Genomic DNA, 57,671 nt, shown 5'->3' with positions numbered 1-57,671 from the left:
GAGGCCACCGCCAGAACCTTCTTCGCCGCCTGTTCGGGGGTCAGCTTTTCGCTGACCACGCCGGGGCGCGATTCATTGGCGCAATCGTATTTCCGGTTACAGTAGTTGCACTGGATATTGCAGGCCGGCGCCACCGCCACATGCATGCGGGCGTAATGGTGATGGGCCTCTTCGCTGTAGCAGGGATGGTTCTTGACCTTTTCCCAGATTTCCGGGGCCAGATCGCCCTGACCGGCGCTGGAGCCGCAACTCGACTTCCCTCCACCGCCGCTGGAACCGCATCCCTTATGGTCGGCGATTTTCTGCATCAACTCATCGAGTGGCTGTGACCCCGCGTCGATGCCGCCTGAAAGCTCTTCTGACTGTTGCATGTCGGGTCCTCGCTTATCGGTGGGGCGGGCCGTCCATCGGCTCAAGCTCCTTAACGACAGCGTTCTTTGCACGCCGCATGCCAAATAACTAAGTTACTGTTTTAGAAAGGAATACCCGTCATTTCAGAACGAACAATGCGGACAGACGGCGGGGTTTGTCACCACTGTTTGAAAAGAGACATGGGCGGTTTTGGCGGAACAATCCGGACAACCCACGGGAGGAGCCGATAACGTCATTTGCCAATCCCACATCTGTGCTCATCTGCGTTCATCTGTGCTGATCTGTGTTTCCTCTGATCGATTGTGGCGGATCATTCCGAGGGTAGCTCCCGAAGGCATTGCCCATACCGGCCCTTGTGCCAAAGGAGCACAGATAAACACAGATGAACACAGATAGGCGCAGATAACCTCGGCACGTTCAGGTCAACAAAATAGGGAGCTGGATTCGGAGCCCCCGTGTGGAAGAGAAAATATTTTTCTTATCCAGTGCTTATGGGCGTTCCGCCCCGACTTAAAATTTCCGGACCTTGATATCGTGCTTTTGCAGGGCATAGCCGATCTGGCGGGTGGTGACGCCCAGAAGCCGGGCGGCTTTGGCCTTCACCCAGCCCGACGACTCCATCACCTGGATCAGGTTGTCCCGTTCCGAGATTTCCCCCGCCGCCTCGACGCTGGGGGCGGGCTCTTCCTCCCCGCCGATGGCGGCGGGAGAGAAGCGCAGACGATGGACGGCGATATTGTGTTTGCGCAAGGCGTAACCGATCTGGCGTGGCGTGACCCCCAGCAGGCGGGCGGCCTTGGCCTTGACGCCGCCCGACGCTTCGAGCGCCGAGATCAGGCTGTCGCGTTCCGATCGCTCGTCCGACGACGCCCCCGGAAACTCCACCGGCTCATCCCCGGATACAGGCATGGCGGCGGGAGCGGCTTCGTCGACGCCGCCCGATATCGGTCCCGCCGAGGCCGGTCGCGGCGGGCGGATCAATTTCGAGGGCACGGTTCGCCGGGGGGCCTCGGGCGAAAAGGGAACCGAGGCACGATCGAGCACCGGAAGCGGGGTGAACCCCGGCCTTTGCTCCGGCTCCTTGGCCGGCCCCTTCCACAAGGTCGCCGACAGACAGACGTCGTTGCGACAGGCGAAATCCAGATCCCCGATGCTTTGCCCGCTGGCGAAAGTGGCGGTGCGGCGGATGCAGTTCTCCAATTCGCGCACATTGCCGGGAAAATGGCAGGCGGCGAGAACCGCCAACCCGGCCTGCTCGAGGGTAAGCTTGGTGCCGTTCTCCTTGTTGAAACGGACCAGGAATTCATTGGCCAGCAGGGGGATGTCGCCCGGCCTGTCGCGCAAGGGCGGCAGGGTGATGTTCACCACCGCGATGCGGTAATAGAGGTCGGCCCGGAAGCTGGCCTGCGACACCATGTCGACGAGATTGCGGTTGGTGGCGCATACCAGCCGGACATCGACCTTGAGGGTCTTGGCACCGCCCACCCGCTCGAACTCTCCCTCCTGCAGCACGCGCAGCAGCTTAGCCTGAAAGGCGGGAGAGATCTCGCCGATCTCGTCGAGGAACAAGGTGCCGCCATCGGCCAGTTCGAAACGCCCCTTGCGCAGTGACACGGCACCGGTGAAGGCCCCCTTCTCATGGCCGAACAATTCGGATTCGAGCACGCCTTCGGGCAGGACGGCACAATTCAATTTGATGAAGGGACCATCCTTGCGGCGCGACAGATCGTGAATGGCCCGGGCGAACAGTTCCTTGCCGGTTCCCGATTCGCCGTAGAGCAGCACCGTCGAATTGGTGCGCGCCACGATGCCCACCTTGTCCAGCACATCGCGGATGGCCGGACTGTCGCCGACGATTCCCTTGATCTTGGTGGCCTTGCGGTCGGGCAACGTGTCGGAGAGCGCCTTGGCCAGACGATGCTGTTCAAGAATCAGCCGTTCGCGGTCGCGAGCGACCACCGCGTGCAATTGTGCGGATTGTCCAATCAGATTGGCGACCATTGTCAGGAATCGCACATCCTCATCGAGCCAGATCTGGGATTGGCTGTCGCCGATGCGATCGATGGTGAGCGTTCCGGAGACCTGTTCCTCGCTCTTGATCGGCACGCCGATGAAGGAACAGATGGTGCCGTCCACCGTCTGCTCGGCCGGGGGCCAGTCGGCGAACAGCGGATCGTTGGCGACGTTGCGGATGACCAACGGCATCCGGGTGGTGACGATCTGCCCGATGGCCTGCTCCGGCACCTCGTCCAGCGTCCGTTTTGCCGCGGCTTCCCGCCAGCCGGACCCGATCACAGTCTCCGGCGTGCCGTCGGGACGCAGCAGCGCGACCAACCCATGGCGCATGTCGAGAAAACTCGAAAGCAGGGACAGCACGCCGGAAAGCTTGGCCTCGAGACGCGCCGGCGAGGACAGCAGTTTCGAAATCTCGTAAACGCCGCTCAGCGCCAATTTGTCGCGCTGCACTGCGATTCCAGCCATCACCGCCCTCCTTGGATCGAGAGATTCTTTATAATGAGAGCAAAGTGCATGCCATGGCGGGCCACCCTGGTCTTCAGCCATAGCCACCGGCCATCCACCGGGCGTACCCACCTCCAATAGATCACCACAACTAGCTGATATAAAAAGACTTTCCCGCATCACGGAGGCAACGCTCCGTCGAATGGTCGATGGTTTTCTGCCGAGAAAAACATTTCTCGGCGGTTGTGGCGCGAGGATCGTTTTGTCGCGATCCGACCAAATCGCGACAAAACGACAAAACAGACAAATTTTTTGTCATATCGTTGAAAATCAACGCGTTACTGAGTGGCACAGCCTTTGCTTATACAGCCTTGCATCTCGCAACCGCAAACTGTTCGAGGCGAAACCATGATCCAATTGACCGACGGTGCCATCAATGCAGTCCGTTCCGCGATCGCCGGTGCGCCGGAACCAGTCGAAGGTCTTCGCATCGCCGTCGAGACGGGTGGCTGCGCGGGATTCAAATATGTGATGGGGCTGGTTTCCGAAGCCCTGCCCGAAGACATCGCCATCGAAAAGGACGGCGTGAAGATTTTCGTCGATCCGGTCAGCCAGGATCACCTCACCGGGACCACCGTCGACTTCGTGACGGCCATCGAGGGCTCCGGCTTCACCTTCGACAATCCCAACGCCCAATCGCGCTGCTCTTGCGGCAAATCGTTCGGCTGATCAGGGGAGGCCGCCATGTGGGAATACAGCGACAAAGTCAAAGAATACTTCTTCAGCCCGAAGAATGCCGGCCCCCTGACCGACGCCACCGCCGTCGGCGAAGTGGGCGCCATGTCCTGCGGGGACGCGCTCCGCCTGATGCTGAAGATCGATCCCGCCAGCGAGGTCATCACCGACGCCCGGTTCCAGACGTTCGGCTGCGGCTCGGCCATTGCCTCCTCCTCGGCGCTGACCGAGCTGATCATCGGCAAGACTCTGGCCGAGGCGATGACCATCACCAATCAGGACATCGCCGATTTCCTGGGCGGCCTTCCGCCGGAGAAGATGCATTGCTCGGTCATGGGTTACGAGGCGTTGCGCGCCGCGGTCGCCAACTACCGGGGCGAGACCTGGGAGGATGACCATGAGGAAGGCGCCCTGATCTGCAAATGCTTCGGCATCGACGAGGGCATCATCGACCGGGCGATCCGCATGAACCGCCTGACCAGCATCGAACAGGTCGCCCATTACACCAAGGTCACCGGCAGTTGCGGCACCTGCGCCGAAAAGGTCGAGGACGTCCTGGCGCGGGTGAACCGCGCGATGGTGGAGGAAGGGCTGCTGGCGGAAAGCGAAGCCTTCGACCCCGCCGCCGCCGCCCGCATGGCCCCGCGGCCCAAGGCCGTCCAGCCGGCGGCGCCCGGCAAGCTGACCACCCTCCAGCGCCTTCGCCTGATCGAAGAAGCGATCGAGGAACTGCGGCCGGTATTGAAGCGTGACGGCGGCGATTGCGAACTGATCGACATCGAGGACGATCTGGTCACGGTCAAGCTGACCGGAGCCTGCACCGGCTGCCAGTTGGCCAGCGTCACCATCGACGGCATCCAGCAGCGGCTGATCGAAAAACTGGGCCGGCCTTTGCGGGTGGTTCCCGTTCCCGCCGGACATTGACGACCCCGGGCGCGCGCACCGCGCGCCTTTTATGAAGAGATAAAGGAGACAGCCATGCGGCCGGTCTATCTCGACAACAATGCGACGACCCGCGTCGATCCCCAGGTGGTGGCGGCCATGCTGCCCTTCTTCACCGAGCATTTCGGCAACGCCTCTTCGATGCACGCCTTCGGCGCGGCGGTCGGCGGCGCCCTGAAAACCGCCCGCCAGCAGGTGCAATCCCTGTTGGGCGCCGAATTCGATCACGAGATCATCTTCACCTCGGGTGGCACCGAATCCGACAACACCGCGCTGCTATCGGCGCTGGAGACCCAGGCCGGGCGTGACGAGATCATCACCACCTCCGTCGAACATCCTGCCATCCTGTCGCTCTGCGACCATCTCGAGAAAAGTCGCGGCGTCAAAATCCACCGTATCGGCGTCGATTCACGGGGTTGTCTCGACATCGAGGCCTATCGCAAAGCCTTGTCGTCGCGCACAGCCATCGCTTCGGTGATGTGGGCGAACAACGAGACCGGCACCGTGTTTCCCGTGGAAACGCTGGCCGAACTGGCCCATGAGGCCGGCGCCCTGTTCCACACCGACGCGGTCCAGGCGGTCGGCAAAATTCCGATGACGCTGGCCAAGACCGAAATCGACATGCTGTCGCTGTCCGGCCATAAGCTGCACGCCCCCAAGGGCATCGGCGCGCTCTATGTGCGCCGCGGCGTCCGCCTGCGTCCCTTCGTTCGCGGCGGCCATCAGGAACGCGGACGGCGGGCGGGGACGGAAAACATTCCGGCGGTGGTCGGGCTCGGCAAGGCGGCCGAACTGGCGGCGCTTTCGATGAACGACGAACAGACAAGGGTCAAGGCGCTGCGCGATCGGCTGGAGGCCGGCATCCTGGCCAGCGTCGGCAATTGCATGGTGACCGGCGATGTCGACAACCGCCTGCCCAACACCAGCAACATCGCCTTCGAATGCATTGAGGGCGAGGCGATCCTTCTGCTGCTCAACAAGGAGGGCATCGCCGCCTCCTCGGGCTCGGCCTGCACATCGGGCTCGCTGGAACCGTCGCATGTGCTGCGCGCCATGAACATTCCCTACACGGCGGCGCATGGAGCGATCCGTTTCTCCTTCTCGCGGGAGAACACCGAGCAGGACGTCGAGCAGGTGCTGGCGGCGGTGCCGGGGATCATCGCCAATCTGCGGGCCATGTCGCCCTTCTGGCAAGGTGACGGCCAGGCATCCGCCGACTTCAATCCGACCTACGCCTGATGCGCGGACCAAAGGAGATCGCCATGCGTCCCGTTTCCCTGCCTCCCACCGCCATCCACGACCTGACTCTCGGCCTGGGCAGCCCATCGCTTTCCATCGAGGCGCGACGAGCCGTCGCCCGCGCCATCACCGCCGTCGGCGCCCAGGAGATAAGCGTCGGGCGGCCCGCCGACGGTCCAGCCGAAGCCGAGGCCGCCACGGCCATTGCCGCGGCGATCGGTCGGGATCGGGCCATCGCCTGTTGCCGGCTGGCCGAGGCGGACGTGGACGCCGCCCGGGCAACCGGACTGAGTGCCGTGCATCTCGCCGCGCCTTTGTCGGAAAGCGCCATCCGGGCGGCGCGGGAGAGCGATCGGATCGCCGTCCTGTCGGACATCCGCCGGGTGGTCCGCTACGCCCGGGGGCTGGGCATGGCCGTCACCCTCGGCGGCGAGGACGCCGGCCGGGCCGAGATCGACTATGTCTGCGCGGCGATGATCGTCGCCTGGGAAAACGGGGCCCGCCGCTTCCGCGTCAGCGACTCCTCCGCGGCGCTCGATCCCTTCTCCACGCACGCCATCTTCCGCCATCTTTGCGCCGAAACCGACATGGAGCTGGAGTTTCACGGTTCCGACGCGCGCGGCATGGCCGCCGCCAATACCGTCGCCGCCGTCAGGGGGGGCGCCACCCATGCCTGCGCCTCCGTCCTCGGCCTCGGCGGCCCCGGCGGAACCGCCCCCCTCGACGAGGTGATGGAAACGCTCCTGCCCCTGGACGGGCGCCGTCAAACGGGGCGCAAGGCGCAGATGGCCGCCTTGGCCGACCGCGTCCTGTCGCTCCGCCCCGGCGGTCGCCGGCCGAAGGCGGCGTGGCCGGCGGCCGAACTTTCGGCGGACTGGGTCATGCGCACGCCCGATCTCGACGTGTTGAGCGAAGCCGGCCGATATGTCTGGGTCCGGCCGGCTCCCCAATTCGCCGCCCTCGGTTAGGGGGGGATCGGCCATGGCCGTCTTGTCCGACACGAACGACCAACCGCTGATCGACGCGGCCACGCGGCTCCGCCCTGGCCTCCGCGCCCTGATCGCCGGCGACGTCGCCTGCGTCAAGGCCCGCGATCCGGCGGCCCGCTCGACCATCGAAGTCATCTGTACCTATCCGGGCGTCCATGCGGTGGTTCTGCATCGTCTGGCCCACGTCCTGTGGGGGACCGGCCTCGGCTTCCCCGCCCGCCTGCTGTCCTGGTTCGCCCGGCTGGCGACCAATGTCGATATTCATCCCGGGGCCACCATCGGGCAGCGTTTCTTCATCGATCACGGGGCCGGCGTGGTGATCGGCGAAACCGCCGAAATCGGCGACGACGTCACCCTCTATCACGGCGTGACCCTGGGCGGCACCACCTGGTCGGGCGGAAAGCGGCATCCGACCCTGGAGAACGGCGTATTGGTCGGCGCCGGGGCGAAGATCCTGGGCCCCATCACCGTCGGCACCCGTGCCCGCGTCGGCGCCAATTCCGTGGTCATCGCCGACGTCCCTCCCGGCATGACGGTGATCGGCATTCCCGGCAAGGTGGTCCGCGATCCCGCCAACCGGCGGCGCATCGATGGGCGGATCGATCTCGAACATCACCTGATCCCCGATCCGGTGGGCGACGCCATCAGTGTGCTACTCGACCGCATCGGCTTCCTGGAAGCCCGCGTCACCCATCTGCAGCAACAGGTAAAGCGACAGGAAACGCCGGACGGGTTTCAGCCCCGGCCGGTCGAGGGAGAATGAGCATGCATATCGTCGTCTGCATCAAACAGGTTCCCGACAGCGCGCAGATCCGCGTTCATCCGGTAACCAACACCATCATGCGCCAGGGGGTGCCGTCGATCATCAACCCCTACGACCTGTTCGCCCTGGAAGAGGCGCTGCGCTGGCGGGATCAGGCGGGCGGCACGGTGACCATTCTCACCATGGGCCCGCCGATGGCCGAGGACACCATGCGCAAGGCCCTCACCCTGGGCGCCGACCGCGCCGTCCTGCTGACCGACCGCTGCTTCGCCGGCTCCGACACCCTGGCCACCAGCTTCGCCCTGGCCACCGCCATCGGCAAGATCGGAGAAACCTGGGGCCCGCCCGACATCGTCTTCACCGGCAAGCAGACCATCGACGGCGACACGGCGCAGGTCGGCCCCGGCATCGCCAAGCGGCTGCGGTTCAACCAACTGACCTATGTGGCGAAAATCGACAGCCTCGATCCGGAAAGCCGCGCCATCACCGTCGAGCGGCGCGCCGAGGGCGGCCTGCAGGTGCTGCAAAGCCGGCTGCCCGTCCTCATCACCATGCTGGAGGGCACCAACGAGCTGCGCCGCGGATCGCTCGACAGCGCCCTGCGCGCCGCCCGCGCCGAAGTGGTGCGCTGGGGCGCCGCCGAGGCCGGTGTCGAGGACACGGCCAAATGCGGACTGCGCGGGTCGCCGACCGTGGTCAAACACGTCTTCGCGCCGAAACCGCGTGCCGAAAAGGCGCAGATCATCGAAACCGCCGCCGGGCCGGTCCGCACCCAGGCCGATGCCGTCATCGCCGCGATCTTCGCACGTCAGCCGGGAATCGAAAGCGATCTCCTGCGGCTGGCGCGCCACTCCTGACAGAAGAGGCCTCGAAGCATGAGCGACGCAGCCAAGCCATCGCCCCCCGCAGCCGCAGCCGGACGCAGTTCCATGAAGAAGGAGCTGCCCGAGCACTTCAAAGCGTATCGGCATGTCTGGGTGTTCATCGAATATGAGCGGGGAAACATCCATCCCGTCTCCCTCGAACTGCTGGGCGAAGGACGAAAACTGGCCGATAAGCTGGACGTCGAGCTGGCCGGCGTGGTGATCGGCGCCGAGGCCGAGGCCTTGCATGAGGCGGCCCTCTCCTGCTTCGAATATGGCGCGGATCTCGTCTATCGGGTGGCCGATCCCATACTTGCCCATTACCGGAACGAACCCTTCACCAAGGCGATGACCGATCTGGTCAACACCTACAAGCCCGAGGTTCTGCTGCTGGGGGCGACGACGCTCGGCCGCGACCTCGCCGGTTCGGTGGCCACGACATTGCTGACCGGGCTGACCGCCGACTGCACGGCGCTCGCCATCGACGACGAGCGGTCACTGGCGGCGACCCGCCCGACCTTCGGCGGCTCGCTGATGTGCACCATCCACACCCTGAATTTCCGCCCCCAGATGGCCACCGTGCGTCCCCGCGTCATGCCGATGCCGGAACGCCAGGCCGGCCGCATCGGCCGCATCGCCGATCATTCGCTGTCGATGGCCGAGGAGGACATCGTCACCAAGGTGCTGCGCTTCGTGCCCGACCGCGACTCCGACAAGGCGCAACTGGCCTATGCCGACATCGTCGTCGCCGGCGGATTGGGCCTCAGGACTCCCGAGAACCTCCGCCTGGTCAAGGAACTGGCCGAAGTGTTGGGCGGCGATTACGGCGGCTCGCGCCCGCTGGTCCAAAAGGGCTGGATCGAGGCCGACCGGCAGATCGGCCAGACCGGCAAGACCATCAGGCCCAAGCTCTATATCGCCGCCGGCATCTCGGGCGCCGTCCAGCATCGGGTGGGGGTCGAAGGCGCGGATCTGATCCTGGCCATCAACACCGATGCCAACGCCCCGATCTTCGATTTTGCCCATCTGGGCATCGTCGCCGACGCGGTGAGCCTGCTGCCGGCCCTGACCGAGGCGTTCCGGCAACGCCTGTCAATCAATCGTGCGGCCAGTTGAGAAGGAGGACACCCAGATGAGCCAGGAAAAGTTCGACGCCATCGTCGTCGGCGCGGGGCCCTCGGGCAATGCCGCCGCCTATACGCTGGCCAGGAAGGGCCTGAACGTCCTGCAGCTTGAACGCGGCGAATATCCCGGCTCGAAAAACGTCCAGGGAGCCATTCTCTACGCCAAAGCGCTGGAGGAGATCATTCCCGACTTCCGCGAGAGCGCGCCCCTGGAGCGCCATATCATCGAGCAACGTCTGTGGATGCTCGACGACAGCTCCTATGTCGGCATGCATTACCGGTCCGAGGACTTCAACGAGGACCGGCCCAGCCGCTATACCATCCTGCGCGCCCAGTTCGACAAATGGTTCAGCCAGCAGGTCCGCGACGCCGGGGCCGTCCTCTTATGCGAAACCACGGTGACGGAACTGCTGCGCGACGAAAGCGGCCGGGTGATCGGCGTCGCCACCGACCGCGACAACGGCACCGTTTACGCCGATGTGGTGATCCTGGCCGAGGGCGTGAACGGACTGGTCGGCCGGCGCTCGAAGCTGCGCGAGGAATTGCAGCCGGAAAGCGTGGCGCTGGCCGTCAAGGAGATGCATTTCCTGCCCAAGGACGTCATCGACGCCCGCTTCAATCTGAAGGGCGGGGAAGGGGTGGTCATCGAAGGCATGGGCACCATCACCGAAGGGATGACCGGCACCGCCTTCATCTATACCAACAACGAATCCCTTTCCGTGGGCATCGGCTGCCTGGTTTCGGATCTGGCCCAGACCGGCCGGTCTCCGGCGGGGCTGCTGGAGGCGTTCAAGAACCATCCCAGCGTCAAACCCCTGCTGGCCGGATCCGAAATCAAGGAATACGCCGCCCACCTCATTCCGGAAGGGGGATTAAAGGCGATGCCGGAGTTGTTCGGCGACGGCTGGATCGTCGTCGGCGATGCCGGACATTTCGTCAATGCGGTGCACCGCGAGGGGTCCAACCTGGCGATGACCACCGGACGTCTCGCCGCCGAAACCGTGGCCGATCTGAAGCAACGGGGCGTGCCTTGCAGCAAGGCCAATCTGCGCGCCTACACGAAACGTCTCGAAGACTGCTTCGTCATGAAGGATATGAAGAAATACAAGGACATCCCGTCCTTCCTGCACGGCAACCGGCACCTCTTCGATCTCTATCCGCGCCTCGTCAGCAAGGCGGCGCAGAACTGGTTCCGCGTCGACGGCAAAGACAAGCTCACCAAGGAAAAAGAGATTTTGACCTCCTTCCGCAAGGGACGGACCCTGTCGGGCCTTCTCGGCGATGCATTCAAGATGGCGAGGGCATGGCGATGACGAAATTGGAGATGGGCGCGGCCGCCCAAACGGCCGTCAAGGTCGAGGAAAAACTGTTCTACAACCGCTATCTGGTGGACGCGGGGCGGCCGCATATCACGGTGCGCCCCCATGACACACCCTCCGCCGCGCTGCTGGCGCTGACCCGGATCTGCCCGGCCGGCTGCTACAGCCAGGCCGACGGCGGCCAGGTCGAGATCGCTTCCGACGGTTGCATGGAATGCGGCACCTGCCGGGTGCTGTGCGGCGAGTCCGGCGACATCGAATGGAACTATCCGCGCGGCGGCTTCGGGGTGCTCTACAAGTTCGGATGATCCATTTTGCGCCTTCCGCTTTCCAGCGGGCGGCCTATTGAGCTAGGTTGCCTTGGAACGGGCCGGGATATATCGGCCGCCCCGTTTCGAGGGAGCCCCATGGAGCCAGACGCGGCCAAGCCCGAGCCTCATCTCGGCCTGTGGCAGATATTCTCGACCTTCACCAAGATCAGCCTCACCAGTTTTGGCGGAGGACTGAGCGGATGGATGATGCGCGAGTTCGTGCAAAACAAGCGCTGGCTGACGGAGAAGGAGTTCTTGACCGGGCTCGCTCTGGCGCAGGCCTTCCCCGGCGTCAATGTCGTCAATCTATCGATCTGGGTGGGATACCGTCTGCGAGGTGGCGCCGGAGCCCTGGCCGGAGCCTTCGGCATGGTGGTGCCCGCGATGGTCGTCGCCGTCTGCCTCGTTGCAGTCTTCGACCAGTTGGCGCGTTTTCCGCTCACCCACGTCATCCTGGCGGGCGTCGCCGCCGCGGCCATCGGCCTGTCCCTGCAGATGGGCATCCGCGCGGCAAGACGCGCGGTAGGCTCGCTCGTCTCGGCCGCCGTCATGACTGCGACCTTTCTTGCCATTTTCGTATTCGGGTTTCCGTTGCTGCCGGTGGTCGCCGTGATGGCGCCGATCAGTGTCGCCGCCGCGGCCTACCGCCTGAAAAACGCTGGCTAGACCGATGAAGGACAATCCGCTCATCCAGTTGTTGCTGGTCTTCGTTCCCCTGTCCTTCCTCTCGGTGGGCGGCGGACAGAGCGTCATCGCCGACATGCATCGACAGTCGGTCACGGTTTACGGCTGGATGAACGATGCGCAATTTCTCAATCTGTTCGCCCTCTCGCGGATGGCCCCCGGACCGGGTTCTCTGTTGGCGGCGTTGATCGGCTGGCAGGTCCAGGGCTGGGCCGGAGCGGCCACCGCCGCCGCCGGTATTTTCGTCCCCTCCTCGCTCCTGGTCTACGGGTTGGCGAAACTTTGGGCCCGCTATCGCGGCGCCCGATGGCAGATGGCCGTCGAGATCGGTCTCGCCCCCGTTGCCGCCGGCATGATTCTCGCCACCTCCTGCGTCCTCTTGCGCTCGACGGAAGGCGGATGGCTGGCCTGGGCGGTGGCGCTGCTGTCCACGGCGCTGCTGCTGTTCACCCGCCTCAGCCCGTTCGTTCTGCTGGGCGGCGGCGCGCTCGCCTTCCTGCTGTGGTTCTGACTCATACCAACTCTCGGTGATCGGAACCGATCACCGAGCCCTCAATCGCCGGGCGGGTTTCTCCGAAACCTTTGGCTTCGCGCCAACGATGGCGCGGGCCCTCATCGAGACTTGGTATCAGAACAGCCCGAGCATGCGCCAATAGCTGGCCGCGCAGGCGGCATAGACCAGACAGGCGAGCAGGCACAATACGCAGCCGGGAATGATGAAATCGCTCGCCCGCAGCTTGCCGCTGCCATAGACGATGATGTTCGGCAGCGTGCTGTAGAACATGACCAGGGGATAGCCGCCGATGATCATGCCGGCGGGAAGAAGAAGGACGAGCGGATGGACCCCCGCCGTCTCGGCGATGCCGATCACCAGCGGCATCAGGGCGGTGGCCATGACCGTGGTTCCGACGAAGATGAAATGCATATAGGCCAGGATCACCATGATGATGATGATCAGGAAGATCGGCGAAACGCTGCTCAATCCGAGCAGATTGAAAATGGACATCGCCAGCCATTTCGTCGCCCCGGTTTTCATCAGGACGTCGCCCAATGAAAACCCGCCGCCGCAAATCAGCACAAGCTGCCACGACACGCCCTTGTTGGCGTCGCTCCAGTCGATGACGCCGATCTTGGGAAGGAACAGCAGGCAGGCGCCGGCCAGACAGACCAGCGTGGTGTCCAGCCGGGTCCAGGCCTGAGTGGCCCAGAAGAAGACGACGGCGACAAAGACGGCGAGCGTCCGCCATTCGGCATGGGTCGTCGGGCCCAAGGCGCGCAGCCCCTCGGCGATCACCGCCCCGGCCCGGGCATCGTCGATCGGCTCCGGCGGATACATCCTCAGCAGAACCCACCAGGTGGCAAACGTCATCAGCAGGGCGGGCGGAAAGCCGTAGAGGAACCAGTCCGAATAGGTGATCAACGGCCCGCCCGCCTTGACGATGAACTCCACCGTGACCGGGTTGGGCACCGTCGCGGTCAGAATGCCGGCCCCGATCGTCGCATTGGTGAAAGCCAGATTGAGCAGAACATTAATGGCGAAATTGGACCGCTTTTCCGACTCGAACAGATTGATGATGGACAGGCAGACCGGAAACAGGATGGCCGTCCGCGCCGTGGACGACGGCACGAGAAAGGCCAGGGCGATATTGGAGAGCGTCAATCCCAAGGTGATCCGCAACGGCGAACATCCGGTATTGGCCAGGATGCCGTAGGTAATGCGCTCGGCCAGTTTGGTCTTCACCATCGCGATGGCGAGAATATAGGCACCCACGATCATATAGATGGAGGAACTGGCGAAGCCGGCCAGCAAGCCGCCGACACTGCCCAATCCCAGCAGGGCGCCGGCCGGCACGACGAGAAGCCCGGTGATCGCCAGCGGAATGGCCTCGGTCAGGAACAGAATGAAAATCCCGACGAAAAGCGCCAAAGCCTTATGACCCTCCGGCGACAACCCGGCGGGCGTGCCGAAGGCCAGGACGGCCGCCGAACCGATCAGGGCCAAGGGAATACCGATGTTCTGGCGGGTAAACACCGCGCCGACGGGGGACGCAATCTCAGCCATGCCTGCTCCGAATCCTCATCGGCTTCCACAAAGCCCGTTGAAAATTATGGAAATGCTATCCGGAATGTGGCCGGCTGACTATGACAAATATTCAATTATGGAATCATATTCCATAATATTGCGGCACACCGGTCGGGCCTGAGGGAGAGGCCCGTCGGTCGCGATGGCTGGCCTGGACGGCGTTGCACAGGCCTTTTTCCGTTGCACGGATACAACCGCCACCGGATCACGAATGCCCATCCATTGGGCACCCCCCACCACAACGCCTGCGAATCGGTCATTCGGCGCCGACTCTATCTTTGATCGACTCTAAAATAACCGAGGGTTGTACGATGCCCAAATTAGCAGAACATTACTCGCATCGCGCCGAGATCAACAAAAAGAAAGATTAACTTTGCCGATGGTCTATTGAAGCGCTGTCTTCCCATCTCCAAGTCTTGGTAATGAGACACTTCTCCTTTCCACGGCTTCCGCAGGCCGGAGGGGTCGTCCACCCCCTCGGCACGCGCTTTGCAGACGGGATAAATCAACCTATTCTTCATATGATGGAGGTAGGATGACATGCCGTCGTCTACCCATCCGAGTCCACCGCTTGGCAGAAATAATAGCGGACTGACCCGGTTTGCTCGGAGATGCACATGAGCGCAGACCTCTTTCAGACTTTCGCCGATCGCTACGAGGCCCGCCGGGAGGTGGACCTGACGCTCGAAGCTTATCTCGATCTTTGCCGCAAGGACCCTTCGGTCTACGCCTCCGCCCATGAGCGGATGCTCGAGGCCATCGGTGAACCGGAGATCATCGATACGGCCAAGGACCCCAGGCTGTCCCGCATTTTTCTGAACCGCACCATCAAGGTTTATCCGGCCTTCGCCGAATTCTACGGCATGGAAGACACCATCGAACGGATCGTTGGCTTCTTCCGCCATGCCGCGCAGGGCTTGGAGGAACGCAAGCAGATCCTCTATCTGTTGGGCCCGGTGGGCGGCGGCAAGTCGTCGCTGGCCGAACGGCTCAAGTTCCTGATGGAAAGTCATCCCATCTACGTCCTGAAGGCCGGCGACGAGGTCAGTCCGATTTTCGAGAGCCCCCTGGGGCTCTTCGACCCGGATGTGATGGGGGTCGAGCTCGAAAAGAATTACGGCATCCCCAAACGCCGGCTGACCGGCATCATGTCGCCCTGGGCGGTCAAGCGCCTCGATGAATTCGGCGGCGATTTGCGGAAATTCCACGTCGTCCGGCTGACGCCGTCCCGCCTTCGCCAGATCGGCATCGCCAAGACCGAACCGGGCGACGAGAACAATCAGGACATTTCGAGTCTGGTCGGCAAGGTCGACATCCGCAAGCTGGAAACCCACAGCCAGAACGACGCCGACGCCTATAGCTTCTCAGGGGGCCTCAACCGAGCCAACCAGGGTATCCTGGAATTCGTCGAAATGTTCAAGGCGCCGATCAAGATGCTCCACCCCCTGCTGACGGCGACGCAGGAGGGCAACTATGTCGGCACGGAAAACATCGGCGGCATGCCGTTCCAGGGCATCATCCTCGCCCATTCCAACGAGGCCGAATGGCATACCTTCCGCAACAATCGCAACAACGAAGCCTTCATCGACCGCATTTGCGTGATCAAGGTGCCCTATTGCCTGCGGGTCACCGAGGAAACCAAGATCTACGAGAAACTGTTGCGTTCCAGCGATCTGGCCAACGCCTCCTGCGCTCCCGGCACCTTGGAGATGCTGGCGCAGTTCGCCGTGCTTTCGCGCTTGAAGGAGCATGAAAACTCCGCCCTGCTGAGCAAGATGCGCGCCTATGACGGCGATAACCTCAAGGAGACCGATCCCAAATCGCGCACGGTCCAGGAATATCGGGACACGGCCGGCCTCGACGAAGGCATGGAAGGCGTCTCGACCCGCTTCTCCTTCAAGGTGCTGTCGCAGACCTTCAACTACGACAGCCACGAAATCGCCGCCGACCCGGTCCATCTGATGTATATCCTGGAACAGGCCATCCAGCGCGAGCAGTACCCCGAAGAAACCGAAAAGAAACTGCTCGATTTCATCAAGGGGCTGCTGGCACCGAAATATGCCGAGCTCATCGGCCATGAAATCCAGAAGGCCTATCTCGAATCCTATTCGGATTACGGGCAGAACCTGTTCGAGCGCTATATCACCTATGCCGACGCCTGGATCGAGGATCAGGATTTCAAGGATCCCGACACCGGCCAGATGATGAACCGGATCCTGCTCGACCAGGAACTCTCGAAGATCGAGAAGCCGGCGGGCATCGCCAATCCCCGCGACTTCCGCAACGAGGTGGTGAAGTTCGTTCTTCGCGCGCGGGCCAGCCAGGGCGGCCAAACGCCCTCCTGGACCTCTTACGAAAAGATCAGGAACGTCATCGAGAAACGGATGTTCAGCCAGGTGGAGGATCTGTTGCCCGTAATCAGTTTCGGCACCAAACAGGACAGCGACACCGAGAAGAAACATCACGACTTCGTCGAACGGATGGTCTCGCGCGGCTACACCGAACGCCAGGTCCGCCGTCTGGTGGAATGGTACATGCGGGTCGACAAAGCGGGATGACGCCATGAACATCATCGATCGCCGGCTCAACCCCAAAGGCAAAAGCCTGCCCAACCGGCAGCGACTGCTGCGGCGTCTCAAGTCGCAAGTCAGAAAGGCGGTGGCGCAGTCCATCACGGGACGTCGCGTGAGGGAGATCGATGCGGAACAATCGGTTCCGGTACCGGTGGAAGGTATCGGAGAACCGTCCTTTCGCAAGGGCTCGAGCGGCGTGCGCGACGTCGTCTGGCCCGGCAACCCTAAACTGGTCAAGGGTGACCGCATCCCCCGCCCAGGTGGGGGGGACGGCGAAGGCAATCAGGCCAGCGATTCGGGTGAAGGCGAAGACGCCTTCACCTTCTCCTTGAGCCGCGAGGAGTTCCTCGACATCTTCTTCGAGGATCTGGAACTGCCTGACATGGTCAAGCGACGGCTGATGCAAACGGTGTCCAGCGTCCCCTCCCGCGCCGGATTCAGCGTCTCGGGCGGCCCGCAGTCCCTGGACGTGGTCCGCACCATGCGCAACAGCATGGCCCGCCGGCTGGCGTTGAGCCGACCGAGGGACGAGGACGTCGAGGAGATGGAGGCGCGCCTCGCCGAGGCCGAGGCCGCCGGGGACGAGGAGACCGTGGCCAGGCTGAAAGAGGAACACGCCCGGCTGCGGCGCCGCCAGCGCGCCATTCCCTGGGTCGATCCGGTCGACGTGCGCTATCGCCGCTTCGAGGCGAGGCCCGTTCCCATCGCGCAGGCGGTGATGTTCTGCCTGATGGATGTCTCGGGCTCGATGAACGAGCATATGAAGGATCTGGCGAAACGCTTCTTCATGTTGCTCTACCTGTTTCTCCAGCGGCGCTACGAGGCGGTCGACATCGTCTTCATCCGCCATACCCACGAAGCCAAGGAAGTCGACGAGGACACCTTCTTCACCTCGCGGGAAACCGGGGGAACCCTAGTCTCCAGCGCGTTGGATGCGGCGAGCCGGATCATCGCCGAACGCTATCCGATCGATGGATGGAACATCTATATCGCCCAGGCCTCGGACGGGGACAATATGTCGTCCGACCGCGACCGCGTGCTGTCGGCGATGACCGCCAGCCTGCTGCCCGCCTGCCAATATTTCGCCTATCTGGAGGTCAGCGACCCGCCCTCCGAGGATCACGGCGGCTTCCAGGACATCAGCGATCTGTGGCGAACCTACGAGACGCTGCTCGGATCGAGTGTCCCCCTGGCGATGCGACGGGCCAATTCCGCCGGAGAGATCTTCGGCGTTTTCCACGAACTGTTCTCGCGCAGCGGCATCAACCAGAAGGCCTGACGCCAATGACCCTGCTTTACGAAGGCCGTGAATGGAATTTCGACAAACTGCGCCGGGCCTATGACGCCGTCGCCCAGATCGCAACCGAGGATCTGGGCCTCGACACCTATCCCAACCAGATCGAGGTGATCACCTCCACGCAGATGCTCGACGCCTATGCCTCGAACGGTCTGCCGATCCTCTACCGCCACTGGTCCTTCGGCAAGCGCTTCATCCACGACGAGGCGCTCTACCGCAAGGGTTACCAGGGATTGGCCTACGAGATCGTCATCAATTCCGACCCTTGCATCTGCTACATCATGGAAGAGAACTCCATGACCATGCAGACGCTGGTCCTGGCCCACGCCGCTTTCGGGCACAACCACTTCTTCAAGAACAACAATCTGTTCCGCCAATGGACGGATGCGACGGCCATTCTCGATTACCTGACCTTCGCCCGCGACTTCATCGCCAGTTGCGAGGAACGTCATGGCGTCGAGGCGGTGGAACATGTTCTCGACGCCGCCCACGCCTTGCAGACGCAGGGCGTCAACCGCTACGCCCGGCATCCGCGGCGCAGCCTGGCCGAGGAACTGGCCCGCGAGAAGGAACGGCGGAATTACGAACAGACCACCTGGAACCCGCTATGGACGACGGTTCCGGGAAACAAGGCCGACGAAGTGCCGGCCGAGGAGGCGATCCCCGACGAGGATCGCAACCAGCCCATCGAATTCCCCGAGGAGAACCTCCTCTATTTTCTGGAAAAGAACTCCCCCGCCCTGCGCGGCTGGGAACGCGAGATCCTGAGAATCGTCCGCAATCTGTCGCAATATTTCTACCCGCAGCGGCAAACCAAGGTGATGAACGAGGGATGCGCCACCTTCGTCCATTACGAGATCATGACCCGCCTGCACGAGCGGCGGTTGATCGACGACGGCGCCTTCCTCGAATTCATCCACTCCCACAGCTCGGTGGCATTCCAGCCCCCCTTCACCGATCCCCGCTATGGCGGCATGAATCCCTATGCCCTCGGGTTCGCCGTCATGCGCGACATCCAGCGGATCTGCACAGACCCCACGGGGGAAGACCGGGCCTGGTTCCCCGACATGGCTGGCAATGGCGATCCCTTCGGAACATTGCGCGACATCTGGGCGCAGTATCGCGACGAAAGCTTCCTTTTGCAGTATTTGAGCCCCAAGGTGATCCGCGACTTCCGGATGATCGCCCTCAGGGACGAGGCCGGCGTGCCCTATTTCGAAGTCGCGGCGATCCACGACGAGCAAGGCTACCGCGATATCCGCGCCATGTTGGCCCGTGGATACGAATGCGCGCGCTCCGACCCGGAAATCGAGATCGTCGGCGCCAATCTGGCCGGGGATCGCAAACTGCTCATCGAAAACCGCGTCCATGACGGCCAGCGATTGAGCGCGGCCTCGGCCCGACGCACCCTTCAGCACATCCAAAGCCTGTGGGGCTACGGCGTCCGCCTGACGGAAATCAACGCCCAGACCGGCAAGCCCTTCGCCGACGGGGAATTCGAGGCCTGAGAGCCCCCACTCACATCGGCCGGTCTCCGTGGCTCTGGCAGTTCTTCGGACAGACGCGGGCGCAGGCGCCGCAACCGATGCAGGCGCCCGCGTCCACCAGCGACATCACCTTGCGCTCGATATCGTCCTCCTCCGGATCGACCAGATCGCCGTCCTCGGTCACGCCCCGCAGGCTCATCACGCCGCGACCGCACACCTTGAAACAACGGCCGCAGCCGATGCAGGTCTCGGCGTCGATGTCCAGAAGGTAGTCCGGAGTCCAGGTCCGGCCGTCGCGGCTGAGCGCTCCCATTGCCCCCTCCTCAGATCCGGGCGACTTCGGGATATTTCTCGATCATCTCGATCCCCGCCGCCGTCAGCTTCTCGCCTTCCGCCGCCAGGGCGGCCAGATCGTCGAAACCGAAACGATGAACGTCGCGCAAATGCTTGAGGCCGACGATCAGCCTGCCGGCGGTCAGCATCACCTTGCCGAACCCCTCGTGATGCATCTTCATCATCGGTGAGACCATGATGCCGGTGGCCTGCTCGATGGCCAGACCGACGGCGTTGTAGAACAGCTCCATCCGCCACAGGGTCTCGGGGTCCGGGTCGCCGATGATCGGCATCTGTCGCCGGGTCGCCTTGTCGACCAGATAGGGCCTGAGCAGATCGAAATCGCTCTTCTTGTCCCAGGCGCCGTGGGCGTCCTGGGCCCGCCATTGCTTGACCAGTTCCTTGAGGAAAACACCCTCGATGACCGGTGTCTCGATTGTCGCCGCCTCAGCCATGACCCGCCTCCTCGTCCTCGAAATCAATAACCCGCTCCTGCCCCTTCAGCATCGCCTTGCGCAGCCAGGGCGGCGGCGTTCCCCTTAAAACCTTGGAGAGTTGCTCCAGCAGATCGCTGATCTCTTCGGGCTGGGCCACCTTCATCGGATGGATATTGTTGGCCACCACCCGCGCCGCCCCCGATCCGCCGATGGCGGCCACATAGAGGATCGCGCAATCCTTGATGGCATCGATTTTCGGGGCCAGCTTGTCCTCGTTGCCGTCCTCCTGCAAATCGCCGGCGAATTCGACGGCTTCGATGAAGTGGCTGCCCTCGGGCCCCAATTCATAGATGGCGATATTCTTCGCCCAGCCGAAATGGGCGTCGACCCTCTTCAGGTCCTGCGTGGCGAATGCGATTTTCATGAGCCCTCCTCGACCTTCGGTCCCTGAAATATAGGAAAATGGCTGATCCCGTCGTTTCCCGGCCGTACCTGTTTGAGACGGCGGTGAACCACCAAGACACCAAGGCACCAAGGGGACGGAATGCGCCGCAGGCATTTCCCCGTCCTTCCCGCGGCAGTGCTCGGGATAAGCGAACGAATGCCTGCGGCGCAAATTTGCGGCCATCCGTCGCCGGATGTTTCGGAAAGCGCCTTGGTGCCTTGGTGTCTTGGTGGTTCAAATTCCTTATGCACTCGCCATAACCTCCTCCGGTAAACGCCACGTCCCCGGGTTTGGTTCATGGGCCTGGGCGATAAACAGGTTGCCGATGTCGAAAATCAGCGAGCGCGTGCCGCGATAGCCGACCGTCAATTGATGGCCCGCCCCCAGCCGGTCGAAGGTGGGAATGCCCAGCCGGAAGAAGGGGATCTCGAGCCGCTCCGCCGCCTGCCGGCCATGGGAATGGGTGATCAGCAGGTCGCAGTCGGATGCCATCCCCTCCAGGTCCTCCAGATCGCCGATCAGCGTGGCCCCGCTCGGCAGGTCCTCCAGACGGGCCGACTGGGTGGTGGTCACCGCGGCCCGGATCTCGCATCCCATTTCGGTGAGCCAGGAACCGACGGCCCACAGCAGATCGGGTTCGGCGCCGATCGCCACCTTCTTGCCGCCGAAATGAAAATGGCCGTCCAGCATGGCGTCGACCAACTGGCTGCGTTGGCGGCGGAACTTCAGCGGCACCGGACGACCGCTGATGCGAGCCAGCCAGGCCATCAGATCGTCGCTGGAGGACAAGCCGGTCAAGCGGTCGAACAAGGTGAAGGGCAGCCCCGACTTTTCACTCAAAAGCTCGGCGGCGCCGCGCATCTGCTCGCCGATGGCCAGGATCCAGGAGGACTGGCCCATGCCGGCGATCTCGGCGACGCCGATGCCGCCCAGGGTGGTCGGCGTGAAATCGTCGGGCAGGTGACCGTCGAGGGAGCCCGAAAGATCGGGCAGGAACAACGGCTCCAGGCCGAAGCTTTCGAAGATGTCGCGCAATTCGTCGATGTCGCCCGGGGTGAGATGACATCCCGCCAACACATTGAGCCGGCGCGGATGGCGCTGGACGTCGGGCGCCGCCGGCAGGACCAGTTGATCGATCATGCGGGTCACCGCCTTGGCCCAGCCGTCCTGGAAGGCATCCTTGAAATCGGGTGTGGAAACGCTGACCAGGGCCACGCCGTCGAGCTCCGGATGCTTTTGGCGGATGGCCCGGATGAATCCCTCGACGTCGTCGCCCTTGGTTTCGGTGACGCCGGTCGAACAGATGCCGATGATCTCGGGCTTGGTGCGGCTGACGATGTTGACCACCGCCTGTTCGACGTTCTCCAGCCCGCCGATCACCGTCGCCACCTCGCTCATCGCCGTGGTCTGCAAGGGGATCGCCTCGCGGAAGTGACGGACGAACAGCACCAGGCCGAAGGAGGTGCAGCCCTGACTGCCGTGCAGCAGCGGCATGGCGCCCTTCAAGCCCATGAAGGCCAGGGCGGCGCCGATCGGCTGGCTCATTTTCAACGGATTGACCGTGCAGGCCTTTTTTGATGTGCTCAGCATGGATTTACCTCACCGCCTGGGAAAGCGCCGCCTGGGCCTCGAAATTGGCCAGGATCGCCCCGATGCGCGGAGCGCAGCCGCCGCAGCCGCTGCCGGCATGGGTCCTCTCGACGATCTCCTCGACCCGGATGAGGCGGTCGGCGAGGATCGCGTCCTCGATCTCGCCGGCGGTGATCGCCTTGCAATTGCAGATCTGCCGCGCCCGCGCCTTTTCCCGGGCGGCGACGGGATCGCGCTCGGCGGCGGCCAGTTCCTCGGCGATCGCCTGATCGGCCCGCTGCTCCCAAGTGGTTTCGTCCCAGGGGGCGGCCTTGCGGACCTGACCCCAGATGGGATTGGACAGCGCCTTGTCGATTTCGGCCACCAGATCGACCATCCCCTCGTAGCCGGCATAGGCGTGATGGCGTTCCTGATTGATGTCGAGCCAGGGCATCTTGGCCTTCAGCGCGACGAACTGCGAACGGCCCCCCGACAGCATGATGTCGGCGCGGGCCTCTTTCAGCATCTTGTACATCTCGCGGGGGCTCATATCGTCGATCATATGGGCGTCGTCGCCCATCAGTTCCTTGATGCGCTCCTTGTCCTCCTTGGTCGACTTCTTGACGCTGGTGCCGACGATCTCGATGCCGACCTCCTGCAGCGCGGCGACCACCGACCAGGATTTGACGCCGCCGGTGATCAGCAGCACGCGCTTGCCGCCAAGACGCTTCTTGTAGGGCGCCAGACGCTCCCAGGCCCGCGCCTCCTCGCGCGCGATCAAGGCCTCGGTGCGGCCGAGAAGCTCGTCCGGCGCGCCGCGCTCGACCAGCAGGCGGGCGATCTCGCGCAGCGACTCGCTCATGTCGCCGATGCCGTAGAAGGACCCCTCGAAGAAGGGGATCTGGTAACGCTCCTCCATCTTGCGGGCGACGTTGATCATCGCTTTCGAGCAGACCATCATGGCCGCCCGCGCCCGGTGCGAGGAGGCCACCTCGTGATAGCGGGCGTCGCCCGAGATGCAGGAAAGGATGCGGATTCCAAGCTCGTCGAGCAGCGGTTTGACCTGCCACAATTCGCCGGCCAGATTGTATTCGCCGATGATGTTGATGTCGTAGGGCGTGGTGACCTCGGGCTCCTCGGTGCCGATGACGTAATCGAGCAGCGCCTCGCCGGCCAGTTTGTTGCCGAGGTTCTTCGGCCCGACGAAGCCCGGCGAATTGATCGGGATCACCGGCTTGCCGAGACGTTCGCTGGCCGCCTTGCAGACCGCGCCGATATCGTCGCCGATCATCGCCGGCACGCAGGTCTGATAGACGAAGACCGCCGGCGGATCGTATTTCTCGATGATTTCCTTGATGGATTTGTAAAGCCGCTTCTCGCCGCCGAAAATCACGTCCTGTTCGCCGATGTCGGTGGTGAAGCCGGTCCGGTAGACCTGCGGCCCCGACGACTTGGCGCCGCGGTTGTCCCAGGAATTGCCCTCGCAGGCGATCGGCCCGTGCACCAGATGGGCGACGTCGGTGATCGGCTGCAGGGCGATCTTGGCCCCGTCGAAGGCGCAGCCGCCGGCTGCCGCGCCCGGTTTCAACTGCTTGGTGCAGCCCTTTTTCCGCTCCTTTTCCGACTTGCCCTGGTTTTTGCCGCACCCCGGCTCGGCGAAAACCTCCTGAATCTTGCTGGCAAGCGTGCTCATGACAGTCTCCTTCAGCGGCAGGAAGCCCCGACTCTTTTTTCGTCATTGCCGGGCTTGACCCGGCAATCCATGGACCCCCGGGTCAAGCCCGGGGGTGACGACAGGAAAAGGACGCCAACAAGCGATTACCGGATGATGTCGTAGCTGTAGTCGGTCTTGGAGGCGACGATGGTGTTCTGGTCCAGGACGTCGAAGATCTTGTCGAGGATCCACACCAGGACATTGAGCCCGCCCTGGTAGCCCCACACCGGATAGCGGTGGTGGTGATGGCGGTCGAACACCGGGAAGCCGATGCGGATCAACGGTGTTCCGGTATCGCGTTCGAGATATTTGCCGTAGGTGTTGCCGATCAGGAAGTCCACCGGCTCGGTGAACAGCAGCGAACGCATATGCCAAAGATCCTTGCCGGCGTAGGCGTGGCAGTTCTTGCCGAAGGGCGAGCTGGCGAACAGCTTGTCCATCTCGGCTTCCCAGGCCTTGCCGCCGTTGGTCGACAGCACATGCACCGGCTCCGCCCCCAATTCCATCAGGAAGCCCGCCAAGCCCAGGGTCAGGTCGGGATCGCCGTAGATGGCGAAACGCTTGCCGTGGATGTGGGCGCTCGAATCGGCGATGGCGTCGATCAGGCGTCCGCGCTCCTTGCGCAAGGCCTCGGGCACCGACTTGCCGGTGATCCGGGCCACTTCGCGAAGAAATTTGTCGGTTCCGGCAACGCCGACGGGATGGTTGAAACTGACCACCTCCTGGCCGGTTCCGGCGATATATTCGCCGGTCTTCTCGGAGCAGAAGGCCTGCATCGAAAGGGTCGCCTTGGCGTGGATCGCGTTGGCGGCGTCCTCGAGCGTGGTGCCGCCGTCATACATACGGAACTGGCCGTCGGCGGGGGTGTCCCAGACGTCGGAATTGTCGGAGAGGATGGTGTAGTCGACGTCCATCAGCTCGAAGATGCGCTTGATCTCGCGCAGATTGCCGACGGTGTAACCGTCGAAGCCGCCGATGAAATTGATCTTCTCGTTCGGCTGACGGACCAGCGGCGCCTCCGTGCCCGCCTTGCCGCCCCAGAAATGCTCGAAGATGCCCTTCATCACATTGTCATAGCCGGTGATGTGGCTGCCGACGAAGGCCGGCGTATGGGCGTAGGGGACGTCGAAGTCCTTCGGCACCGAACCTTCTTCCTTGGCGTTCTTGATGAAGGCGTTCAAGTCGTCGCCGATCACCTCGGCCATGCAGGTGGTGGAGACTGAAATCATCTTCGGCTTGTAGAGGGCATGCGCATTGGCCAGGCCGTCGATCATGTTCTTCAGGCCGCCGAACACCGCCGCGTCCTCGGTCATCGACGAGGAGACGCAGGAGCTGGGCTCCTTGAAATGACGGGAGAAATGGCTGCGGTAATAGGCGACGCAGCCCTGACTGCCATGGACGAAGGGCAGCGTGCTTTCGAAACCGACGGCGGCGAAAACGGCGCCCAGGGGTTGGCAGGCCTTGGCGGGATTGACCGTCAATGCCTCCCGGCTGAAGTTCTTCTCGCGGTATTCCCAGGTCTTGGTCCATTCGCGGACCTGGTCCCGTTCCGCGTCGGGCACGGGCTCTTCGAAATTCTTCCGTTTGTTCTCCAGCATCTCCTTGTATTCGGGCTGCCGGAAGAGATCGACGTGATCGAGTATGTGTTCGGCGCTCTGGGTCATTTTTCAATCCTCATCATCGTGGTGCGGGCGGACATCCGAACCGAACTATCTCAATCGCAGTGGCACCGGCGTCTCTGCCGGTGTCCGCCGACAGGCGGAATTCCCGGAACTTTCCGGCTCCGCCGGAACACCGGCAGGGACGCCGGTGCCACTGAAACTGAAACAACGCGCGACTCGGACACCCGCCCCACACCTCCTTCAGGGCAGCGGGTCAGCCTTCGACAGGTTCCAGACCGGCGCGTTGATCGCCATGTCCATGTCGCGGGCGAAGATGGCGAAGCCGTCATAGCCGTGATAGGGGCCGGAATAGTCCCAGGAATGCATCTGGCGGAACGGCACGCCCATCTTCTGGAAGACGTACTTTTCCTTGATGCCGGAACCGACCAGATCGGGCTGGACCTTTTCGACGAACTTCTCGAATTCGTAGCCGGTCACATCGTCATAGATCAGCGTGCCGTCCTTGATGTAGTGGGTGGTCCGCTGATAGTCGTCGTTGTGGCCGAACTCGTAGCCGGTGCCGACCACCTCCATGCCCAGGTCCTCGTAGGCGCCGATGACGTGGCGCGGGCGCAGGCCGCCGACGAACAGCATGACCTTCTTGCCTTCGAGGCGAGACCGGTAGCGCTTGATCACCCCATCCATCAGGGGCTGGTATTTGGCGATGACCCGCTCGGCGCCGTCCTTGATCTTGTCGTCGAAATGGCTGGCGATCTTGCGCAGCGATTCGGCGATCTTGCTGGGCCCGAAGAAATTGTATTCGACCCATGGAATCCCGTACTTCTCTTCCATGTGCCGCGAGATGTAGTTCATCGAGCGGTAGCAGTGCAGCACGTTGAGCTTGGCCTTGGGCGTCGCCTCGAGCTCGGCGATGGAGCCGTCGCCCGACCATTGGGCGATGACCCTGAGACCCATCTCCTCAAGAAGGATGCGCGACGACCAAGCGTCGCCGCCGATGTTGTAATCGCCGATGATGGCGACGTCGTAATCGGTCTGTTCGAACTTGGCCGGCTTGCCGTCCTGCTTGTCGAACACCCAGTCGCGCACCGCGTCATTGGCGATGTGATGACCCAACGACTGCGAAACGCCCCGGAAGCCCTCGCAGCGGACCGGCACGATGGTCTTGCCGCCATATTGCTTGGACTTGGCCTTGGATACCGCCTCGATGTCGTCGCCGATCAGGCCGATCGGGCACTCCGACTGCACGGTGATTCCCTTGTTCAACGGGAACAGTTCGACGATCTCGTCCATCACCTTGGCGAGCTTCTTGTCGCCGCCGAAGACGATGTCCTTCTCCTGGAAGTCCGAGGTGAACTGCATGGTGACGAAACTGTCGATTCCGGTGGTGCCGATGTAATAGTTGCGGCGCGCCGCCCAGGAATATTGGCCACAGCCGACCGGACCATGGCTGATATGCACCATGTCCTTGATCGGGCCCCACACCACGCCCTTGGACCCGGCGTAGGCGCAGCCCCTGATGGTCATCACGCCGGGAATGGACTTGACGTTGGACTTAACGCCGCAGTCCGGCTTGCCCTCCTCGAAGGTTCCCAGATGCTTGGCGCGTCTTTTCGCGGTTTTATCCGGATAGACCTCCAGCACCTCGTCGATGAGGTCCTTGTTCCTCGCTTTGATGTCTTCGATGCTTTCCGATATCGCCAAGCTCATGATCTTGCCCTCGCTTGCCTTGATGAGTTCCGTTTCGGCGACCGGCGTTTCGCCTTTGGGCGAAGGCCGGTCGCCTTAGGGAATGCCGATCAGGCGGACGCCGCCGCCAGATCCGCCGCCGACTTGCCGATGACCGATTCGTCTTCCTTCTTCATGATGCCGAATTCCATCAGCAGCTCTTCCAGCTCCTCCATGGTGATCGGCGTCGGAATGGTGCCCTTGCCGCCGTTCTCATGGATCTTCTTGGCCAGTTGGCGATATTCGTCGGCCTGCTTGGAGTCGGGCGCATATTCGATGACGGTCATGCGCCGCAGTTCGGCGTGCTGCACGATGTTGTCGCGCGGCACGAAGTGGATCAGCTTGGAATTCAGCTTCTTGGCCAGGGCCTCGGCCAGTTCCAGCTCCTTGTCGGTCTGGCGTTCGTTGCAAACCAGGCCGCCCAGGCGGACGCCCCCGGTGTTGGCGTATTTCAGAATGCCCTTCGAGATGTTGTTGGCCGCGTACATGGCCATCATCTCGCCCGACATGACGATGTAGATCTCCTGGGCCTTGTTCTCGCGGATCGGCATGGCGAAACCGCCGCAGACCACGTCGCCCAGCACGTCGTAGGAGACATAGTCGATGCCGTCATAGGCGCCGTTTTCTTCCAGGAAGTTGATCGAGGTGATGACGCCGCGGCCGGCGCAGCCCACACCCGGCTCCGGTCCACCCGACTCGACGCAGCGGATGTTCTTGTAGCCGGTCTTGAGCACGTCCTCGAGTTCCAGATCCTCGACCGAGCCGGCCTCGGCGGCCAACGACAGGACGGTGTCCTGGGCCTTGGCATGCAGGATCAAACGGGTGGAGTCGGCCTTGGGGTCGCAGCCGACGATCAGAATTTTCTGACCGAGGTCGGACAACGCCGCCAGGGTGTTTTGCGAGGTGGTGGATTTGCCGATACCGCCCTTGCCGTAAAATGCGATCTGACGCAGTGACATCTCTATCTCCTTAGCGATTGGGTTTCCATTCAACCAACGGGCTCGTTCGCCCAACCCTGATTCCTTTTAAGACCTTCACGACTTGCGGGCTCCGGGACTGCGGACTTGGCTTTTCCCGTCCGGCATCCTCCCGCCGTGCCGGCATCCAATTAGCAAGGCTCGTGCCAACGTATCATCATATTGATATTGCTTTATTATTTCAGGAATCGTCACTTTGTTCGGATCTGTTCAAATTGGACATCGCTGTCCGCACTGTCCGAAGTGAATGCCCGGTTGACGGGCCGAAGGACGAGGGTTTGGCGTTTTTGTGGGTCAATCGGAGGGTGTGGGACGCGGCATGGCGATTGCTTGGACCTTCCGGCAAACGCACCCCAACCAGAGAGGCCAGACATGCAGATCGGTGTCGAGATTGCGAGAGCCATTGAAAACAAGCGCGTGTTCGTCATCGACAGCGACGAGATCTCGCGGGCCGCGCTTCAATTCATGCTGCACGATGAAAACGAAGCCCACGAACTGGCCGGCCTCGACGAGGCCTACGCGAAAGGCCGGGAAGGCCAGCCCGACCTTGTCCTTTTGGGAACGGGCATCGTCCTGGACCGTGGGGAGGAGGTGATCGGCGAGATCGCCGGCCATTTCCCGCGAGCCAGGATCCTTCTGGTCGGCGACAAGCCGCAAAGCCTGCCGCCCGGAGCGCACGGCCTGCTGACAAAACCGCTGACGGTCGAAAAGGTCCGCGACAAAGTGGACATCATGCTGGGCCGCAAGACCCCCGTCATCGTCCCCCTGACGGTGCTAACGTCGAAGCCGAAGGGCTAGAACGAGGCTAAGGATTAAGGAAAACCACCAAGACACCAAGGCACCAAGGGGACGGAATGCGCCGCAGGCATTCCCACGTCCTTCCAGCGTCAGTTCGTTGGATAATCAAAGGAATGCCTGCGGCGCTTTCAAATCATCCGCCGGCGAACGACCACCGTCGCCCGACATTTCCCGAAACGCCTTGGTGCCTTGGTGTCTTGGTGGTTCAATTCCGCTTGTTTACGAACGAACGCGCCGGGTTCTCAGCCCGCCGGCGGCTTCGGACAGGCCGATGAACAGGCAGCAGATGGCCATCAGGACGATGGAGAGCGCCGAAGCCGACGGCAGGTCGGCGCCGGTTTCGGAAATCTTCGAATAAAGCAGCAGCGGCAGGATATTGAGCTGGGTTCCGACCAGGGCGAGCGCCGTTCCATAGGCTCCCATCGCCACCGCCGAGGTCAGGCAGAAGGCCCTGAGCAGGACGGGAAAGACCTGCGGCAGCAGGATGTCCCAATAGACCCGCCAGGCGGGCGCCCCCAGGCTTTGGGCGGCCGACAACTGGCTCGCGTCGAAATTCCGGATGACCGGCAGCACCACCATCACGACGCGGGGAATCAGATAATAACCATAGGCGAGGCCCAATCCGGCCGGAGTATAGATGAAGGCCCCCACCGTGGCGGGATCCAACCCCAGTTCAGCCAGGGCCAAGGTGACGAAGCCGGCGCGCCCCAACAGCAGGATGAAGCCGTAGGCGACGATCAGGCCGGAAAAGGTCAGCGGCAGGGCGATGACGAACATCAACGCGGTGCGCAGCCCCTCCGACAGGCGAGACAGATGCAACGCCACCCCGAAACCGACCAGCACCGAGCCCAGGGGAGCCGTCAGGCCGAGGATCAGGCTGCCCCGCAAGCCCCGCCAGAATAACGGATCGGCGAACAGCTGGCGGAAGGCCTTCATGCCGTCCGCCAACGCCTCAATGAAGATCGAGCCCAGCGGCGCGATGAAGAACAGCAGGAAGACCGCCGCGCAAGGCAGGACAAAACCGACCGTGATGCGGCGGGATATCATCGCCCGGCTTCCCTCACTGGCCAAGCGCGGCACGCGCCCAGCCGCTGTCGATCTCGGCCTTGGCGGCTTGCGCCTTGACGACGTCGATCGGCTTCAACTGCGGCGCCGGCGGCAGCTTGGCGGAAATGTCGGACGGCAGGGCGACGCCCGGCACCGAGGGGCGCACGAAGCCTTCGGCGAAGGTCGCCTGGCCCTGTTCTGTCATGATGAAATTGAGCCACAGCCGGGCGGTGTTGGGATTGGGCCCGCCCTTCACCAGACTGATGGCGTAGGGCGCCGAGGCCGAGGCCTCCTTCGGGATGACCACGGCGACGTCGTCGCCCATGCCGTCGACATATTTGGCCTTCAGCCCGTCGTTCTCGTAACCGATCCAGACGGGAATCTCGCCTTTCAGGAACTGGGCATAGGGCGTGGTGCCGACGGTCCGCAGCACATTGCCGCCCTTGTGCAGCCTGCCCAGATAGTCGAGACCCGGCTTGACGTCGTCCATGTCGCCGCCGGCGGCGAAGTTGGCGGCGAACACCACCACCTGCCCCTGCCCGGTCGAGCGCGGGTCGAGATAGACCACGCTGTTCTTGTAATCGGGCTTCAGGAGGTCGGCCCAGGATTGCGGAACGGTCTTCACCAGCTTGGTATTGACCAGGAAGGCGACGTTCAGGGTATGGATGGTGAACCAGCGCCCGTCCGTTTCCCGGAAGGCCGGGGGCAGCTTGTCGAAATTGACCGGTTTGAAGGGCGCCACCACATCCTTGGCCACCGCATCCACCGCCGAGCCGGCAAAGTAATAGGCGGTGTCGGCCTGCGGGCGGTTGCGCGCCTTTTCAAGGGCCACCACCGTCACCGCCGAACCGATGTCGTTATAGACGATCTCGAGGTCGGGATAGCGTTTCTTGAAATTGGCGAATTGGGCCTTCCAATTGGCCCAGGTCGGACCGGTGTCGAAGGACACCACCATGCCTTCCCTGGCCGCCGCCTCGTAGAGGGTCTTCTCGCCATCGTAGAGTTCCGGCCCCACGAAGGCCCGGGCCACCGTCGGCAAGAGCAGCGCCGCGGACAGCGCAAAACGGACAAACCAAATCCCCATGATCTCCACTCCCTTAAGCGTCAACGGTTTCAGGCGGAAGCAGGCGGATCGCTTCCGATGGAATTTGAACGGCGGCGATCGGCCCCCGATAGCCGGCGGTCTCGCCATGCACGACGGATTGGCCGACGCCCATGTCGAAACGGCGGATCGGACCGGCAAAGCGATCGAGGCTCACGGCACCGGCGAGCACCACGCCGTCCGCCTTCGCCTCGGCCGGATCGGCCAGCGGCAGAATGCGCTCCGGCCGGACCATGGCGGTGACGGAAGAACCGGGAGCGAAACCCGTGGTGTCGCAGGCCAGGGCGCCGACGGGAGAAGCGATCCAGCCGGGCGCGCTGACCGTCGCCTCCCACAGATTGGCCTTGCCGACGAAGGCGCCGACCCGGCGGTCGACCGGCATGTCATAGAGGGTTTGCGGCGCCGCCACCTGCAACAGCCGCCCACCATGCATGACCGCGACGCGATCGCCGATCGACATGGCTTCCTCCAGGTCATGCGTCACATGCAGGGTGGCGATGCCGGCGTCGCGCTGCACGCGGGCGATCTCGTCGCGCATCTCGGCCCGGCGGAAAGCGTCGAGCGCCGACAGAGGTTCGTCCAGCAACAGGGCGCGGGGCGAAAAAACCAGGGCGCGGGCCAGGGCGACGCGCTGCTGCTGGCCGCCGGACAGGTTGGCCGGCAGCCGCCCGCCCAACCCATCGAGGCCGACCCTGGCCAGGGCGCGGCGCGCCTGCTCGAGGCGGGCGGCCCGGGGAACGCCCCGCACCTTCAGCGGATAGGCGACGTTCTGCACCGCCGTCATATGCTGGAACAGGGCATAAGCCTGGAAGACGATGCCGAGATTGCGCCGGTGCGGCGGCAATCCGCTCACGCTCTCGCCATCCACCAGGATGCGGCCCGACTGGGCCTCCAGGAAGCCCGCCAGCAGCTTCAGCAGCGTCGTCTTGCCGGACCCCGACGGGCCGATGACCACCAGCAGTTCGCCGTCTTCGATCTCAAGGTCGATGCCGAAAACGCCGACCTCGCTGCCGGGATAGCGATAGGTCACATTCTGGAAGGAGATGGCCATGGTGTCCCTTATGTTCTCGGATCAGGTGCGGGCCGAACCACCGGCCCGGGCGACCAGCGCGCCAACCACCGCGGCGGCCAGCGCCAAGGACAGCAACACGACGGTGGCGGCGCAGGCGAAGCCGGTGGCGCCGTAGAAGGCCTGCAACAGGAAGGTCGGATAGGTTCGGTTGAGGAATCCCGAGACCAGATTCGACAATTGAAATTCCCCGATCGACAGGGCTGCGACGGTAATCAGCCCCGACAGCACGCTGTGGCGCAGAGTCGGCACGACGATGTCGAAGAAACGGTTGCCGAAACCGGCCCCCAGCGAGCCGGCCACCATTTCCAGCTCGGCCAGTCGCAGATGTTCCATATCGGCCAGCAGGGTATTGAGCAGATAGGGCAGCGTCAGGACGACATGGCCGGCGATCAGCAGCGACGAGGTGCCGAGCCAGGGCAGGGTGTCGGTGGAAAACAAAAGAATGAAGCCGAAGGCCAGAGTCAGCTCGGGGACCGCCACCGGCAGCAGGCTGATCAGGCGGCCGGCGAAACGAACGCTCTTGCTGGCTTGCGAATGCAAGGCGTAGGCGGCGGGCAGGCCGATCACCACGTCGATGACGCAGGTCGCCGAGACTACCGTGAGACTGGTCCGGAAAGCCCGGCTCAGGCTGGGATCATCGAGAAGAGCGCCATACCAGTGCAGCGTCGCGCCCGAGGGCAGCATGCTGTTGGCCCAGACGCCGCCGAACGAGCCGAGCAGCAGCAGGGCGATGGGCGCCACCAGATAGATCAGATAAAGACAGGTCAGGACAGCCATGGACTCGCCGCTTCGGAATCGGAACGGAAGAATTTGTAAGATATCTTCCATCTGGGCTGCGTGATTGTTCCATGAAACCTGCTCCGTCACGAGGCGCCGGGAAAGCCCGGAGCCGGATGGACGGTCCCAACCGGAACGACGCGCGGGTTCTCTCGACTTTCGAACCCTCGTCTCGAAAATCACTTTTCCCCGGGCCGACGATGAGGCATAACCCCCTTTCGATTATGATAATGATTCTCATTATCGATTGGGGAGCTGGTTTGATGAAAAGAAGATTGGAGACCATTACCTGGCGTCATGCGGCGATGGGATTGCTCGCCTTGTCGGGGATGGGGGCGGCCGCTCAGGCTCAGACGACCGCAGGCAGTGCGATTTCAACGGATTCCGCAACGGTTTTACCATCGCTGCTGGTCCAGGGAGATGCCGACGGCTTCGGCGCGGCATCGGGGACCAACGGCTATGTCGCCACCAAAAGCTCGGCCGGGACGAAGTCCGATACCTCCCTGCTGGAGACGCCGCAGGCGATCTCGGTGATCACCCGCGATCAGATGACCGAACAGAATGCGCAGTCCTTGAACGACGCCCTGCGTTACACCGCCGGGGTGACGCCCGAGACACGGGGATCCATCGGCAGCCGCTACGACATGTTCAAGGTCCGCGGCTTCGACGCCGACACCTATTGGAACGGCCTCAAGCTCCAGGGCAACGGCTATTACATCCTGCCGCAGGTCGACCCCTATTTCATGGACCGGATCGACGTCGTGAAGGGAACCTCCTCGGCGCTCTACGGCCAGGCCAACGCCGGCGGCGTCGTTGATCAGCAGGGCAAGATGCCGACGGACACGCCCCAGCACGAGATCGGCATCGAAGGGGGCACCTTCAGCCATCTGCGCGGCACCATAGATATGTCGGGGCCGGTCACCGACAACAACCGCCTGCTCTATCGCATCGTTGGCATCGGCCTGACCGAGGATGGTCAGCAGAAATATACCCAGAACCAGCGCGTCGGCGTCATGCCCTCGTTCACCGTGAGGCCCGGCGAGGACACCAGCATCAATCTCTATGCCCTTTATCAGTTCGACCCGGCGGCCGGTCCCTACGGCACCATCCCGGTATCGGGATCGGTCCTGCCCGCGCGGAAAGGTTCGATCGCCGCGAATTTCTTCGACGGCGATCCCGGCTATGACCGTTTCGTCCGCACCCAGACGGCCATCGGCTATCAGATGGAAAGCCAATTGGCCCAGCCGCTGAAATTACAGATGAACGGCCGCTGGTTTCATACCGAACAGAAATACCAGTCGATCTACGGGACCGGCGCGGTGGACAGCGACGGCACGCTCACCCGCAACGTCTACGCCTCGAACGACAATGCGGACAGCTTTGCCATGGATAACCGTCTCCAGGGCAAGTTCGCCACCGGACCGGTGCATCACACCGTCGTCGGCGGCGCCGATTTCCAGACGATGAAAACCTCCTATTGGACGGGCGGCGTCTACAGCTCGGTTCCGTCGATCAACGTCTATGCGCCCCAATATTACGTCTCCGGCATTCCCGCAGCCGATTTGAGCAAGACCAGCATGGCCAGCGACCAGGTGGGAACCTATCTGCAGGACCAGGTGGAGCTGGCCGGCTTCACCTTGACGCTGTCGGGGCGCCAGGACTGGGCGGAATCGAAGACGCTGACCACCGGCGCCAAGCAGTTCGACAAGGCCTTCACCGGTCGGACGGGCTTAAGCTATCTCTTCGAAAATGGCGTTTCCCCCTACGTCAGCTTTTCGCAGTCCTTCGTTCCCCAATCCGGCATCGACGCCGTGACCGGCAAGGCGCTGGATCCGGAACGCGGCGAGCAGTACGAGGCCGGCGTCAAATACCAGCCCACCGGCATGAATGCCCTGTTCACCGCCGACGTCTTCCAGCTGACGCGCTCCAACCTCTCGACCTACGTTTCCGGGCTGGGTTACGTCCAGAGCGGCCGGGCGCGCTCGAAGGGCGTCGAATTCGAAGGCAAGACCGAGATCGTCAAGAATCTCAACCTGCTGGCCAGCTACACCTATCTCGACACCCGCTATCTGCAAGACGATACGGGCCTGACCGGCAAGCGCCTGGCCGGCATCCCCCACAACACCGCATCCGCCTGGGCCGACTACAGGATTTCGTCCGGCCCCCTGGACGGTCTCGACATCGGAAGCGGCGTCCGTTTCTTCGACGAATCGACCAACACGGCCAACACCTTCCTGGTCAACGGCACGACTCTGTTCGACGCCACGCTGCGCTACGATCTCGGCAAGCTGAACCCGCTGCTTGCCGGAGCCGACATCTATGTGAACGGCAAGAACCTGTTCGATCAGAAATATGTGGCGTCGTGCTATTACGGCGATTCGACGGGATCGAGCAATTGGTGCGCCTACGGCTATCAGCGCACCGTGGTCGCGGGACTGCATTACCGTTGGTAGGAAGCAAATAGAGTCAGGGGAGAAGGCTATCCGGCCCTCCCCGCCCCGCTACGGCATTCACACATCTTTGATTTTTCGGTGGAGAAAAATCTGTCGTTCGCGAGCCAAAAACGAAGAAATTCCTCAGTGGCACCGGCGTCCCTGCCGGTGTTCCGGCGGGAGTCGGAAAGGGTCCGCCTGCCGGCGGATCACCGGCACGGAGGCCGGTGCCACTGTTTTATCCAAGGCTGGCAATGCACTGATAAAACTACGAAATTTTAGATATGTGAATTCTGTAGCCCCGCCCTGTTCCCTTTCGCCGCCGGTCAATGGGAGCGCAACAGGCTTTCCGCCAGCAGGGTCACGCATTCCTCGACGTCGGTGCAGACGGTCACACCGGCCACCGACGGGGCATTGCACAATGAGAAGACCGGCTTGCCGAAATGCATGCCGAAGGCCATTTCCGACAAGGTTCCATATTCCCCGCCGACGGCGATCAACGCCTCGGCGGACCGGGCGATCAGCACGTTGCGCGCCGGCCCCAGGCCGGTCGCCAACGGCAGGCGGACATAGGGGTTGGCCGTCCGCCAGTCCTCGTCCGGAATGAATCCGATGGTCAGCCCGCCGGCCTTGAAGGCCCCGCGCGAAGCGGCTTCCATGACGCCCTTGCGCCCGCCGGTCAACAGCGGAAGCCCCAACTCCGCCACCGACCGGCCGATCGCCTCGGCCGTTTCGACCTGCAGGGCATTGGCATTGCGGGGACCGACCACGGCGACCGGCAGCGACCGCGCGCCCCCCTCCACCGACAGCCAGCGAATGGCCTCGCGGGGGGTGACGGACTGACCGTCGGAGGGTAGGGAGCCCGCCTCGACCCAGGTGCGGCTCCAGGCGTCGAAGCGATGATTTCCGGAATAGAGCATTCCGGCGGACCGGCTCAAGGTGAGGGACGACACTTTAGTTCTCCTTGGGGACTTAATCCCATGGAAGAAAGCGTGTAAGATAATTTACAGATGAACGCAACCCTTCACGGGAAAGCCTTCAGAATAATCGGGTGAGCGCTCCGGCAATCATGACACCACCGTTCGACGACATGACCGCTCGACAAAGACGCATCCTGAGCTGGATCGAAGAGCAGGGCTACGTGACCATCGAGACATTGGCCGGCCATCTCGGCGTCTCGATGCAAACCGTCCGGCGCGAAATCATCCGGCTCGACGCTTCCGGCCATCTGCAGCGCTTCCATGGCGGCGCCGGCTTGCCCGAGGGCCGGGTGCGCCTGGGTTATCACGGGAAAAGCGCCCTGGCGCGCGACGCCAAGAACCGGATAGCCGCCGCCGTGGCGGCCCGCATCGGCGAAGGATCGTCGGTTTTTCTCGACGTCGGCACCACGGTGGAAACCGTCGCCCAGGCCCTGGCCGGGCGCAAGGGCCTACAAATCGTCACCAACAGTTTGAACAGTGCCCGGATGTTCCAGGAAAACGGTACCTGCTCGACCTTCGTCCTCGGCGGATCGCTCCGCGGTGCCGACGGATCGCTGGTCGGCGAACTGACGCGCGCGGCCTTGCAGCAGTTCAAGGTGGATGTGGCGGTGATCGGCTGTTCGGCCATCGAGGCCGACGGCTCGGTCCTGGATTACGACATCGACAAGATCGCCGTGAAACGGCTGGTCGCCGCCACGGCTCGGCGGTCGTTCCTGGTGGCCGACTCCACCAAGTTCAATCGTCATGCGGTGGCCCGCATCGGATCGCTCGGCGATTTCGCCACCCTGGTGACCGACGCCCCCCTGCCCGCCGACGTCGCGGCGAACATGGGCGCCTGCCAGGCCATCATCGTGTGACAGCCCTTGCCGCCGGCGGACAAGCCGGCGGCAAGGGAAAACAAAATCACCCCTCGTTGCGGTAGTTCGGCGCCTCACGGGTGATGGCGACGTCATGAACGTGACTTTCCCGCAAGCCCGCCTGGGTGATGCGACGGAACACGCAACGGGTCTGCATCTCCGGGATGGTGGCGTTGCCGGTGTATCCCATGCCGGCCCGCAGTCCGCCGACCAGCTGATGGATCACCGTTCCCACCGGCCCCTTGTAGGCGACGCGCCCCTCGATGCCTTCCGGCACCAGTTTGAGGGTGTCGTTGACCTCTTGCTGGAAATAGCGGTCGGCCGATCCGCGGGCCATCGCGCCCAGCGACCCCATGCCGCGATAGCTTTTGTAGGAACGTCCCTGGTAGAGAAAGACCTCGCCGGGGCTTTCCTCGGTTCCGGCGAACAGCGAACCGATCATCACGCAGGCGGCACCGGCGGCGATGGCCTTGGCGACGTCGCCGGAATATTTGATGCCGCCGTCGGCGATCAGCGGAATGCCGTTCTTGTTGGCCTCCTCCGCCACTTCCATGATGGCCGACAACTGCGGCACGCCGACACCGGCGACGACGCGGGTCGTGCAGATGGTGCCGGGACCGATGCCGACCTTAAGCCCGTCGGCGCCCGCCCCGATCAGAGCCCGCGCGGCCTCAGGCGTCGCGATATTGCCGGCGATGACCTGCGCGTTGGGGCTGCGCTTCTTGATGTCGGCGACGGTCTGCACCACGCCGCGCGAATGCCCATGCGCCGTATCGACGACCAGCACGTCGACGCCGGCATCGAGCAACGCCTCGGCGCGGGCCATGCCGTCGGCGCCGACACCGACCGCGGCGCCGACCCGCAGGCGGGCCTTTTCATCCTTGCAGGCCATGGGATAGGCCTGCGCCTTTTCCATGTCCTTGACGGTGATCAGGCCGATACAGCGAAAGGCGTCGTCGACCACCAGCAGTTTCTCCAGCCGGTTCTGATGCAAAAGGCGCTTCGCCTCCTCGGGCGGCACGCCTTCGCGGACGGTGATCAATCCGTCCTTGGTCATCAGTTCGGCGATCTTCTGATTGGGGTTGGTGGCGAAACGAACGTCCCGGTTGGTCAGGATACCGACCAGCTTGCCCGTTCCATCCTCGACCACCGGAAAACCGGAGAATTTATGCTCGGCCATCAAACCCAGGGCATCGGCCAGCGTCTGGTCGGGATGAATGGTGACAGGATTGACCACCATGCCCGATTCGAACCGCTTGACCCGGCGCACTTCCTCGGCCTGACCGGCAATGTCGAAATTCTTATGAATGATACCGATGCCGCCGGCTTGCGCCAACGCGATGGCCAGACGACTTTCGGTGACCGTATCCATCGCCGCCGAGATCAGCGGAATGCCCAGTTCGATGGTGCGGGTGAGACGCGTGCGGGTGTTCGCCTGGGCGGGAAGGACGCTCGATTCGGCAGGCACCAGAAGCACGTCGTCGAAGGTCAGGGCTTCTTTGATCTGCATGCCGCCTCCGGGGGTGATCGGGATTGGCGGCACATCATACACATTATGGGTGTCCCCGCAAGGCACAGCAGCCCCTCTTTTTAAGGGCAATCGGCTTCACCCGATTGCCCTCGCTCGCTTATAGTGATGGAAAGCCCTTCGGCGAGAGGTGTGGAATGAAGCTCGAAATCTTCCGCTGCCAGCCACCCCGTCCGGGACCGGATTACCCGCCGGTCCTGTTCATTCACGGTTCCTATTGCGGAGCCTGGGTCTGGACGGAAAAATTCATGCCCTATTTCGCCGAGCGGGGTTTTTCCGGCCTTGCCCTCTCGCTGCGCGGTCATGGCGCCAGCGAAGGCGCGCTGGCCTGGGCTTCGATGGCCGATTACCTGGCCGACGTCGCCAGCGCCGCCGAGGAACTGGACGGCCCGCCGATCGTCATCGGCCATTCGATGGGCGGTCTGATCGCCCAGCATTATCTGGTCTCCCGCCCGACGGCGGCGGCCGTGCTGCTGGGCAGCCTGCCGCCCAGCGGGCTGGGCTCGTCGGCCATGCATATGTCGATGTTCGCCCCCGACGTCCTTTGGCAACTGGGGCTGCTGCAAAGCCTGGGGCCTGAAGCCATCTCGACCGACGTCATTCACCGTGCCTTCTTCACCAGGCAGACACCGCCGGACGCCGTCCGCCATCTGATGCCCAAACTGCAAGCCGAATCGCACCGGATCAGCGCCGATCTGCTCTGCCCGGACCAGCCGAAGCTGTCGGCCGACCACCCGCTGCCGCCGGTCCTCGTGCTCGGCGGCGACGCCGACGTCTTCCTGCCCACCTCGGCTTTCCGCGAAACCGCCACCTTCCTGCGGGGCGATCTCCAGATCCTGCACGGTGCGCCCCACGGCCTGATGCTCGATACGGCCTGGTGGCAGCCCACCGCCGACGCGATCATCGCCTGGCTGGGCGAAAAGGGGGTCACGAAGGAGCCCCGACGCGGCGGACGCCGTGCGCCGCCCACAGAATCGCGCTGACCAGCAGGAAGGCGCAGGCCTGATGGGCCGCCGCCAGACCGACCGGCACCATCGCCAACAGCGTGGAGATGCCCAGACCGGCTTGCAGCGTGGCCGCCAGCGGCACCAGCAGAAGCCGTCGCCGCAGGGCCCGGTCGATTTCCAAGCGTCGCGACCGCAGCCATGACGCCACCGCCGCCGCCCAGGTTAGCATGGCCAGCAGACGGTGGTCGAACTGAACCAGGGCATGGTTTTCGAAAAAATTGACCCAGCGGGGTGTCATGTCGAAGGCCTCGCCGGGGAACCAGTCCCCGTTCATCAAGGGAAAGCTGTTGTAGATCAGGCCGGCGCGCAGGCCGGCGACCAGGCCGCCGGCGGCCATGGTCAGCGTCACCAGGACCAGCAGCACCGACAACGGACGGCGCAACCTGCCGGCATCCCGCCCGCCATCCCGGCGCGAATGCGGATCGAGATGAGCGAGCGCAGTCCATAACAGGGCCGCGTAGATGGCCAGGGCGGCCAGCAAATGCGCGGTCAACCGGTAATGGCTGACTTCCGGCCTGTCGGCCAATCCGCTGGCCACCATGAACCAGCCGAGCAGGCCTTGGGCCCCCCCCAGCAGAAAGAGCAGCAGCAGTTGCGGAGCCTGGGCCCGGGACAGGCGGCCGGTGGACAGAAAGAACAGGAACGGCAGCAGAAATGCCGCGCCGATCAACCGCCCCCACAGGCGATGGACGTATTCCAGCCAGAAAATGCCCTTGAACCCGGCAAGCGTCATCCCCTCGTTGACCAGACGGTATTGAGGGGATGCCTGATATTTGGCGAAGACGACGTTCCAGGCCTCCTCGGACGCCGGCGGCAGCACGGTGAAGGGCTGCCATTCGACCATCGACAGGCCCGACCCGGTCAGGCGGGTCAGGCCCCCCAAGCAAACCATCACCAGGACCATCACGGCCAAAACCAGCAACCATGCCCCAACCGGACGACGATCGTCCCGCAGCCCCCCGTTGCTCAAGATCAAGGACGGGAGATGGCTGGGCAGCATATTGTTCCCCACAACACTGGAAATAACGCGTCCGCTTCCTTTATAGGTAGGATCCCCGAGGCCCAATAAAATGGGCCAAAATAGCACTATTATTTTTGTGTATAATCATGAGGATTGGAATGGGTATGGCACTGACCGAGCCCGTGCTCGGCTTCTCCCTGGGCTTTGCGGATCTCTATAGCCCTACGGGGCTCGGAAAAGTCGACCACGCCTTCCTCCAACACCTGGCCGAAGCGGACGCCTCCCTGCATGAGCGCCTGCTCGCCGCCCGCTCCCGACCACCGGTCGACGCGAAAGGGGAAGCGGATCTGCTGGTCGCCCTGGCGCCGCATCTGAACGACTTCATCGGCCTGCTGTTCGGCATCGGCGGGGAAATCGGCGAACTTTCCGCCCGTCAGGACGCGCTGGCGCCGCTTTACGCCTGCAAGCGCCTGTTCGTGCAGCGCCGCGCCCAGAAGGCGATGAAACCGGCGGAGGCGGACGCCATTGACGGCGCGGTGCTCGAAGCCGAAATCGAAACCCTGTTCGGCGGCCCGTTGGATGAACTTGACTTCGCCCGCCGCGTGATGGGCTGGCTCGACGACGAAGCCAACCATGCCGCCCAATTGGAGCTGTCCACCCGTTACGCCGCCTGGGCCCTGCTGAGCGAGGCGGGCAAGAGCCGGCACCGGGACGGACGCCTGTTCAAGGCCCCCGCCAAGCATGACCCCATGCATTTGGTGCCCCATGAGACCGTAACGGTCGCCGGTATCGCGCAATTCGCTTTTCCGCCGGGGGAGCTGCGCCACCGCGAGGGCTTCGGCCTGACCGACCCGGGATGCGATCTCAAGGGGGCCCTGGACGAAGTCAATTACTGCATTCTCTGCCATCACCAGGGCAAGGACAGTTGCTCGAAGGGCATGCGGGACAAGAAAACCGGCGACTTCGCCAAAACGGCGCTGGGCGCCACCCAGACCGGTTGCCCGCTGGAAGAGCGCATCTCCGAGATGCACGAGGTCAAGGGCCAGGGCTTGGCCGTCGCGGCGCTGGCCGTCGCGGTGGTCGACAACGCCATGGTGGCGGGTACCGGACACCGCATCTGTAACGACTGCATGACCGGCTGCATCTACACCAACGGCAACAAGGACCCGGTCAACATCCCCGAGGCCGAATCGCGCATTCTGAAAGACGTGCTGGAGCTGCCCTGGGGCTTCGAGGTCTACAGCCTGCTCACCCGCTGGAATCCGCTCAACCTTCGCCGCCCCCTGCCGAGGGCCGCCAGCGGACGCTCGGTGCTGGTGGTCGGGTTGGGCCCGGCCGGTTACACCTTGGCCCATCATCTGTTGAATGACGGCCATGCCGTGGTGGCCATCGACGGCCTGAAGATCGAGCCCTTGCAGGACAGCCTGTCGGGCGTCACCACCAGCGGCGAGCGCGTTCCCTTCCGGGCCATCCGTGACATCTCGGAACTTTATGAGGATCTGGGCGATCGGGTGATGGCCGGCTTCGGCGGCGTCGCCGAATACGGCATCACGGTGCGCTGGAACAAGAATTTTCTCAAGGTCATCCGCCTGCTTCTGGAACGCCGCGCCGAATTCACCATGGCCGGCGGCATCCGCCTGGGCGGTACCATGACCCTGGATGGCGCCTTTGCCATGGGCTTCGATCATGTGGCGCTTTGCATGGGCGCCGGCCGGCCGACCATCATCGACATGCCCAACAATCTGGCGCCCGGCGTCCGTCAGGCCTCCGACTTCCTGATGGGACTGCAATTGACCGGCGCGGCGCGCGCCGACACCCTGGCCAATCTGCAGCTTCGCCTGCCGGTGGTGGTGATCGGCGGAGGTCTCACCGCCATCGACGCCTGCACCGAGGCGCTCGCCTATTATCCGGTCCAGGTGGAAAAATTCCTCTCGCGCTATGAGGCGCTGGTCGCCGAGCGCGGCGAGGAGGCGGTTCGCCTGACCTATACGGAAACCGAGGCGGCCATCGCCGACGAATTCCTCGCCCATGCCCGGGCCGTCCGCGCCGAACGCGCGGCGGCGCTGCGCGAAGGCCGGACGCCCGATCTGCATTCGCTGCTGGATTCGTGGGGCGGCGCCACCGTCGCCTACCGCCGGCGGCTGGTCGAAAGCCCGGCCTACCGCAACCATGAAGAGGTGACCAAGGCGCTGGAGGAAGGCATCCGCTTCGCCGAGCAACTGACCCCGCTCGCCGTCGAAATCGACGCCCATGGCCAAGCCAAGGCCTTGCGCGTCAAGACGGCCGACGGCGGCGAAGCCACGCTGCCGGCGCGCGCCATCATCGTCGCCGCGGGAACCGTACCCAACACCGTCCTCGCCCGCGAGGAATCGGGCATCGCCCTCGATGGCAAATATTTCCAGGCCGTCGACGAGGAAGGCCGACCGGTGACCCCGGAACGCCTGACCAAGCCGGACGCGCCCCGCGTGCTGATGAGCCTCGAAGGTCACGACGCCGACAAGGCCGTTTCCTTCTTCGGCGATCTGCACCCCTCCTACGCGGGCAATGTCGTCTCGGCGATGGCCAGCGCCAAGCAGGGATATCCGGTGGTCAGCCGCGTCCTGGAGAAACAATCCCCCGCCACCGTTCCGCCCGAACAGGTGCGGGCCGCCTTCAACCGGCTCTTCCGCCCGAGCGTGTTCAAAGTCGAGCGTCTGGCCCCCTCCATCATCGAGGCGGTGATCAAGGCGCCGGCGGCGGCACGGGCCTTTCAGCCCGGCCAGTTCTACCGGTTGCAGAATTTCGAGACCCTGGCGGCGAAGACCAGCGACACCACCCTGGCCATGGAGGGCTTGGCCCTCACCGGCGCCTGGGTCGACAAGGAAGCCGGCCTGGTTTCGGTAATCGTCCTTGAAATGGGCGGCTCTTCCGATCTGTGCCGGAGTCTGCAACCGGGCGAACCCGTGGTGCTGATGGGACCGACCGGGACGCCGACCGAAACCCCGGCCGGGGAAACCGTGCTGCTGGCCGGCGGCGGCCTGGGGAACGCCGTGCTGTTCTCCATCGGCCAGGCGCTGCGTCAGGCGGGCTCGCAGGTTCTCTATTTCGCCGGCTACAGATCCGCCGTCGACCGCTTCAAAGTGGAGGAGATCGAAGCCGCCGCCGACAAGGTGGTGTGGTGCGTCGACCGCGGCGAAGCCCTGATACCGGGCCGCCCCCGGGACAAGGCCTTCGTCGGCAACATCGTGCAGGCGATGACCGCCTATGCGGAGGGGCACCTGGGAGAGATCGACATTTCGCTGGGCGACGTCGACCGCATCATCGCCATTGGGTCCGACCGCATGATGAATGCGGTGGCCCAGGCCCGCCACGGCGTTCTGGCGCCCCACCTGAAACGCCGGCACGAAGCTATCGGCTCGATCAATTCCCCCATGCAATGCATGATGAAGGAGATCTGCGCCCAGTGCCTGCAAAAACACAAGGATCCGGAGACGGGCGAGGAAATCGTCGTCTTCACCTGCGCCAACCAGGACCAGCCGCTGGATCAGGTGGATTTCAAGGGGTTGCTTGAGCGTCTCGGCCAGAATACCGTGCAGGAGAAACTGACCCGTCAATGGATTGATCGCAGCCTCAGACGGACAGGCTTGCGTCAATAACGAGGAGACCCTCCGGCGGATGAGGCGACTGGCAACCGCATTCGCCGGATTGTTGATGGCGGGACTGGCGTCCGGTCCCGCCCCGGCGGCCGATCCCGTCAGGATCGGCGAAATCAACAGCTATGGCGTCATCCCGGCCTTCACCGTGCCCTACCGGAACGGCTGGCAACTGGCTGTCGACGAAATCAACAAGAACGGCGGCGTCCTCGGCGGACGCAAATTGGAGGTGCTGTCGCGTGACGACGGCGGAAAAACCTCCCAGGCCCTTGCCGCCGCCGCTGAACTGACGGAGCGCGAGGGCGCCGTCATGCTGACCGGCAGCTTTCTGTCGCAAATCGGACTGGCGCTCGCCGATTTCGCCAAGCAGCGGAAGGTGGTTTTCCTGGCCGCCCAACCCTTCACCGATGACCTCGTCTGGGCGCATGGCAACCGCTACACCTTCCGCATGCGGACCAGTTCCTACATGCAGGCGGCCATGCTGGCCGAACAGGCGGCCAAACTGCCAGCCAAACGGTGGGTCACGGTGGCCCCCGATTACGAATTCGGGCGATCGGTCGTCGCCAACTTCGAAAAACTGCTGAGGGCCAAACGCCCCGACGTCGTCTTTGTTTTCGAACAATGGCAACCTTTGGGGGCGCTGGATGGCGAAGCCACCGTCCAATCCCTCGAGCGGACGAAACCCGATGCCATCTTCAACGCGACCTTCGGCAGCGACCTCGGTAAACTGGTCCACGAAGGAGGCGCCCGCGGCCTGTTCACCAAGCGCGCCGTGGTCAGCGTCCTGACCGGAGAACCGGAAATTCTCGACGTGCTGGCCGACGAAGCCCCGGAAGGCTGGATCGTCACCGGATACCCCTGGTACGACATCAAGGAAGCCGAACACCGGAAATTCATCGACGCCTATGTCGCCGCCTATGACGAGGATCCTCGCATGGCGGCGCTCGTCGGCTATGAAACCATGAAGGCGCTCGCCGCCGCCCTGGACAAGGCGGGGAGCACCGACACCAACAAACTGATCGCCGCCCTCGAGGATCTGACCTTCCCCTCCCCCGTCGGCCCGGTGTCCTTCCGGAAATCCGACCACCAGGCAACCTTGGGAAGTTGGGTGGGAAAAACAAGCCTGCGCGACGGTGGCGGAATCATGATCGATTGGAGCTATGCCGACGGCGCGAAATATCAACCGTCAGCCGACGAGGTCCGGAAGTTGCGCGCAACGGATTGATGGGCAGGGTAATCGGGCGAACGCGCGCGAGTTGCTCTTCCGAGAGAGATTCTCGTCGCGTTGGCGCGTTGAGCGGTGCCCCGAGGCGGACGGATGTCCGCCGCCCGGCGCGTGAGGGAGGAAAATTTAAAGCAGGGTCGTCGGGTTCACCCGATGACCCTGGAGTGAAGGGAGCTTTTCAAGACAGCTTTTGGTAAATAATATAAAATGATTTTCTTCCTATGGATGGGCGAGGAAACATCGCGCAAGGAGAAAATCTAAGGGAGAGAGGGGACGGCGGCGTGAACGACAGCTTGCTGCGACTGGAAGCGCTGAAGGCGGAGCGGGACAGATATGTTTCCCTGGCTTTCTCTTGGGCGGACCTGCTGTTCGAACTCGACCGGCAGTTCACCGTCGTGTTCGCCGCCGGCGCGACCCAGGCTTTTTTCGGACGCTCGCCGGAAGCCCTCTCCGGAATGGGCTTCCGCGATCTGGTGGTCCCGGCGGACGTCCCCCTGGTCGGACAACTTCTGAAACAGATCAGGAAGACGGGACGATCCCAGGACGACGTCATCCGGATCATCGGACCGCAAGGCAAGCAGCTATGGGTTTCGCTATCCGCCTACTGCCTGGATCCCCAGGAGGGTAACCTGTTTCTCGGCCTGAGAAAAAGCCGGGAGATCGACAAGGCGACGGCGCTTAGCGTTCCACGCGATGGGAAAGGCGGCCTTTACGACGGCGGATCCTTCGCCGAATTGGCCGCCGGCCGCCTGAAAAAAATCCAGGCGGCCGGGGAAAACGCCCAGGTCACCCTGGTCTCGATCCCGGCGATGAAACGGCTCGAGGAACGCCTCGACGTCCAGAGCTCCGAAAAACTCACGCAATCGGTGGGCGATCTTCTCAAGGCGAACTCGGTCGGGGGTGATTCCGCCGCGAGAGTGGGAATCGGGCAATATTCGATCCTGCATGCGTCAAGCACCAAGGTCGACGACATGGTCCGTCAGATCGAGGTCCTGACCCAGCGCATCGATCCTTCCGGGATGGGAGCCAAGGTCGAATCGGCCACCATGACCATGGGACCGGAAGAGGTCAGTGAAGAAGACCTGGCCAAGGGACTGCTCTATACCCTCGCCAAATTCCGCGAAGCCGATACCCAGGGGGTCAGCATCAAAAATCTGGCGGCGAACATGTCCGCCCTGGTCGGCGAAGCGATCATCGAGGTCAACAATTTCAAATCGGTGGTGGCGCAGGCCAAGTTTTACGTCGCCCTGCAACCGATCATCCACATCAATTCGGGAGAAGTTCATCATTTCGAAGCCTTGTGCCGCTTCGACGCCAAACCCGGGGAATCGCCCTTCAAAACCATCACCTTCGCCGAGGAAACCGGGCTGATCCACGAGTTCGATTTCGCCATGGCCCGCAAGGTGATCGACTGGCTGGGAAAGTTTCCCCGCAACAACGACAAATACAGGGTCGCGGTAAACGTGTCGGGCTTTTCCATCGGCAAGGCGGCCTATGTCGAATCGCTCATGTGGCTGCTCAAGGACAACCCCTGGACGCAGGGCAAGCTGATGTTCGAAATCACCGAAAGCTCCCGGATGAGCGATCTCGAGTCGGCCAACAACTTCATCCAGACCCTGCGCGGCAGGGGCTATCACGTCTGCCTCGACGATTTCGGGGCCGGCGCCGCCTCCTTCCAATATCTTTCCGTGCTCGACGTCGATGTGGTCAAACTGGATGGATCCGCCGTCAAGAATGCCCAAAAAGCCATGAAGGGACGGGCTTTCCTTTCGGCTTTGACCGAACTCTGTCGGCGGATGAACGTCGAGACCATCGCGGAAATGGTCGATACGGAGGAAACCCTCGAATTTTGCCGCGACTGCGGATGCAATTATGTGCAGGGCTACCTGTTCGGAAAACCGTCCCCCGACATCAAGGACTTTTCGCCGCTGCCGCAAGGCGCCCTGTTCCGCAAAGCGGCCAACGTAAAATTTTAAGAAGACCCCATAAGGTTTTTGAGGCCCGCCCGTATCATGGGCTGGCCATGAACCATTTGGAATAATTGAAATTTCAAGCACCGCTTCCTTGCGATGTCCATCGGAGACACCCCAGCGCAATTGGGACACACTCCAGATATCGGCACATCATGTTGGAAAAGCTATGGCTGGCTGGGCGGAGTGGGGCGCCGGCCCCGCACGACGAGACGGCGAGTATGTTGCCAAACCACGATCGCTTGTGGCTATAATACCACAGCGTATCAATCCGGCTGCCTTGGGGCAGACACCCGTCACCGCCACTTACGCACCAGCAATCCACCGAGGTGAAACCTAGTCTTAAAAAGATTGGAGAAACCTGCGCGAAGCCGAAAATAAGTTTATGGTCTTCCAGGTCAGTATCTCTATTTTCTGAATTAGTGTCATGATGTCGTTTCAGAATGAAATGTAAAGGTCTGTCGTCAATTTGAGGCCGGTCGCACGGGACTGCTTCTTGATGGAATAAAGACTAAACTAAAGAATAGGGCGGGGCGGGGCAGAAGGGATGCATTTACCGATAGAACTGGATCGAGACCGCGCTGAGCCGCTGCAGAATCAGCTCTATGAACAGCTTCGCGGCTTGATTATCGCGCGTCGCCTGAAATCCAATTCCCGTCTGGTCGCCACCCGTTTTCTCGCCGAAAAACTCGGCATCTCGCGCACCACGGTTCTCCTCGCCTATGAACGCCTGATTTCCGAGGGCTACCTGGAAACCCGTCCGGCCGTGGGAACGTTCGTCTGCGCCGTCCTGCCCGATCTGGTCCCGGCGCCGCAGATCAACGACAACCGGGTCGACGACCTGCCGCAGACGGAATTACGCCCTCCGCTGTTCCAGAGCCGCATGCCGGTCGGGGAGCCGGTCGAACCGGCCTTGATCGATTTCTGGGGCGGTCCCGATTTCCGGATCTTCCCCCTGAAGATCTGGCAGCGCATCACCCAGCATGTGCTGGAATGCTATGGCAAGGGCATCAGCCGTCCGCCACCGTCGGCCGGCATCGATCCTCTGCGCGGCGCCATCGCCGATTGGCTGGCCGCCCAACGCGGCATCATCGTCGACCGCGATCAGATCATCATCGTCGCCGGTGCCCAGCAGGCTTACAACATCGCCGCGCGCCTGTTCCTGCAACGCGGGGACAGGGTCGTCATCGAAACCCCGGGCCACGCCGGAGCCTCCTTCTTGTTCGAAAGCCTGGGGGCCACCCAGCATCCAGTTCCGGTTGACGAACATGGCCTGCTCGTCGATGCCTTGCCCGACGGCTCGACCTCACTCGCCTATGTGACGCCGTCCCATCAGAATCCCATCGGCGGCACCCTGCCGCTCGAGCGCCGCGAGGCCTTGATCGAATGGGCACGCGGCGCCGGGGCCTATCTCATCGAGGATGATTGCGACGGCGATTTCCGCTATCGCGGCATGGGGCCGCCGTCCCTCAAAAGCCTCGACCCCTACGGGCTGGTTCTTTACACCGGCACATTCTCGAAAACCTTGGGAGCCGGCCTCCGCCTGGGATACATGGTCGTCCCGCAGGAGCTTGTCGCCTCGACGGTGGCGGTGAAGACGCTGCTCGACAACGGCAGCCCCTGGCTCGAACAGATGGTCCTGGCCGAGTTCATCGCCTCGGGTGAATATGACCGCCATCTCCGGCGCGTGCGCAAAACCTATCTGGAACGGCGGGACTGTCTGATCGCCGCTCTTCGCCTGCATTTTGGAGATGTCCAGTTGGCCGGCGTCGATACCGGGACCCATCTGACCTGGCTGTTGCCGGCCTCTTTGCCTTCGGCGCCCGCCGTTCAGGAAGCCGCCCGGCAGCGGGGTATCGGAGTCTATACCGTATCGGAGAGCGAAATCGGCGGACGGCCCGCCACCCTTTACACCGAGAACGCCTTGCTGTTGGGCTACTCCTCGCTGGAAGAGCGCCAGATTCGCGACGGCATCGCCGGATTGGCCGCGGCTCTTCGCGATCATCGCCGGGCGGCGACCGGATGATGCCCACGCACCTTCCTTTCCAACCGGCCAGGCATCGGCCCTCTCTTTCATCTTCCGTCGCTGCCGGGCTTTTTATTGTCTCTCAGCCATCAAGGAGCCGCTTCATGCGCCTGCCATTTCTTGTCGCCCTGCTGACCCTCAGCCCCATGGCGGTCGCCGTCGCGCAAATGCCCACGGGTCAGAGCCCCATGCAGATGCCCGCCGGACACCCGCCAATCGGACAGAACGTTCCGTCCGGCCCCACCCATACCGGTACCGTCCTCGAGACCATTCCGGCCAGCAGTTACGTCTATATCCACGTCAATGGCGACGCCGGCGATCAGTGGCTGGCGGCTCCCGCCGTCGATTTGAAAAAGGGCACGGCCATCCGCTGGGCAGAAGGGATGCTGATGGCGAACTACCACAGCAAGACCCTCGATCGGACCTTCGAGAAGGTCTACTTCATCGGTGGCGTCGAGGTTGTCGCCGCGAAGTAATCCCCAGTCTCGATGAGGAAGACTCAATCGAGACTGGGCATAAAACCTTGGGGCCTGAAGCGATAATTTCGCGACAGGCCCCAAGTCGTCTCTCGATTCCTTACCGCCCCCTGGGGGCCGAACCTCAGCCTTTCGGCAGTTCGGCCAATTGTTTGGCCACCTCGGCCCGCAGCGGGCTGTCGGGCGGCAAAACATTGAGCAGTTTCGACCAGGCCTGGCGGGCCTTGCCCAGGTCACCCAGAGACTGATAGGACCGGGCCAGACGGACCCAGCCGTCGATATCGTTGGGATTCTGCTCCATCCGGGCGGCGAGCCCATCGACCATCGCCTTGACGGTCTGTTTCCGCTCTTCCGGAGTTTGCGCCAGGATAGCCGCCGAAGCATCTCCGCCCGGCAAGCCGGCCACTTGGCCTTTGGGCGCACCTTCGGCCTGGGTGCTCCCCATGCCCATGGCCGCGTGCGGATTGGGACCTTCGGCTGTTTTCCCCCCTTCCGGCATCGGTGGGATCGGCTTGATCGAGGCCGGATCGAAGCCGCCCTGTTTGGCGTAAAGGGCGATGTGCTCCTTTAGCATGGGCAGCCAGGGCGCATCGCCGGGACTGCCTTTTTCCAGGTCGCGCCAGATCGACACCGCTTCCGCGAAATGTCCCGTCTGCGCCTTGGCCAGCCCCAGATAGAAACGCGCCCGGGGCTCCTGGCGATCCAGGGTCAATGCCTGCTGAAAGGCCGTCCGGGCGTCGGGAATGACCTCGCCATTATTGGACAAGGTCAGCGATTCGCCCAGCGATGCCAGCATTTGACCATCGATCAGACCCATGGTGATGGCCTGCCGGAAGGCGTCGGCGGCTTCGCCGTAGCGGCGCAAGGCGAAATAGGTTTCGGCCAGCGTGGCAAATCCGTCGGCCTCGGGCTTGGCCTTCAATCCGGCGGCCAGATTGGCCGCCATCTCGGTCATCTTGAGATCCGGATCCGCCTGTCGGCTGGAATAGGGTTGCCCCGGCAACGAGGGCTCGCCCAACATCCCATAGAGACCGAAGGACCCCAGCGGCAAGCCGATCAGGATCACCAGGGCGGTCGCCATACGCAACCGGCGCCCCCCACCCAGCCGGTATTCCGACTGCGGGGCCGCCAACTCGGCATCTTCCGCCGCCAGCATGCGGCGGAGGATTTCGGTCCGCGCCGCCTCGGCCTGGCTCTCGTTCAAAAGGCCACGTTCGACATCGCGCTCGACTTCGGCCAACTGGTCCCGATAGACCACGATGTCATAGGCGATCCGCGCCGGGGCCGCCGTCTGGCGCCGCAACAGGGGAACCACCAGAATCAGCAGAACTCCCAGGGTTACGGCGGAGAACAATATCCAAAGCGTCATCGCCAGCTCATCTCTTTCTTTCGTTCGCCAGTAACTTCGAGAGCCGTTTTTGTTCGGCTTCGTTCAACGGAATGCTGGCTTCCGTTTCCCCCTGGGCAGCCCCGCGGCGCCGGTAGAATCCCACCGCCACCCAGATACCGCACAACAGCAGAACGAGCGGCCCCAACCAAAGAACCAGGGTCGTCGTCTTGAAAGGCGGCTTCAGCAGCACATAATCGCCATAACGGTCGACCAGATATTGCTTGGCCTGGGCGTCGCTATCACCCGCCACCAGCCGCTGGCGCAACAGAACACGCAAGTCGCGCGCCAGATCGGCATCGGAATCGTCAATGGATTGATTTTGGCAAACCAGGCATCGCAGATCCTTGCTCAGGTCCCGGGCCCGCGTTTCCAATTGCGGATCCTTCAGAACCTCGTCGGGCTGAACCGCCCGGGCCGGCCCTTGCATGAAAGGCAATAGAAGCAGGACTGCGAACAGGCAGCCCAGCCAGCGGACGGGCGGTCTCGCCGGCAACCTCCCCGGAACCGCCCGCGGCAAAGCGCTCATTTTCATTTGTTCAACTCCGCGACCAGCGGCAGCAGCTTCTCCCGGATATCATCGGGAGTAAACGGTCCGACCTGCTTGTAGCGGATCCGCCCCTGTCGATCGATCAAATAGCTTTCGGGAACGCCATAGACACCGAAATCGATGCCGACACGGCCGTCCCGGTCCATGGCGATGGCCTGATAGGGATTACCGAGCCGGCTCAACCAGCCCCGGCCGTCCTCCGGCCTGTCCTTGTAATCGATCCCCACAAGCAACAGCTTGCCTTGCACCATTGACTGGTTCATCAGATCGACCAGCAGGGGATGCTCGGCCCGGCAGGGAATGCACCAGGACGAGAAAAAGTTGATGAGGGTGACCTTTCCGCCCAGATCGGCGGTCTTCAACCCCGGCCGGTCGAGGACCAGCGGAGGCAGATCGAAGCCGGGCGCCGGCTTGTCGATCATCACCGACGGTATCATGTTCGGCGCGTCGCCCCGGGTAATCAGCACCAGCCGCCACCCGAAGAACGCCACCAGCACCGCGAAAACGGCAAGCGGCAGAACCGTGGTCCAACGCTTCGGCATCATGCCCGTCCCTTCGCGGCGGCCGCCCGCGCCGTTCGCACCGGCGCGCCGACCCGGTAGCGGCGGTCGGTCAGCGACACCAGGCCGCCGATCACCATGATCACCGCCCCGATGAAGATCCAGGGAACCAGCGGATTGAAGTAAACCCGCGTAACGAAGCCGCCCGTTCCGTCCGGATCGCCGACCACGGCATAGAGATCGCCGATGAAGTTGGTGTGGATCGCCGCGTCCGTTGTCGGCCGCGGCGGTTGCCGGTACATCCGTTTTTCCGGATAAAGTTCGGTCACCGCCGAACCATTCCGGGTCACGCTGAAGTGAGCCCGCAGGGACACGTAGTTCGGCCCGGGAATGTTGTCCTGGATTCCCGCCAGCCGGAGATCGTAACCGGCAACGCTCACCACATCGCCGACATGCATCACCTGGATCTTCTCGGTGGTCCAGGCGGCCGACCCGGTGATACCGGCGATGATGATGGCCACGCTCGCATGCGCTATCAGCATTCCATAGGCCGATCTGGGCAACCGGAAGATCCGCTCCAGCGTTTCAGCCGGAGGCGCGCGGAACAGCCGCACCCGCTCGGCCCACTCGGTCAGGCTGCCGAGGAACAGCCAGGCCGCCAGGCCGAGACCGCCCGCAGCCCACAACGGCCCGGCGCTTCCGCCGGCAAGAAGCCAAGTCGCGACCATCACCACGACGGTCAGCACTCCGGCCACCTTGAGCCGGCCAAGCGCCCCCGCCAGATCGCCCCGCTTCCAGGACAGCAGCGGCCCGACCGCCATGGTCATCACCATCGGCACCATCAGGGGAATGAACACCGCATTGAAGAACGGCGGACCGACGGAAACCTTGCCCATGTCGAGGGCGTCGGCGAATAACGGATAGAGCGTGCCCAGCAGAACCGTTCCGGCCGCCGTGCTCATCAGCACATTGTTCAACAGCAAACTGCCTTCGCGCGACAGGGGCGTGAACAGGCCGCCCCCCTTCAACCCCGGTCCGCGAATGGCGAACAAGGTGAGAGAGCCGCCGGCCACCACCACGAGAAGGCCCAGGACGAATACGCCGCGCGACGGATCCGCGGCAAAGCTGTGGACCGATGTCAACACCCCGGAACGCACCAGGAAGGTCCCCAGCAGAGACAGCGAGAAGGTGACGATGGCCAGGAGAATCGTCCAGGCCTTCAGCGTATCGCGCTTCTCGACCACGATCGACGAATGAAGCAGCGCCGTACCCGCCAGCCATGGCATGAAGGAGGCGTTTTCCACCGGATCCCAGTACCACCAGCCACCCCAGCCCAGGGTGTAGTAGGCCCACCAGGACCCCATGGCGATACCGAGCGTCAGGGTACACCAGGCCACCAGGGTCCAAGGCCTCACCCAACGGGCCCAGGCGGCGTCCACCCGGCCTTCGATCAGGGCGGCGATGGCGAAGGAAAAGGCCATCGAGAAGCCGACATAACCGAGATAGAGGAAGGGCGGATGGAAAGCCAGGCCGGGATCCTGCAACAGCGGATTGAGGCCGTCGCCGTTCAGCGGCGCCGGATCGACGCGGGCGAAGGGATTGGAGGTGAACAGGATGAACAGCAGGAAACCGCAGGCGATCATCGCCTGCACCGACAGGGCGCGGGCGCGCAGGCCGGGCGGCAGATTGCCGCCGAACACCGACACCGCCATGCCATAGCCGCTCAGGATCAGCACCCAGAGCAGCATCGACCCCTCGTGATTGCCCCAGACGCCGGAAATCTTATAAAGCAGCGGCTTGTCGGTGTGGGAGTTCTGCACCACGTTCAGCACCGAGAAATCGCTGGTGATGTAACAGGCCATCAAGGCGCCGAAGGCCGTCACGACCAGCGCGAACTGCGCCAAGGCCGCCGGTCGCGCCATTTCCATCCAGGCCCGGTCTCCCCGCGCCGCGCCCACCATCGGCACGACCGACTGCACGATGGCGACGAACAACGCCACGATCAGCGTAAATTGCCCGAGTTCCGGGATCATGGCTTCTTTCCTTCTTCCTGCCACTGGCCGGATTTCTTGATCGCCTCGGCCACTTCCTTCGGCATGTAATTCTCGTCGTGCTTGGCCAGAACCTCGCTGGCGTGGAACAGTCCCTGGCCGTCCAGCTTGCCTTCGGTCACCACGCCCTGCCCCTCACGGAACAGATCCGGCAGAACACCGCGATAGACGACGGGAAGCGTCGCCGTCAGGTCCGTCACGACGAAATGCACCACATCGCCCTGATGCTGGATCGACCCCTGCTCGACGAGCCCGCCGATGCGCAGCCGGCGATCCGGACTCACATGTTTCGTCTGGAGATCGGCCGGCGTGTAGAAATAGACCAGGGTGTCGTTCATCGCCGTCAAAACCAGTGCCGCCGCGCCACCCAGCGCCACCATCCCCAGCAATACGAAATACAGTCGACGTTGCTTGCGGGTCATCGCCTTATGCTCTCCCTTAGGGATCTTAAAGATCCCTGCTTCTCCCTCGCCGGCCGGGCATTTCTTCTTGCAAAGCCGCCAATGCCCGTTCCCGAACCCGCAATGTGCGCAGGCTCGTCACCAAAAGCCCCACGGTCACCAGACCAACCAACCCATAAGCCGGCCAGACGAAGCGGGCATATCCACCCATCTCGAAAAATGTCGCAATGCTGTCCATAACCCTTGCGCCTCCTCAGCCGGCCAACCGGTCCGCGAGCGGGCTTTCGTGCGATCCGTGGATCTGCGTCAAGCGAATCGCCCGAATTTTCGAGGCGATGATTTCCGCGCGGACCCGAAGCAGCAAGACCACCACAAAAAAACAGGTAAAACCCGCCACCATCAGCAACAGGGGCGTCAGCATCGACGGGGGAAGCGTCGGGCCCGACATTTTCATCAGGCTGGCGGGCTGGTGCAATGTTTTCCACCAATCCACCGAAAACTTGATGATCGGGACATTGATGAATCCGGCCAAGGCCAGGATTGCAGCCGCCCGCGCACCGCGCCCCGGATCATCGAAGGCGCTCTGCAGCGCCATGTAACCCAGATAGAGAAACAGGAGAATCAACATGCTGGTCAGGCGCGCGTCCCAGGCCCACCAGGTTCCCCACATCGGTTTTCCCCACAGCGAGCCGGTCGCCAGGCAAAGGAAGGTGAAACTGGCCCCGATCGGCGCCGCCGCCTTGGCCACCAGATCGGCCAAGGGATGCTTCCAGATGAGACCGACCGCGCTGGCCAGGGCCATCGTCGTGTAGCCGACCATGCCGAGCCAGGCCGACGGGACATGCACATACATGATCCGTACTGTCTGTCCCTGCTGATAATCGGCCGGAGAACCGAACAAGGCGAAGTAAAGGCCGACACCGATCAAAAGGACGCTGGCCAAGGCCAGCCACGGCTGCACGACCTTCGACAAACGCATAAACCGAGCCGGATTCGCTAGTCCCTGCATAACCGAATATCCATCCCTAGTGTTCGCCTGCCGCCTAGACGCTGACGCCTGGCCTTTTATTGCGAAGGCCGGCGTATTTTTATTCCAAAGCCTGACGCAATGCCGCCGCCGCCGCCAGCGGCGCCAGTGGTAATGCCGCCAGCAGAATGCCGCCCAGCACCAGCAATTGGGCCCCCGACTCCAATCCCTGCACGACCGCGTCGATGGCTCCGACGCCGAAGATCAGCACGGGAATGTAGAGCGGCAGCACCAGCAGCGACAGCAGAACGCCACCACGCCGGGCCCCCAATACCAGAGCCGCCCCCATCGCGCCGACCAAACTCAAGGTCGGCGTACCCAGCAGCATCGTCACCAGCAAGGCGACGAAACCGTCGCCGTTCATATGCAGAAGCACCGCCAGCACCGGCGCGGCGATCATCAAGGGCAGGCCCGTCGTCAACCAATGGGCGATCACCTTGCCGATCACCAGCACTTCCAATGCTGTCGGGGTCAAAGCCAGCAATTCCAGGCTGCCATCCTCATAATCCGCCTGGAACAACCGATCGAGAGACAACATCGAGGCCAGCAACGCCGTCACCCATAGCACACCGGGGCTGACCCGCTCCAGAATATTGGCTTCGGGACCGATGCCGAAGGGAAACAAAATCACCGTCAGCACGAAGAAGGTCACCACCATCACGCTATCGCTGCCTTGACGAAGAGCAAGGCGCAGATCGCGGCGGACGATTTCGAACAGACGGTTCATGCCCAGACCCCCGCCATTGAGCCGGCCGGCGCGGCGAAGTGATCCAAATGCAATTCCCCCGCTCCCGGCAGGTCGACGTCGGCGTGAGTCGACAAGATGACCATGCCGCCGGCCGCGCGGTGCTGAGCGATGATGCCTTCGAGAACCTTCACCGAAGCACGGTCGAGCGCCACGCTCGGCTCGTCGAGAAGCCAGAGCGGCGCCGGCGCCGCCAGCAGGCGGGCCAGATTCAAGCGGCGCTTCTGTCCGGCGGACAGCATCTTCCCCGGCACCTCGGCCAGATGGGTCAGACCCAACCGCTCCAAGGCATGGGCGGCCGTGGCGTCACCGGCCTCGGGGTCATGCAGGCGGGCCCAGAAACGCAAGTTCTCCCGCACCGACAGGACCGGCTTGATGGCGTCGTGGTGACCGACGTAATGAATGCGCCCGGCGTGCTCCTCGCGGTCTTCGAGGACGGGCACGCCATTCCACGACAAATGCCCCGACGCAGCCTTCAGCAAGCCGGCCATCAGACGCAGCAGGCTCGACTTCCCGCTTCCGTTGGGTCCCAGCAGCAGCAGCGCCTCACCGGTCGCGACGCTGAACCCAAGTTGCGTGAAGACGACGCGTTCACCGCGAATGCAGACGAGCTTTTCACCGGAAAAGGTGGAGGGAGGATGGCCATTGGTCATGGCTGCGCAACATATCAAAAGCGCAGGAGAGGCCAAGTAAATTCCATCGATTCCAGAACGACGCCCTTAAACCGCCGACCGGGCGGCGGAATCGGGATCCGACCGCCGATGGGGGGCCCGCGCCGAAAAACCCGATTTTTCTTAGGTTTTACCTGCCATTCAAGAGTGCTATGGTACCGCTTTCCGATACCGAAAAGCTGTGGCGGTCTAGCGAATCCCCCGATCTCGTCGCAACGGGACGAAGCCATCGGTCATGCACATCACTCGCAACATTCATCGAGAGGATTTTGCCGTGCTTGAAGCATATCGCCAACATGTCGCCGAACGCGCCGCGTTTGGCATTCCCCCGTTGCCCCTGAGCGCGTCGCAGACGGAAGCTCTGGTGGCGTTGTTGGAAGCCCCTC

Annotated in this window: 51 protein-coding genes (1 of these 51 running past the window's edge); 24 read left to right on the top strand and 27 right to left on the bottom strand. The window is 63.1% G+C overall.

The window, feature by feature from the left end; translation table 11 throughout:
* Both nifB and nifA read right to left on the bottom strand, forming a co-directional pair.
* Positions 1 to 308, bottom strand: partial view of a nitrogenase cofactor biosynthesis protein NifB gene (gene nifB, locus CWS72_RS10685; protein ID WP_199175638.1) — the start only. Its footprint begins 1,189 nt before the window's first position; 308 of the gene's 1,497 nt are visible here — the first part of the coding sequence; it begins with the start codon at positions 306 to 308; its stop codon lies beyond the left edge, outside the window.
* Between the two features lie 574 nt (positions 309 to 882).
* On the bottom strand, positions 883 to 2,853 hold the full coding sequence (nifA, locus tag CWS72_RS10680) for a nif-specific transcriptional activator NifA (RefSeq protein WP_241911676.1): 1,971 nt from the start codon (positions 2,851 to 2,853) through the stop codon (positions 883 to 885).
* A gap of 387 nt (positions 2,854 to 3,240) precedes the next feature.
* On the opposite strand from nifA, the gene CWS72_RS10675 reads away from it, so the two are divergent.
* From CWS72_RS10675 to CWS72_RS10625, 11 genes are all read left to right on the top strand, one after another.
* On the top strand, positions 3,241 to 3,561 hold the full coding sequence (locus tag CWS72_RS10675) for an iron-sulfur cluster assembly accessory protein (protein ID WP_101250592.1): 321 nt from the start codon (positions 3,241 to 3,243) through the stop codon (positions 3,559 to 3,561).
* A 15-nt stretch (positions 3,562 to 3,576) separates the two neighbouring features.
* Positions 3,577 to 4,491, top strand: coding sequence for a Fe-S cluster assembly protein NifU (gene nifU / locus CWS72_RS10670; RefSeq protein WP_101250591.1), 915 nt, complete (start codon positions 3,577 to 3,579; stop codon positions 4,489 to 4,491).
* A 54-nt stretch (positions 4,492 to 4,545) separates the two neighbouring features.
* Entirely contained in the window at positions 4,546 to 5,748 is a 1,203-nt protein-coding gene (nifS, locus tag CWS72_RS10665; protein WP_101250590.1) for a cysteine desulfurase NifS, read from the top strand.
* Between the two features lie 23 nt (positions 5,749 to 5,771).
* On the top strand, positions 5,772 to 6,716 hold the full coding sequence (locus CWS72_RS10660; RefSeq protein ID WP_158240590.1) for a beta/alpha barrel domain-containing protein: 945 nt from the start codon (positions 5,772 to 5,774) through the stop codon (positions 6,714 to 6,716).
* 13 nt (positions 6,717 to 6,729) lie between these two features.
* Positions 6,730 to 7,500, top strand: coding sequence for a serine O-acetyltransferase (gene cysE, locus CWS72_RS10655; RefSeq protein ID WP_101250588.1), 771 nt, complete (start codon positions 6,730 to 6,732; stop codon positions 7,498 to 7,500).
* 2 nt (positions 7,501 to 7,502) lie between these two features.
* Positions 7,503 to 8,357: an electron transfer flavoprotein subunit beta/FixA family protein gene (locus tag CWS72_RS10650; protein WP_101250587.1), complete on the top strand. Its 855-nt coding sequence runs from the start codon at positions 7,503 to 7,505 to the stop codon at positions 8,355 to 8,357.
* Between the two features lie 18 nt (positions 8,358 to 8,375).
* Positions 8,376 to 9,479 carry an electron transfer flavoprotein subunit alpha/FixB family protein gene (locus tag CWS72_RS10645; protein WP_101250586.1) on the top strand — a complete coding sequence of 368 codons (1,104 nt, stop codon included), beginning with the start codon at positions 8,376 to 8,378 and terminating at the stop codon, positions 9,477 to 9,479.
* Positions 9,480 to 9,495: 16 nt separating this feature from the next.
* Positions 9,496 to 10,800 carry an FAD-dependent monooxygenase gene (locus CWS72_RS10640; RefSeq protein ID WP_101250585.1) on the top strand — a complete coding sequence of 435 codons (1,305 nt, stop codon included), beginning with the start codon at positions 9,496 to 9,498 and terminating at the stop codon, positions 10,798 to 10,800.
* Entirely contained in the window at positions 10,791 to 11,114 is a 324-nt protein-coding gene (locus CWS72_RS10635) for a ferredoxin family protein (RefSeq protein WP_241911675.1), read from the top strand. The genes CWS72_RS10640 and CWS72_RS10635 overlap by 10 nt, the downstream gene beginning before the upstream one ends.
* 99 nt (positions 11,115 to 11,213) lie before the next feature.
* Positions 11,214 to 11,783, top strand: a complete 570-nt coding sequence (locus tag CWS72_RS10630) for a chromate transporter (RefSeq protein WP_101250584.1) — start codon at positions 11,214 to 11,216, stop codon at positions 11,781 to 11,783.
* A 4-nt stretch (positions 11,784 to 11,787) separates the two neighbouring features.
* Positions 11,788 to 12,312 carry a chromate transporter gene (locus CWS72_RS10625; RefSeq protein ID WP_101250583.1) on the top strand — a complete coding sequence of 175 codons (525 nt, stop codon included), beginning with the start codon at positions 11,788 to 11,790 and terminating at the stop codon, positions 12,310 to 12,312.
* Between the two features lie 117 nt (positions 12,313 to 12,429).
* Here CWS72_RS10625 and CWS72_RS10620 read toward each other — a convergent pair whose 3' ends face one another.
* Positions 12,430 to 13,863 (bottom strand): SLC13 family permease, encoded by a 1,434-nt coding sequence (locus CWS72_RS10620; RefSeq protein WP_101250582.1) that lies wholly within the window; start codon positions 13,861 to 13,863, stop codon positions 12,430 to 12,432.
* Between the two features lie 632 nt (positions 13,864 to 14,495).
* Here CWS72_RS10620 and CWS72_RS10610 point away from each other — a divergent pair.
* The 3 genes from CWS72_RS10610 to CWS72_RS10600 are packed head-to-tail and all read left to right on the top strand — an operon-like array spanning position 14,496 to position 19,262.
* The gene (locus CWS72_RS10610; protein ID WP_101250580.1) at positions 14,496 to 16,442 is read left to right on the top strand and encodes a PrkA family serine protein kinase; all 1,947 of its coding nucleotides are present in this window, start codon (positions 14,496 to 14,498) and stop codon (positions 16,440 to 16,442) included.
* 4 nt (positions 16,443 to 16,446) lie between these two features.
* Positions 16,447 to 17,736 carry a YeaH/YhbH family protein gene (locus CWS72_RS10605; protein ID WP_101250579.1) on the top strand — a complete coding sequence of 430 codons (1,290 nt, stop codon included), beginning with the start codon at positions 16,447 to 16,449 and terminating at the stop codon, positions 17,734 to 17,736.
* A gap of 5 nt (positions 17,737 to 17,741) precedes the next feature.
* Positions 17,742 to 19,262, top strand: a complete 1,521-nt coding sequence (locus tag CWS72_RS10600; protein WP_101250578.1) for a SpoVR family protein — start codon at positions 17,742 to 17,744, stop codon at positions 19,260 to 19,262.
* Between the two features lie 10 nt (positions 19,263 to 19,272).
* Here CWS72_RS10600 and fdxB read toward each other — a convergent pair whose 3' ends face one another.
* The 8 genes from fdxB to nifH form a co-directional block, all read right to left on the bottom strand.
* A complete protein-coding gene (fdxB, locus tag CWS72_RS10595) occupies positions 19,273 to 19,554 on the bottom strand; it encodes a ferredoxin III, nif-specific (RefSeq protein ID WP_101250577.1) in 282 nt (93 codons plus the stop codon).
* Positions 19,555 to 19,564: 10 nt separating this feature from the next.
* On the bottom strand, positions 19,565 to 20,029 hold the full coding sequence (locus CWS72_RS10590) for a NifX-associated nitrogen fixation protein (RefSeq protein ID WP_101250576.1): 465 nt from the start codon (positions 20,027 to 20,029) through the stop codon (positions 19,565 to 19,567).
* Positions 20,022 to 20,435, bottom strand: coding sequence for a nitrogen fixation protein NifX (gene nifX / locus CWS72_RS10585; protein ID WP_101250575.1), 414 nt, complete (start codon positions 20,433 to 20,435; stop codon positions 20,022 to 20,024). Before nifX ends, CWS72_RS10590 begins: the two co-directional genes overlap by 8 nt.
* Before the next feature lie 264 nt (positions 20,436 to 20,699).
* Positions 20,700 to 22,046: a nitrogenase iron-molybdenum cofactor biosynthesis protein NifN gene (gene nifN / locus CWS72_RS10580; RefSeq protein ID WP_101250574.1), complete on the bottom strand. Its 1,347-nt coding sequence runs from the start codon at positions 22,044 to 22,046 to the stop codon at positions 20,700 to 20,702.
* 4 nt (positions 22,047 to 22,050) lie between these two features.
* A complete protein-coding gene (gene nifE, locus CWS72_RS10575) occupies positions 22,051 to 23,718 on the bottom strand; it encodes a nitrogenase iron-molybdenum cofactor biosynthesis protein NifE (RefSeq protein WP_101250573.1) in 1,668 nt (555 codons plus the stop codon).
* Positions 23,719 to 23,843: 125 nt separating this feature from the next.
* Positions 23,844 to 25,403 carry a nitrogenase molybdenum-iron protein subunit beta gene (nifK, locus tag CWS72_RS10570; protein WP_101250572.1) on the bottom strand — a complete coding sequence of 520 codons (1,560 nt, stop codon included), beginning with the start codon at positions 25,401 to 25,403 and terminating at the stop codon, positions 23,844 to 23,846.
* Between the two features lie 198 nt (positions 25,404 to 25,601).
* Positions 25,602 to 27,068 (bottom strand): nitrogenase molybdenum-iron protein alpha chain, encoded by a 1,467-nt coding sequence (nifD, locus tag CWS72_RS10565; protein WP_101250571.1) that lies wholly within the window; start codon positions 27,066 to 27,068, stop codon positions 25,602 to 25,604.
* 89 nt (positions 27,069 to 27,157) lie between these two features.
* Positions 27,158 to 28,045, bottom strand: coding sequence for a nitrogenase iron protein (nifH, locus tag CWS72_RS10560; RefSeq protein ID WP_101250570.1), 888 nt, complete (start codon positions 28,043 to 28,045; stop codon positions 27,158 to 27,160).
* Between the two features lie 390 nt (positions 28,046 to 28,435).
* On the opposite strand from nifH, the gene CWS72_RS10555 reads away from it, so the two are divergent.
* Positions 28,436 to 28,861, top strand: coding sequence for a response regulator (locus CWS72_RS10555; RefSeq protein ID WP_101250569.1), 426 nt, complete (start codon positions 28,436 to 28,438; stop codon positions 28,859 to 28,861).
* 219 nt (positions 28,862 to 29,080) lie between these two features.
* Here the strand turns inward: CWS72_RS10555 and CWS72_RS10550 are convergent, their stop codons facing one another.
* From CWS72_RS10550 to CWS72_RS10535, 4 genes are read right to left on the bottom strand one after another with little or no spacing between them, the layout of a single operon-like run.
* Positions 29,081 to 29,908, bottom strand: coding sequence for an ABC transporter permease (locus tag CWS72_RS10550; RefSeq protein WP_101250671.1), 828 nt, complete (start codon positions 29,906 to 29,908; stop codon positions 29,081 to 29,083).
* A gap of 13 nt (positions 29,909 to 29,921) precedes the next feature.
* On the bottom strand, positions 29,922 to 30,992 hold the full coding sequence (locus CWS72_RS10545; RefSeq protein WP_101250670.1) for an extracellular solute-binding protein: 1,071 nt from the start codon (positions 30,990 to 30,992) through the stop codon (positions 29,922 to 29,924).
* Between the two features lie 13 nt (positions 30,993 to 31,005).
* Positions 31,006 to 32,061 carry an ABC transporter ATP-binding protein gene (locus tag CWS72_RS10540; RefSeq protein WP_101250568.1) on the bottom strand — a complete coding sequence of 352 codons (1,056 nt, stop codon included), beginning with the start codon at positions 32,059 to 32,061 and terminating at the stop codon, positions 31,006 to 31,008.
* Between the two features lie 21 nt (positions 32,062 to 32,082).
* Positions 32,083 to 32,859, bottom strand: a complete 777-nt coding sequence (locus CWS72_RS10535) for an ABC transporter permease (RefSeq protein ID WP_101250669.1) — start codon at positions 32,857 to 32,859, stop codon at positions 32,083 to 32,085.
* Between the two features lie 263 nt (positions 32,860 to 33,122).
* On the opposite strand from CWS72_RS10535, the gene CWS72_RS10530 reads away from it, so the two are divergent.
* Complete coding sequence (locus tag CWS72_RS10530) at positions 33,123 to 35,312, top strand: TonB-dependent siderophore receptor (protein WP_158240589.1); 2,190 nt, start codon at positions 33,123 to 33,125, stop codon at positions 35,310 to 35,312.
* Between the two features lie 305 nt (positions 35,313 to 35,617).
* Here the strand turns inward: CWS72_RS10530 and CWS72_RS10525 are convergent, their stop codons facing one another.
* Positions 35,618 to 36,244: a TIGR00725 family protein gene (locus tag CWS72_RS10525; protein WP_101250566.1), complete on the bottom strand. Its 627-nt coding sequence runs from the start codon at positions 36,242 to 36,244 to the stop codon at positions 35,618 to 35,620.
* 98 nt (positions 36,245 to 36,342) lie between these two features.
* On the opposite strand from CWS72_RS10525, the gene CWS72_RS10520 reads away from it, so the two are divergent.
* Complete coding sequence (locus tag CWS72_RS10520) at positions 36,343 to 37,128, top strand: DeoR/GlpR family DNA-binding transcription regulator (RefSeq protein ID WP_158240588.1); 786 nt, start codon at positions 36,343 to 36,345, stop codon at positions 37,126 to 37,128.
* A 46-nt stretch (positions 37,129 to 37,174) separates the two neighbouring features.
* Here the strand turns inward: CWS72_RS10520 and guaB are convergent, their stop codons facing one another.
* Positions 37,175 to 38,638 (bottom strand): IMP dehydrogenase, encoded by a 1,464-nt coding sequence (gene guaB, locus CWS72_RS10515; RefSeq protein WP_101250564.1) that lies wholly within the window; start codon positions 38,636 to 38,638, stop codon positions 37,175 to 37,177.
* Between the two features lie 155 nt (positions 38,639 to 38,793).
* Here guaB and CWS72_RS10510 point away from each other — a divergent pair, with 155 nt between their 5' ends.
* The gene (locus CWS72_RS10510) at positions 38,794 to 39,639 is read left to right on the top strand and encodes an alpha/beta hydrolase (protein WP_101250563.1); all 846 of its coding nucleotides are present in this window, start codon (positions 38,794 to 38,796) and stop codon (positions 39,637 to 39,639) included.
* Here CWS72_RS10510 and CWS72_RS10505 read toward each other — a convergent pair.
* Entirely contained in the window at positions 39,584 to 40,663 is a 1,080-nt protein-coding gene (locus CWS72_RS10505) for a COX15/CtaA family protein (RefSeq protein WP_101250562.1), read from the bottom strand. The two genes, CWS72_RS10510 and CWS72_RS10505, sit on opposite strands and share 56 nt — an antisense overlap.
* Before the next feature lie 125 nt (positions 40,664 to 40,788).
* Here CWS72_RS10505 and CWS72_RS10500 point away from each other — a divergent pair, with 125 nt between their 5' ends.
* The 5 genes from CWS72_RS10500 (at position 40,789) to CWS72_RS10480 (ending at position 49,953) form a co-directional block, all read left to right on the top strand.
* Entirely contained in the window at positions 40,789 to 44,259 is a 3,471-nt protein-coding gene (locus tag CWS72_RS10500) for an FAD-dependent oxidoreductase (RefSeq protein WP_338056181.1), read from the top strand.
* A 19-nt stretch (positions 44,260 to 44,278) separates the two neighbouring features.
* Positions 44,279 to 45,481: an ABC transporter substrate-binding protein gene (locus CWS72_RS10495; RefSeq protein WP_101250560.1), complete on the top strand. Its 1,203-nt coding sequence runs from the start codon at positions 44,279 to 44,281 to the stop codon at positions 45,479 to 45,481.
* 281 nt (positions 45,482 to 45,762) lie between these two features.
* On the top strand, positions 45,763 to 47,457 hold the full coding sequence (locus CWS72_RS10490) for an EAL domain-containing protein (RefSeq protein ID WP_158240587.1): 1,695 nt from the start codon (positions 45,763 to 45,765) through the stop codon (positions 47,455 to 47,457).
* A gap of 541 nt (positions 47,458 to 47,998) precedes the next feature.
* Positions 47,999 to 49,477: a MocR-like pyridoxine biosynthesis transcription factor PdxR gene (pdxR, locus tag CWS72_RS10485; RefSeq protein ID WP_101250558.1), complete on the top strand. Its 1,479-nt coding sequence runs from the start codon at positions 47,999 to 48,001 to the stop codon at positions 49,475 to 49,477.
* Between the two features lie 104 nt (positions 49,478 to 49,581).
* On the top strand, positions 49,582 to 49,953 hold the full coding sequence (locus CWS72_RS10480) for a hypothetical protein (RefSeq protein ID WP_101250557.1): 372 nt from the start codon (positions 49,582 to 49,584) through the stop codon (positions 49,951 to 49,953).
* A 124-nt stretch (positions 49,954 to 50,077) separates the two neighbouring features.
* Here CWS72_RS10480 and ccmI read toward each other — a convergent pair whose 3' ends face one another.
* The 9 genes from ccmI to ccmA all read right to left on the bottom strand — a co-directional run bounded on the left by ccmI (position 50,078) and on the right by ccmA (position 57,267).
* Positions 50,078 to 51,322: a c-type cytochrome biogenesis protein CcmI gene (gene ccmI / locus CWS72_RS10475; RefSeq protein ID WP_101250556.1), complete on the bottom strand. Its 1,245-nt coding sequence runs from the start codon at positions 51,320 to 51,322 to the stop codon at positions 50,078 to 50,080.
* A gap of 7 nt (positions 51,323 to 51,329) precedes the next feature.
* Positions 51,330 to 51,869, bottom strand: coding sequence for a cytochrome c-type biogenesis protein (locus CWS72_RS10470; RefSeq protein ID WP_420824062.1), 540 nt, complete (start codon positions 51,867 to 51,869; stop codon positions 51,330 to 51,332).
* 2 nt (positions 51,870 to 51,871) lie between these two features.
* Positions 51,872 to 52,435, bottom strand: coding sequence for a DsbE family thiol:disulfide interchange protein (locus CWS72_RS10465; RefSeq protein ID WP_241911674.1), 564 nt, complete (start codon positions 52,433 to 52,435; stop codon positions 51,872 to 51,874).
* Complete coding sequence (locus CWS72_RS10460; protein ID WP_101250554.1) at positions 52,432 to 54,423, bottom strand: heme lyase CcmF/NrfE family subunit; 1,992 nt, start codon at positions 54,421 to 54,423, stop codon at positions 52,432 to 52,434. Before CWS72_RS10460 ends, CWS72_RS10465 begins: the two co-directional genes overlap by 4 nt.
* Complete coding sequence (ccmE, locus tag CWS72_RS10455) at positions 54,420 to 54,863, bottom strand: cytochrome c maturation protein CcmE (RefSeq protein WP_101250553.1); 444 nt, start codon at positions 54,861 to 54,863, stop codon at positions 54,420 to 54,422. Before ccmE ends, CWS72_RS10460 begins: the two co-directional genes overlap by 4 nt.
* A gap of 25 nt (positions 54,864 to 54,888) precedes the next feature.
* Positions 54,889 to 55,053 carry a heme exporter protein CcmD gene (gene ccmD, locus CWS72_RS10450; protein ID WP_241911681.1) on the bottom strand — a complete coding sequence of 55 codons (165 nt, stop codon included), beginning with the start codon at positions 55,051 to 55,053 and terminating at the stop codon, positions 54,889 to 54,891.
* Positions 55,054 to 55,095: 42 nt separating this feature from the next.
* A complete protein-coding gene (locus CWS72_RS10445) occupies positions 55,096 to 55,851 on the bottom strand; it encodes a heme ABC transporter permease (protein WP_101250551.1) in 756 nt (251 codons plus the stop codon).
* A gap of 79 nt (positions 55,852 to 55,930) precedes the next feature.
* Complete coding sequence (gene ccmB, locus CWS72_RS10440) at positions 55,931 to 56,596, bottom strand: heme exporter protein CcmB (protein ID WP_101250550.1); 666 nt, start codon at positions 56,594 to 56,596, stop codon at positions 55,931 to 55,933.
* Positions 56,593 to 57,267 (bottom strand): heme ABC exporter ATP-binding protein CcmA, encoded by a 675-nt coding sequence (gene ccmA, locus CWS72_RS10435; protein ID WP_101250549.1) that lies wholly within the window; start codon positions 57,265 to 57,267, stop codon positions 56,593 to 56,595. The genes ccmB and ccmA overlap by 4 nt, the downstream gene beginning before the upstream one ends.
* Positions 57,268 to 57,559: 292 nt before the next feature.
* Here ccmA and CWS72_RS28785 point away from each other — a divergent pair.
* The coding region (locus CWS72_RS28785) for a hypothetical protein (RefSeq protein ID WP_420824061.1) at positions 57,560 to 57,671 on the top strand (112 nt) is incomplete at its 3' end.

It is taken from the genome of Telmatospirillum siberiense (assembly GCF_002845745.1).
Taxonomy (GTDB): Bacteria; Pseudomonadota; Alphaproteobacteria; order Rhodospirillales; family Magnetospirillaceae; genus Telmatospirillum; species Telmatospirillum siberiense.
Note: the sequence above shows the minus strand (reverse complement) of the source record. Positions and strands in the feature narration are given on the sequence as shown.

Coding starts and splice junctions, on each gene's coding strand:
- nifA (WP_241911676.1), bottom strand. CDS start 2,853: ATGGCTGGAATCGCAGTGCAGCGCGACAAATTGGCGCTGAGCGGCGTT.
- CWS72_RS10675 (WP_101250592.1), top strand. CDS start 3,241: ATGATCCAATTGACCGACGGTGCCATCAATGCAGTCCGTTCCGCGATC.
- nifU (WP_101250591.1), top strand. CDS start 3,577: ATGTGGGAATACAGCGACAAAGTCAAAGAATACTTCTTCAGCCCGAAG.
- nifS (WP_101250590.1), top strand. CDS start 4,546: ATGCGGCCGGTCTATCTCGACAACAATGCGACGACCCGCGTCGATCCC.
- CWS72_RS10660 (WP_158240590.1), top strand. CDS start 5,772: ATGCGTCCCGTTTCCCTGCCTCCCACCGCCATCCACGACCTGACTCTC.
- cysE (WP_101250588.1), top strand. CDS start 6,730: ATGGCCGTCTTGTCCGACACGAACGACCAACCGCTGATCGACGCGGCC.
- CWS72_RS10650 (WP_101250587.1), top strand. CDS start 7,503: ATGCATATCGTCGTCTGCATCAAACAGGTTCCCGACAGCGCGCAGATC.
- CWS72_RS10645 (WP_101250586.1), top strand. CDS start 8,376: ATGAGCGACGCAGCCAAGCCATCGCCCCCCGCAGCCGCAGCCGGACGC.
- CWS72_RS10640 (WP_101250585.1), top strand. CDS start 9,496: ATGAGCCAGGAAAAGTTCGACGCCATCGTCGTCGGCGCGGGGCCCTCG.
- CWS72_RS10635 (WP_241911675.1), top strand. CDS start 10,791: ATGGCGATGACGAAATTGGAGATGGGCGCGGCCGCCCAAACGGCCGTC.
- CWS72_RS10630 (WP_101250584.1), top strand. CDS start 11,214: ATGGAGCCAGACGCGGCCAAGCCCGAGCCTCATCTCGGCCTGTGGCAG.
- CWS72_RS10625 (WP_101250583.1), top strand. CDS start 11,788: ATGAAGGACAATCCGCTCATCCAGTTGTTGCTGGTCTTCGTTCCCCTG.
- CWS72_RS10620 (WP_101250582.1), bottom strand. CDS start 13,863: ATGGCTGAGATTGCGTCCCCCGTCGGCGCGGTGTTTACCCGCCAGAAC.
- CWS72_RS10610 (WP_101250580.1), top strand. CDS start 14,496: ATGCACATGAGCGCAGACCTCTTTCAGACTTTCGCCGATCGCTACGAG.
- CWS72_RS10605 (WP_101250579.1), top strand. CDS start 16,447: ATGAACATCATCGATCGCCGGCTCAACCCCAAAGGCAAAAGCCTGCCC.
- CWS72_RS10600 (WP_101250578.1), top strand. CDS start 17,742: ATGACCCTGCTTTACGAAGGCCGTGAATGGAATTTCGACAAACTGCGC.
- fdxB (WP_101250577.1), bottom strand. CDS start 19,554: ATGGGAGCGCTCAGCCGCGACGGCCGGACCTGGACTCCGGACTACCTT.
- CWS72_RS10590 (WP_101250576.1), bottom strand. CDS start 20,029: ATGGCTGAGGCGGCGACAATCGAGACACCGGTCATCGAGGGTGTTTTC.
- nifX (WP_101250575.1), bottom strand. CDS start 20,435: ATGAAAATCGCATTCGCCACGCAGGACCTGAAGAGGGTCGACGCCCAT.
- nifN (WP_101250574.1), bottom strand. CDS start 22,046: ATGCTGAGCACATCAAAAAAGGCCTGCACGGTCAATCCGTTGAAAATG.
- nifE (WP_101250573.1), bottom strand. CDS start 23,718: ATGAGCACGCTTGCCAGCAAGATTCAGGAGGTTTTCGCCGAGCCGGGG.
- nifK (WP_101250572.1), bottom strand. CDS start 25,403: ATGACCCAGAGCGCCGAACACATACTCGATCACGTCGATCTCTTCCGG.
- nifD (WP_101250571.1), bottom strand. CDS start 27,068: ATGAGCTTGGCGATATCGGAAAGCATCGAAGACATCAAAGCGAGGAAC.
- nifH (WP_101250570.1), bottom strand. CDS start 28,045: ATGTCACTGCGTCAGATCGCATTTTACGGCAAGGGCGGTATCGGCAAA.
- CWS72_RS10555 (WP_101250569.1), top strand. CDS start 28,436: ATGCAGATCGGTGTCGAGATTGCGAGAGCCATTGAAAACAAGCGCGTG.
- CWS72_RS10550 (WP_101250671.1), bottom strand. CDS start 29,908: ATGATATCCCGCCGCATCACGGTCGGTTTTGTCCTGCCTTGCGCGGCG.
- CWS72_RS10545 (WP_101250670.1), bottom strand. CDS start 30,992: ATGGGGATTTGGTTTGTCCGTTTTGCGCTGTCCGCGGCGCTGCTCTTG.
- CWS72_RS10540 (WP_101250568.1), bottom strand. CDS start 32,061: ATGGCCATCTCCTTCCAGAATGTGACCTATCGCTATCCCGGCAGCGAG.
- CWS72_RS10535 (WP_101250669.1), bottom strand. CDS start 32,859: ATGGCTGTCCTGACCTGTCTTTATCTGATCTATCTGGTGGCGCCCATC.
- CWS72_RS10530 (WP_158240589.1), top strand. CDS start 33,123: ATGAAAAGAAGATTGGAGACCATTACCTGGCGTCATGCGGCGATGGGA.
- guaB (WP_101250564.1), bottom strand. CDS start 38,638: ATGCAGATCAAAGAAGCCCTGACCTTCGACGACGTGCTTCTGGTGCCT.
- CWS72_RS10510 (WP_101250563.1), top strand. CDS start 38,794: ATGAAGCTCGAAATCTTCCGCTGCCAGCCACCCCGTCCGGGACCGGAT.
- CWS72_RS10505 (WP_101250562.1), bottom strand. CDS start 40,663: ATGCTGCCCAGCCATCTCCCGTCCTTGATCTTGAGCAACGGGGGGCTG.
- CWS72_RS10500 (WP_338056181.1), top strand. CDS start 40,789: ATGGCACTGACCGAGCCCGTGCTCGGCTTCTCCCTGGGCTTTGCGGAT.
- CWS72_RS10495 (WP_101250560.1), top strand. CDS start 44,279: ATGAGGCGACTGGCAACCGCATTCGCCGGATTGTTGATGGCGGGACTG.
- pdxR (WP_101250558.1), top strand. CDS start 47,999: ATGCATTTACCGATAGAACTGGATCGAGACCGCGCTGAGCCGCTGCAG.
- CWS72_RS10480 (WP_101250557.1), top strand. CDS start 49,582: ATGCGCCTGCCATTTCTTGTCGCCCTGCTGACCCTCAGCCCCATGGCG.
- ccmI (WP_101250556.1), bottom strand. CDS start 51,322: ATGACGCTTTGGATATTGTTCTCCGCCGTAACCCTGGGAGTTCTGCTG.
- CWS72_RS10470 (WP_420824062.1), bottom strand. CDS start 51,869: ATGAGCGCTTTGCCGCGGGCGGTTCCGGGGAGGTTGCCGGCGAGACCG.
- CWS72_RS10465 (WP_241911674.1), bottom strand. CDS start 52,435: ATGATGCCGAAGCGTTGGACCACGGTTCTGCCGCTTGCCGTTTTCGCG.
- CWS72_RS10460 (WP_101250554.1), bottom strand. CDS start 54,423: ATGATCCCGGAACTCGGGCAATTTACGCTGATCGTGGCGTTGTTCGTC.
- ccmE (WP_101250553.1), bottom strand. CDS start 54,863: ATGACCCGCAAGCAACGTCGACTGTATTTCGTATTGCTGGGGATGGTG.
- ccmD (WP_241911681.1), bottom strand. CDS start 55,053: ATGGGTGGATATGCCCGCTTCGTCTGGCCGGCTTATGGGTTGGTTGGT.
- CWS72_RS10445 (WP_101250551.1), bottom strand. CDS start 55,851: ATGCAGGGACTAGCGAATCCGGCTCGGTTTATGCGTTTGTCGAAGGTC.
- ccmB (WP_101250550.1), bottom strand. CDS start 56,596: ATGAACCGTCTGTTCGAAATCGTCCGCCGCGATCTGCGCCTTGCTCTT.
- ccmA (WP_101250549.1), bottom strand. CDS start 57,267: ATGACCAATGGCCATCCTCCCTCCACCTTTTCCGGTGAAAAGCTCGTC.